Origin of the sequence: Candidatus Vicinibacter proximus (genome assembly GCA_016713905.1) — a bacterium.
Taxonomy (GTDB): Bacteria; Bacteroidota; Bacteroidia; order Chitinophagales; family Saprospiraceae; genus Vicinibacter; species Vicinibacter proximus.
Genome location: JADJOE010000003.1, coordinates 115,344 through 173,014 on the forward strand (window position 1 = coordinate 115,344; position 57,671 = coordinate 173,014).

Annotated in this window: 45 protein-coding genes and 2 pseudogenes (2 of these 47 cut by a window edge); 22 read left to right on the forward strand and 25 right to left on the reverse strand. The window is 38.2% G+C overall.

What is annotated here, in order from left to right; genetic code table 11:
• The 8 genes and pseudogenes from IPJ83_09110 to IPJ83_09145 form a co-directional block, all read right to left on the reverse strand.
• A pseudogene (locus tag IPJ83_09110) lies at window positions 1-61 on the reverse strand (transposase) (it extends 683 nt beyond the left edge of the window).
• A gap of 611 nt (window positions 62-672) precedes the next feature.
• Window positions 673-2,565, reverse strand: coding sequence for a cation-translocating P-type ATPase (locus IPJ83_09115; GenBank protein MBK7880695.1), 1,893 nt, complete (start codon window positions 2,563-2,565; stop codon window positions 673-675).
• A gap of 4 nt (window positions 2,566-2,569) precedes the next feature.
• Window positions 2,570-2,926 carry a heavy-metal-associated domain-containing protein gene (locus IPJ83_09120; GenBank protein MBK7880696.1) on the reverse strand — a complete coding sequence of 119 codons (357 nt, stop codon included), beginning with the start codon at window positions 2,924-2,926 and terminating at the stop codon, window positions 2,570-2,572.
• A gap of 322 nt (window positions 2,927-3,248) precedes the next feature.
• Entirely contained in the window at window positions 3,249-4,538 is a 1,290-nt protein-coding gene (locus IPJ83_09125) for an efflux RND transporter periplasmic adaptor subunit (protein MBK7880697.1), read from the reverse strand.
• Window positions 4,539-4,550: 12 nt separating this feature from the next.
• The gene (locus tag IPJ83_09130) at window positions 4,551-8,912 is read right to left on the reverse strand and encodes a CusA/CzcA family heavy metal efflux RND transporter (protein ID MBK7880698.1); all 4,362 of its coding nucleotides are present in this window, start codon (window positions 8,910-8,912) and stop codon (window positions 4,551-4,553) included.
• Window positions 8,913-9,687: 775 nt separating this feature from the next.
• Entirely contained in the window at window positions 9,688-11,064 is a 1,377-nt protein-coding gene (locus IPJ83_09135) for a hypothetical protein (protein MBK7880699.1), read from the reverse strand.
• Between the two features lie 172 nt (window positions 11,065-11,236).
• Window positions 11,237-13,786 (reverse strand): T9SS type A sorting domain-containing protein, encoded by a 2,550-nt coding sequence (locus tag IPJ83_09140; GenBank protein MBK7880700.1) that lies wholly within the window; start codon window positions 13,784-13,786, stop codon window positions 11,237-11,239.
• A 211-nt stretch (window positions 13,787-13,997) separates the two neighbouring features.
• Window positions 13,998-14,591 carry a class I SAM-dependent methyltransferase gene (locus IPJ83_09145; protein ID MBK7880701.1) on the reverse strand — a complete coding sequence of 198 codons (594 nt, stop codon included), beginning with the start codon at window positions 14,589-14,591 and terminating at the stop codon, window positions 13,998-14,000.
• 664 nt (window positions 14,592-15,255) lie between these two features.
• On the opposite strand from IPJ83_09145, the gene IPJ83_09150 reads away from it, so the two are divergent.
• From IPJ83_09150 to IPJ83_09160, 3 genes are read left to right on the forward strand one after another with little or no spacing between them, the layout of a single operon-like run.
• Window positions 15,256-15,663, forward strand: a complete 408-nt coding sequence (locus IPJ83_09150) for a T9SS type A sorting domain-containing protein (GenBank protein ID MBK7880702.1) — start codon at window positions 15,256-15,258, stop codon at window positions 15,661-15,663.
• A gap of 12 nt (window positions 15,664-15,675) precedes the next feature.
• A complete protein-coding gene (locus IPJ83_09155) occupies window positions 15,676-16,296 on the forward strand; it encodes a porin family protein (protein ID MBK7880703.1) in 621 nt (206 codons plus the stop codon).
• Between the two features lie 20 nt (window positions 16,297-16,316).
• Window positions 16,317-17,345: a hypothetical protein gene (locus IPJ83_09160; GenBank protein MBK7880704.1), complete on the forward strand. Its 1,029-nt coding sequence runs from the start codon at window positions 16,317-16,319 to the stop codon at window positions 17,343-17,345.
• Window positions 17,346-17,975: 630 nt separating this feature from the next.
• On the opposite strand, the gene IPJ83_09165 is transcribed toward IPJ83_09160, so the two are convergent.
• On the reverse strand, window positions 17,976-20,171 hold the full coding sequence (locus tag IPJ83_09165; GenBank protein ID MBK7880705.1) for a T9SS type A sorting domain-containing protein: 2,196 nt from the start codon (window positions 20,169-20,171) through the stop codon (window positions 17,976-17,978).
• 80 nt (window positions 20,172-20,251) lie between these two features.
• Between IPJ83_09165 and IPJ83_09170 the strand changes: the two genes are divergently transcribed.
• Window positions 20,252-21,676 (forward strand): glycosyltransferase family 39 protein, encoded by a 1,425-nt coding sequence (locus IPJ83_09170; GenBank protein ID MBK7880706.1) that lies wholly within the window; start codon window positions 20,252-20,254, stop codon window positions 21,674-21,676.
• A 179-nt stretch (window positions 21,677-21,855) separates the two neighbouring features.
• On the opposite strand, the gene IPJ83_09175 is transcribed toward IPJ83_09170, so the two are convergent.
• The 3 genes from IPJ83_09175 to IPJ83_09185 are packed head-to-tail and all read right to left on the reverse strand — an operon-like array spanning window position 21,856 to window position 24,394.
• Window positions 21,856-22,848: an MCE family protein gene (locus IPJ83_09175; protein ID MBK7880707.1), complete on the reverse strand. Its 993-nt coding sequence runs from the start codon at window positions 22,846-22,848 to the stop codon at window positions 21,856-21,858.
• Between the two features lie 6 nt (window positions 22,849-22,854).
• A complete protein-coding gene (locus IPJ83_09180) occupies window positions 22,855-23,607 on the reverse strand; it encodes an ATP-binding cassette domain-containing protein (protein MBK7880708.1) in 753 nt (250 codons plus the stop codon).
• A gap of 1 nt (window position 23,608) precedes the next feature.
• Entirely contained in the window at window positions 23,609-24,394 is a 786-nt protein-coding gene (locus tag IPJ83_09185; GenBank protein ID MBK7880709.1) for an ABC transporter permease, read from the reverse strand.
• 394 nt (window positions 24,395-24,788) lie between these two features.
• On the opposite strand from IPJ83_09185, the pseudogene IPJ83_09190 reads away from it, so the two are divergent.
• A pseudogene (locus IPJ83_09190) lies at window positions 24,789-25,364 on the forward strand (transposase).
• A gap of 203 nt (window positions 25,365-25,567) precedes the next feature.
• Here the strand turns inward: IPJ83_09190 and IPJ83_09195 are convergent.
• From IPJ83_09195 to IPJ83_09220, 6 genes are all read right to left on the reverse strand, one after another.
• On the reverse strand, window positions 25,568-25,933 hold the full coding sequence (locus IPJ83_09195; GenBank protein MBK7880710.1) for a hypothetical protein: 366 nt from the start codon (window positions 25,931-25,933) through the stop codon (window positions 25,568-25,570).
• 408 nt (window positions 25,934-26,341) lie between these two features.
• Window positions 26,342-26,914, reverse strand: a complete 573-nt coding sequence (locus IPJ83_09200; protein MBK7880711.1) for a hypothetical protein — start codon at window positions 26,912-26,914, stop codon at window positions 26,342-26,344.
• 33 nt (window positions 26,915-26,947) lie between these two features.
• Window positions 26,948-27,190 (reverse strand): hypothetical protein, encoded by a 243-nt coding sequence (locus IPJ83_09205; GenBank protein ID MBK7880712.1) that lies wholly within the window; start codon window positions 27,188-27,190, stop codon window positions 26,948-26,950.
• A 3-nt stretch (window positions 27,191-27,193) separates the two neighbouring features.
• The gene (locus IPJ83_09210; protein MBK7880713.1) at window positions 27,194-27,970 is read right to left on the reverse strand and encodes a DUF2520 domain-containing protein; all 777 of its coding nucleotides are present in this window, start codon (window positions 27,968-27,970) and stop codon (window positions 27,194-27,196) included.
• On the reverse strand, window positions 27,970-30,792 hold the full coding sequence (ccsA, locus tag IPJ83_09215; protein MBK7880714.1) for a cytochrome c biogenesis protein CcsA: 2,823 nt from the start codon (window positions 30,790-30,792) through the stop codon (window positions 27,970-27,972). Before ccsA ends, IPJ83_09210 begins: the two co-directional genes overlap by 1 nt.
• A 6-nt stretch (window positions 30,793-30,798) precedes the next feature.
• The gene (locus IPJ83_09220; protein MBK7880715.1) at window positions 30,799-31,191 is read right to left on the reverse strand and encodes a cytochrome c maturation protein CcmE; all 393 of its coding nucleotides are present in this window, start codon (window positions 31,189-31,191) and stop codon (window positions 30,799-30,801) included.
• A gap of 210 nt (window positions 31,192-31,401) precedes the next feature.
• Between IPJ83_09220 and IPJ83_09225 the strand changes: the two genes are divergently transcribed.
• From IPJ83_09225 to IPJ83_09290, 14 genes are all read left to right on the forward strand, one after another.
• On the forward strand, window positions 31,402-32,778 hold the full coding sequence (locus tag IPJ83_09225) for a T9SS type A sorting domain-containing protein (GenBank protein MBK7880716.1): 1,377 nt from the start codon (window positions 31,402-31,404) through the stop codon (window positions 32,776-32,778).
• Between the two features lie 53 nt (window positions 32,779-32,831).
• The gene (locus IPJ83_09230) at window positions 32,832-35,210 is read left to right on the forward strand and encodes a T9SS type A sorting domain-containing protein (protein MBK7880717.1); all 2,379 of its coding nucleotides are present in this window, start codon (window positions 32,832-32,834) and stop codon (window positions 35,208-35,210) included.
• Window positions 35,211-35,413: 203 nt separating this feature from the next.
• The gene (locus IPJ83_09235) at window positions 35,414-37,942 is read left to right on the forward strand and encodes an RHS repeat-associated core domain-containing protein (protein MBK7880718.1); all 2,529 of its coding nucleotides are present in this window, start codon (window positions 35,414-35,416) and stop codon (window positions 37,940-37,942) included.
• Window positions 37,943-37,957: 15 nt separating this feature from the next.
• The gene (locus tag IPJ83_09240) at window positions 37,958-38,332 is read left to right on the forward strand and encodes a hypothetical protein (protein MBK7880719.1); all 375 of its coding nucleotides are present in this window, start codon (window positions 37,958-37,960) and stop codon (window positions 38,330-38,332) included.
• A 245-nt stretch (window positions 38,333-38,577) separates the two neighbouring features.
• Entirely contained in the window at window positions 38,578-39,285 is a 708-nt protein-coding gene (locus IPJ83_09245; GenBank protein ID MBK7880720.1) for a hypothetical protein, read from the forward strand.
• A gap of 128 nt (window positions 39,286-39,413) precedes the next feature.
• On the forward strand, window positions 39,414-40,964 hold the full coding sequence (locus IPJ83_09250; protein ID MBK7880721.1) for an IS21 family transposase: 1,551 nt from the start codon (window positions 39,414-39,416) through the stop codon (window positions 40,962-40,964).
• Between the two features lie 13 nt (window positions 40,965-40,977).
• Window positions 40,978-41,703, forward strand: a complete 726-nt coding sequence (locus tag IPJ83_09255; protein ID MBK7880722.1) for an ATP-binding protein — start codon at window positions 40,978-40,980, stop codon at window positions 41,701-41,703.
• A 48-nt stretch (window positions 41,704-41,751) separates the two neighbouring features.
• A complete protein-coding gene (locus IPJ83_09260; GenBank protein MBK7880723.1) occupies window positions 41,752-42,375 on the forward strand; it encodes a hypothetical protein in 624 nt (207 codons plus the stop codon).
• A gap of 277 nt (window positions 42,376-42,652) precedes the next feature.
• Window positions 42,653-43,402 (forward strand): hypothetical protein, encoded by a 750-nt coding sequence (locus IPJ83_09265; protein MBK7880724.1) that lies wholly within the window; start codon window positions 42,653-42,655, stop codon window positions 43,400-43,402.
• Between the two features lie 63 nt (window positions 43,403-43,465).
• Entirely contained in the window at window positions 43,466-44,089 is a 624-nt protein-coding gene (locus IPJ83_09270) for a hypothetical protein (GenBank protein ID MBK7880725.1), read from the forward strand.
• Between the two features lie 219 nt (window positions 44,090-44,308).
• Window positions 44,309-44,809: a hypothetical protein gene (locus IPJ83_09275; protein ID MBK7880726.1), complete on the forward strand. Its 501-nt coding sequence runs from the start codon at window positions 44,309-44,311 to the stop codon at window positions 44,807-44,809.
• Window positions 44,810-44,858: 49 nt separating this feature from the next.
• Window positions 44,859-45,299: a hypothetical protein gene (locus tag IPJ83_09280; GenBank protein MBK7880727.1), complete on the forward strand. Its 441-nt coding sequence runs from the start codon at window positions 44,859-44,861 to the stop codon at window positions 45,297-45,299.
• Between the two features lie 215 nt (window positions 45,300-45,514).
• Window positions 45,515-45,802: a hypothetical protein gene (locus tag IPJ83_09285; protein ID MBK7880728.1), complete on the forward strand. Its 288-nt coding sequence runs from the start codon at window positions 45,515-45,517 to the stop codon at window positions 45,800-45,802.
• Between the two features lies 1 nt (window position 45,803).
• Window positions 45,804-46,034 (forward strand): hypothetical protein, encoded by a 231-nt coding sequence (locus IPJ83_09290; protein MBK7880729.1) that lies wholly within the window; start codon window positions 45,804-45,806, stop codon window positions 46,032-46,034.
• Between the two features lie 19 nt (window positions 46,035-46,053).
• Here the strand turns inward: IPJ83_09290 and IPJ83_09295 are convergent, their stop codons facing one another.
• Both IPJ83_09295 and IPJ83_09300 read right to left on the reverse strand, forming a co-directional pair.
• Window positions 46,054-47,529 carry an MBOAT family protein gene (locus IPJ83_09295; GenBank protein MBK7880730.1) on the reverse strand — a complete coding sequence of 492 codons (1,476 nt, stop codon included), beginning with the start codon at window positions 47,527-47,529 and terminating at the stop codon, window positions 46,054-46,056.
• Between the two features lie 24 nt (window positions 47,530-47,553).
• Window positions 47,554-48,603: a hypothetical protein gene (locus IPJ83_09300; GenBank protein MBK7880731.1), complete on the reverse strand. Its 1,050-nt coding sequence runs from the start codon at window positions 48,601-48,603 to the stop codon at window positions 47,554-47,556.
• Window positions 48,604-49,342: 739 nt separating this feature from the next.
• On the opposite strand from IPJ83_09300, the gene IPJ83_09305 reads away from it, so the two are divergent.
• From IPJ83_09305 to IPJ83_09315, 3 genes are read left to right on the forward strand one after another with little or no spacing between them, the layout of a single operon-like run.
• On the forward strand, window positions 49,343-50,134 hold the full coding sequence (locus tag IPJ83_09305) for an IS110 family transposase (GenBank protein ID MBK7880732.1): 792 nt from the start codon (window positions 49,343-49,345) through the stop codon (window positions 50,132-50,134).
• A 17-nt stretch (window positions 50,135-50,151) separates the two neighbouring features.
• On the forward strand, window positions 50,152-50,415 hold the full coding sequence (locus IPJ83_09310; protein MBK7880733.1) for an IS110 family transposase: 264 nt from the start codon (window positions 50,152-50,154) through the stop codon (window positions 50,413-50,415).
• Window positions 50,376-50,633 carry a hypothetical protein gene (locus IPJ83_09315; GenBank protein ID MBK7880734.1) on the forward strand — a complete coding sequence of 86 codons (258 nt, stop codon included), beginning with the start codon at window positions 50,376-50,378 and terminating at the stop codon, window positions 50,631-50,633. Before IPJ83_09310 ends, IPJ83_09315 begins: the two co-directional genes overlap by 40 nt.
• 258 nt (window positions 50,634-50,891) lie before the next feature.
• On the opposite strand, the gene IPJ83_09320 is transcribed toward IPJ83_09315, so the two are convergent.
• The 5 genes from IPJ83_09320 to IPJ83_09340 all read right to left on the reverse strand — a co-directional run.
• A complete protein-coding gene (locus tag IPJ83_09320) occupies window positions 50,892-51,701 on the reverse strand; it encodes an ABC transporter permease (protein ID MBK7880735.1) in 810 nt (269 codons plus the stop codon).
• Window positions 51,702-51,741: 40 nt separating this feature from the next.
• Window positions 51,742-52,644: an ABC transporter ATP-binding protein gene (locus tag IPJ83_09325; GenBank protein MBK7880736.1), complete on the reverse strand. Its 903-nt coding sequence runs from the start codon at window positions 52,642-52,644 to the stop codon at window positions 51,742-51,744.
• A complete protein-coding gene (locus tag IPJ83_09330) occupies window positions 52,645-55,527 on the reverse strand; it encodes a glycosyl hydrolase (protein ID MBK7880737.1) in 2,883 nt (960 codons plus the stop codon).
• A gap of 82 nt (window positions 55,528-55,609) precedes the next feature.
• Complete coding sequence (locus IPJ83_09335) at window positions 55,610-55,930, reverse strand: hypothetical protein (protein MBK7880738.1); 321 nt, start codon at window positions 55,928-55,930, stop codon at window positions 55,610-55,612.
• Window positions 55,931-56,132: 202 nt separating this feature from the next.
• Window positions 56,133-57,671 carry the 3' portion of an acyl-CoA carboxylase subunit beta gene (locus IPJ83_09340; protein MBK7880739.1) on the reverse strand. 87 nt of this gene lie beyond the right edge of the window, so the window shows 1,539 of its 1,626 coding nt (coding positions 88-1,626); the start codon falls outside the window, past its right edge; it ends in the stop codon at window positions 56,133-56,135.

Sequence of the window (57,671 nt, forward strand, 5' to 3'; positions counted from 1 at the left end):
ATGCATCAAGCTTGCGCTGAATCGTACGTATCGAACATCCATATTTGGCAGCTAACTGGATATAATTCTGTTTTCCCTCAACAAATTCTTACCACAATCGTGAGCTTTCTAAACGAACTCCTCCCAAGAAGTACTTTCGGCAGGTATAACATTTATACTGTTGCTTACCATTTTTAAACCCATTTTTCCTGACAATTGAGCCTGAGCAATAAAAGCACTTTTTTTATTCATAACCTTTCAATTGCTTCAAAGCTAAGCCTAGTATAGACTTTTGGCGTTTCTATCCTGAAATTTGTCTATTAACCCAAGAAATATTATTGGGGTACCGACATCTGGTTCACTAATTATTAATTTTTATTAGCAGATTGCTATTCCAATGGGCATCCTGTAATGTCTCAACACCCTCTATAGTCATACCTTTTTTGCAGAATACTGTTTTCGACAGAAACGGAAGGGATGAAGTAGTTTTGTGGGAGTTTGCCTTAGATTAACTTATTTGTAAAAATAACCTCTGGAATTAGCTAAATAATTCATTAATCATGAAAAAATCACTATCCCAGTTAATCTATCAAAATTTGTAAAGGTTAGAATTTTAACATAAGGTATATTAATTTGATTTTCAAAAAGTATGACTAATAAATAATCAAAAAAAGTTTCAAATTTGTATTTTTTTCAATTTACTTCTCTGTATTCCATTAAATTCAAACTGGACAAGATAACAATTAGTGTAACTCCCACATCAGCTGTGATTGCAATAACCAAATTGCTGTATCCCAAAAATGCCAAAAAGATGAAAATTATTTTTACCGCAATGGCTCCAATAGTATTAAACTTTATTCTTTGCACTGTTTTCTGACTTAACCGAATGAGAAAAGGTATGAGTGAAAGTTTGTCGTTCATCAATGCAATGTTTGCAGTTTCTATGGCGGTGTCGCTTCCTGCAGCACCCATTGCAATTCCTACGGTGCTTTGTGCCAATGCAGGTGCATCGTTTATTCCATCTCCGACCATTGCAACCTTTTTGTATTGCAGCAAAAGATCCTTTATTTTGTCGGCTTTGTTTTCGGGTAACATATTTCCGAATATATTTTTGATGCCTACTTTTTCTGCTACAAAATTTGCTGCGTTTTCGTGGTCGCCAGTGAGCATTATAGGATCAATGTTTAGGGATATTAATTCTTTTAGAGCTGCTTGACTGTCGGGTTTTATTTCATCCATCAAACCAATAACACCTGCAACTCCACTTCCGAAACTTACTACAACACTTGTTTTACCTTGTGCTGATAGTTGTTTAACAATTTCTTCGGTTTCTTCATCTGTATGTAGATATTCCTTAATAAAATCTAATTTACCTACATAAATTGTTTCGTCTTCACACACTAAACATTTGGCGGTTGCTCCTTTTCCCATTATGCTTTTAAACGCTTCGGCTTTGTGTGGTTCAAAACCTTCTTTAATACTTGTATCTACAATGGCTTGTGCCAATGGATGTTCGCTGAATATTTCCGCTCCTGCGGTACAAGCCAAAAGTTCTTCACGGCTTGTTCCGTTCAAAGGAAAAATATCTGAAACAATCGGGTTGCCAAAAGTGATGGTTCTTGTTTTGTCTAATGCAATTGCTTTGATGTTTGCCATTGCTTCCAAATATTTTCCACCTTTTATCAAGGCCCCTTTTGAGGAGGCGTTTCCTATTGCTGCGTAAATGGCAACGGGTGTAGATATGACCAGTGCACATGGACAAGCGATCACTAAAAGTGTAATGGCCTGTTGCAACCAATGGTTAAAATCTAATTGCATGGTGTATACAGGAATGGCAAAAACTAATATCGCCAACCCAATAATGGACGGTGTGTAATACTTTGAAAATAGCTGAATAAATTTTTGTGTTTCACTTTTGTTGGCTTGGGCTTCAAAGGTAAGACGAATTATTTTTGAGAATGTGGTATCAATAGAAAGTTTAGTTGTCACCATTTCTATAAAACCATTTTTGTTCAGGGTTCCAGCAAATAAATTATCACCCGGGTGTTTGTCTTTTGAAATTGGTTCGCCAGTTATGGCGGCTTCATCAACAATGGTTTCACCTGATATAATTTTTCCGTCCAATGGTATCATTTCTCCTGCTTTGACTTGAATAATGGTGCCGACGGGAATTTTGTCAATAGCCACATTTGCATTTTCAGCTTTTACAAAAGCGGTCTTGGGCGCTTTACTCACTAATTCTTCTAATGCAGATTTACTATTTGCAATTCCAATTTCTTCCAAGCGTTCTCCTAAGACAAATAGCACTACTAATACAGCAGCTTCAGGAAATTCCTTGAGATAAAAAGCTCCAATGACTGCAATTAGCATCAGAAGGTTGATGTTGCTGAAATTTAGTTTTGTGGCGGCTTTCAAGCCATTCCATACGACACGGTTACCAATGCCAAGAATAAATGCCGCGAAAACAAAGGGCGCATAAGGCATTGGTATTTCTATGCCGATGATGGATAAAACTTCTAAAACAACTACTATAGTGATGGAGGAAAGTAGAAATATGAATTTGTTGTCACTTAGTGGTAATTTCATTGTATTAGTTGTTGGATTTATTTTTACAACAACCATCAAGGGCATTTACAGCATGTGCCGGTGCTTTTTGTTCATCCGCATCATATCCCGCTTTTAGAATTGAATCTTTGATTATTTCGGGTGTGACCTTATTGGCATCAAAGGTTACCGTAATAGTGTTTTTCCTTGGGTTAATTGCAACCTTTTTAATGCCTTTGTTTACTGTGATATGTTCTCTAATGTTTGCTCCACAACTGCCACATTGTAGACAATGGTTGCAAGAAATTTGTGTTTTGATAACTATAGTTTGCTTGTTTGCTTTTTGAGCATGTGCGAAAATGGATGAAGCTAAAAGCATGATTACAAAGATTGACTTTTTCATTTTAAATGATATTAAATGTGATTTAATTTTTAACTACGAAGATAAAGATTCTAAGAACATTAAGTAACATTCTGATAAGTTGTTTGTTTGTTAAAATTTACAAGAATTTCCATTTGTTGAATAATAGGGCCAATCCTGATAGTATTTAAAAGGAAAAGTACAAAGGGAAATACTTTAATGAGGATACATTTCCCTTTATATATTTTTAAAATTATGCTGTAAATGCTGCATTATAACAGCATTTACAGCTTCAAATTTGATTGTTTAACTGAATGTTAATTTGTTAGTTTTCATTGGAGTATTGAATTCATTTTAATAAAACTTAATGAGCATGTCCCTCACCTTTATTATTCATTTTTGCCAAAATGAAAAAGGCGCCATTTACCACAACCTGACTTCTTCCCGGAATTTCTTTCAACAAAGTAATTTCGCTGTAACCCACATCGGTTGTGCCTTTTCGGATAGTTATTTTTTCAAAGGTTGTGCCTTCTTCGGAGTGTTGAGGTTCTAATTTTTCGGTATGGTCGTGTCCGTATTCATCGTGTCCGTGTTCATCGTGTTTGTGTTCTGTTGTTTCATTTTCCGAATGATGTTCTACTTCCTTGTGCGCATCGGTTACAATAAAAATATAATCCTGCCCTTCGTGGCTTACAATGGCGTTGGTTGGCACGGCGTCCACTGTTGCGTTTTCTAAACTTACCAGTGCCGTAATACTCATTCCGTCTATCAAACCCTGCTTGTTTCCTTTTACCATTGCATGAACGGCAACGGCTTTGGTGTTCGGTTCAAAAGTATTGCTGATAGCATATACGTCTGCATCGTATTCTTTACCCGGATTGTTTGTGAGTGTAAAATGTATGGTTTGCCCAACTTTGAGTTTTTGCAAATCTTTTTCATACACATACAAATCCAAATGCAGTTTGCTGTTGTCCACTATTTCGGCAATGGGGTTATTGGCATCTACATAGCTGCCAATGTTTACCATTACATTGCTTATGGTACCATTTATTGGACTGATGATGTTGGTAATTGGCTGGATGGTTTCGCTTGTAAGTGAAGCTGTTTTAATACCGATTAACTCTAATTGTTTTTGTAAACTTGCTTTTCGTGCTTTTAAGGTTTTAAGCTCTGCATCGGCTATCTGAAAGTTTTTAAGTGCTCCTGCATTTCCTTGTTGCAATTCCTTTTGTCTGGCAAATTCTAATTGCGCCAATTCTGCTTTTGATGAAACACTTAAATACTCTTCTTGCATGGTGATGAAAGAATTGTTTGAAATGGTGGCAATGGTTTGTCCTTTCCTTATGTAATTACCAGTTTGCACTAAAATAGTTTTGATAACTCCACCCAATGAAGCAGTTGCATTTGCCTTGTTTTGATTTGGTACTTTCAAAATTCCGTTGGCTTTGAGTGAAGCGGTTAATTGTTTTTTTTCAATACTGCCCAACTCTATTTTTATAGATTTCATTTGCTCAGCAGTAAGCATTGCCGTGTTGGCGTTTTCATGTTCGTCATGGTGTTCAGTTTCTTCCTGGTGCGTTTCATTTTTATTACTGTTGCAGGATGTAAATATTATTGAAGTTGTAGATGCTAATATGAAGAATAAATTTTTCATTTCTCTGAATTATTATTTGTTAAGTATAAAATTGATGTTGATAATTGATTGATTGATTTGATTGATGGTTTGCAGATAATTTAACTGCACATCGGTAGCGGTTTGCAACGCCTGTAAGTATTCAATGTAACCTATTTCGCCACTTTTGAAACCTACTTTTGCAGTACTGATAATGATGTCGGCATTGGGCAAAGCAGTTAATTTATAATAATTGTATTGCGACAAGTGCTGATTGTATTGATAAAATGCGTTTTGCAATTGGTTTTGTAATTTGATTTTTCCGTTTTCGGCTTCTTTTTGCAAGGCTTGTTGTTTGAAATCAAGTGATTTTAATTTTGCTGAATTGCTTACGAACGTAATCGGAATACTTATACCGACATTGAAACCCTGAAATCGTTTGCTGCTTTCAAAATTTACCTCTGCTCCGTTAATTGTTTGAACTCCAATTAAAGACTGATTGAAATAGCCGACATTGACATCAGGAAGCGTTGAAGCATTTTCTAATTTTTTGTTTTGTGCGGCAATTATGGCTTGCTGATACAATACTTTCAGGGATGCATTATTGCCCATGGACGTTGTGTCAAACGAACTCATTAATGCGAGCGGTTGATAGTTTTTGCCATTGTCAATTATAAATTCTTCACTTGTATTCATGTACGTTTTTAAAGAATTGTAGGCCATTGCAAAGTCGGTTTCATTTTGTTTGAGTAAAAGTGAAATTTGTCCCCGTTTGGTTTCGACTGTTGTTTTCTCTAATAAATTGGTTGCGCCTGTGTTGTATCGCAAAGCTGCAGCGCTTACAAAATCATTATACATACTGTCTAAAGATTGCAATTGCGTTTTTATATTTTGCAAATACTGCAGCTGATCATACCAATATCGCACCTGTGCTTTTATCTCTATTGCTGTGGCTTCCTGCTTCAATTCGCTACTTACCAGTTCTGCTTTATATAAATCTGATTTGGCTGAAAAATAAGTGGGGAAAGGAATATTTTGTGATACTTGAAATGCCTTATCTTGATTTATACTGTTGTATTGTCCAAACTGAAAATTGACATTTGTTTTCGGTAGTTCAAAGACTGATTTTTTCATCGTTGCGGAGGATTGCACATTGAGTTTTTGTGATTGAATTTCTAAATTATTTTTCAATGCTATGCTGATTGCATCTTCAACTGATATGGTTTTTGTTGTTACCGGTTGAGCATAAGAAATATTGGATGAAAGTAAGGCAAAGGCTATAAGAGCTGAGGCTGAAACTTTGCGCATCGGTTTTCTGATTTTCGAAAACATCACATAAAGCAAAGGCAAAACGAACAACGTTAAGAAGGTAGCGGTGATGAGTCCTCCTATTACAACGGTTGCCAATGGTTTTTGAACTTCTGCCCCCGCCCCATGTGACAGGGCCATTGGTAAAAATCCAAATGATGCAACGGTTGCGGTCATCAGCACGGGTCTTAAACGGATTTTAGTTCCTTCTTTTATGCGTTCTAAGATGTCGCGCATACCGTCTTTCTCTAATTGGTTGAAAGTTCCAATCAACACAATTCCGTTTAAAACCGCGACACCAAACAAGGCTATAAAACCAATACCTGCCGAAATGCTGAATGGCATATCACGAATGAGTAACGCGAAAACACCACCAATTGCACTCATTGGAATTGCAGTATATATTAGCGTTGCCTGTTTTACTGAACTAAACGTAAAATAGAGCAACATAAAAATGAGCGCTAATGCAACAGGTAAGGCAATCATCAAACGTTTGGATGCGGCTTGCAGGTTTTCAAAAGTTCCACCGTAAGTGTAGTAATATCCTTCGGGTAATTTTACTTTTTCGTCTAGTTCCTTTTGAATATCTGTAACTACGCTGGCAACATCTCTGCCTTTAATATTGAACCCTACAACAATTCTGCGTTTTCCATCCTCCCGGCTTATTTGTGCAGGACCTAACTCCATTTTTATTTCGGCAACTTGAGACAATGGTATTTGTGCGCCGTTGGCAGTGGGGATATACAGATGACTTACATCGTCAATGTTATTGCGATGGGTGCTGTCAAGGCGAACGACTAATTCAAATTTACGTTCGTTTTCATATACAACCCCTGCGCTTCCACCGGCAAACGAAGTAGAAACAATATGATTGATGTCCTCAATGTTCAAACCATAATTGGCAATTTGCGAACGATTGTATTTGATTACAATTTGAGGAAGGCCTGCAACCCTTTCAACGCTTGGTTCGGTTGCACCGTTTACACTTTGTACAACAGTGTTTACTTTGTTGGCGTAGCTTAACAGTGTGTCCATGTTTTCTCCAAAAATTTTAACGGCTACATCTTGGCGAATGCCTGTCATAAGTTCATTAAACCTCATTTGTATGGGTTGATTTTTTTCAAAGAAGACTCCGGGGATTGTATTCAATTTTTCTTCAATTTCCTCTGCTAACTCATCATAGGAAATATTTCGTTTCCAATCATCGGGTGATTTTAGAATTATCATCATGTCGGTTGCTTCGGGTGGCATTGGGTCTGTAGGGACTTCTGCTGCTCCTGTTTTACCAACCACCATTTTTACCTCGTCAAATTCTTTGATTAGTCGGGATGCTTGCATAGAAGTTTCCAGACTTTGGGAAAGTGATGTGCCCTGTGGCAAAATACAGTGAAAAGCAAAATCACCTTCCTGTAATGTTGGAATAAATTCTCCACCCATTTTTGAAAACAGGAAAACAGAAAATGCAAATGCGGCAACAGTTGCAACCACAATTACTTTTTTGAAACGAATGGCTTTTTCTAAAAGCGGTGCGTAAATCCGTTGAAAGAAATTCATAATTCTATCGCTAAAGTTAAGTTTGTGGGAAATGGTTTTAGGTAAAAACGCTGCACACATCATTGGAATGTAGGTAAGCGATAAAATCAATGCACCGAAAATAGCGAAACCAACGGTTTGAGCCATCGGGCGGAACATTTTACCTTCTATACCAATAAGGGTAAGAATAGGAATGTAAACAATGAGAATAATAATTTCGCCAAACGCTGCACTGCTTCGGATTTTAGATGCAGATTGAAATACTTCTTCGTCCATTTCCTTTTGTGATAGTCTGCTGATTGATTTTCGTAATCCCAAATGGTGCAAGGTGGCTTCTACAATGATTACTGCCCCGTCCACAATCAAACCAAAGTCAATTGCTCCTAAACTCATCAAGTTTGCACTTACCCCGAAAACATTCATTAAACCCAATGCAAACAGCATGGATAGAGGAATGGCAGAAGCTACAATCAAGCCTGCACGAAGGTTTCCTAGAAACATAACCAGTACGAAGATTACAATTAAAGCACCTTCAATGAGGTTTTTTTCAACGGTGCTGATTGCACGGTTGACCAAATCGGTTCTGTCTAAGTAAGGTTCTATCACCACATCTTTAGGTAATGATTTCTGTATGTTTTGCATTTTGGCTTTAATGCGGTCTACCACATCGGCACTGTTGGCACCTTTCAGCATCATTACAACTCCACCAACAGCATCTACTTCGCCGTTGTAAGTCATAGCACCGTAACGCACCGCACTACCCAAATGCACTTCGGCAACGTCTTTAATAAGAATTGGAATGCCATTAGGATTTGATTTTACGACAATGTTTTTGATGTCGTCAAACGAACCAATCAAGCCCACTCCGCGGATGAAATAGGCGTTTGGCTTTTTGTCTATGTATGCACCGCCTGTGTTTTCGTTGTTCTTTTCTAAAGCGGTAAAAATTTCGGGGATGGTGATGCCCATTGCTATTAGTCTGTCTGGGTTTAGGGCAACTTCATATTGCTTGAGTTGTCCGCCAAAGCTATTTACCTCTGCAATTCCAGGTGTGCCGTATAGTTGGCGGGCAACAATCCAGTCATGCATTGTCCGCAAATCCATAGCGGAATATTTGCTCTCACTACCCAACTTCGGATGAATGATGTATTGATACACTTCTCCCAAACCTGTGCTTACAGGTGCTAATTCGGGTGTTCCAATCCCTTTGGGAATTTTGCTTTCGGCTTCTTTTATCCGTTCGTTAATGAGTTGTCGAGCAAAGTAGATGTCCACCTTGTCGTCAAACACAACCGTAATTACCGAAAGCCCGAAACGGGATATGCTTCTCAACTCTTCCAAGTCGGGAAGATTTGCAATACTTTGTTCAATAGGGTAAGTTACCAACTGTTCAACCTCTTCTCCTGCAAGGGTTGGGCAAACCGTAATGATTTGCACTTGATTGTTGGTGATGTCGGGAACTGCATCAATGGGCAGTTGAGTTGCACTCCACGATCCCCAAATGATGAGGAATAGTGTCATCAATGCAACGATAAATTTGTTATTTATGCTGAATGCAATTATTTTGTCTAACATTGGATGGATCAGTTGAATAATTAAATACATAATTACTTTCGATGTAACAACATCGGAAGTAGTTTCAACTTGTTCTACGTTGGTAGAACATTAGTGATTTAACAACTGATTTTTGGTGGTTGCCAGATTGAAAGATACACCGCTGGGATAAAAGAAGGGCGGTAAATAGGGAAGTCCTTTGAGTAATTTATAGTCCTAATATTCAAGCGGTAATTAAAATATTCAACACTAAAGAAATGTCCACAGCATGCACATACACAGAATGGGGTGCAATGCTCGTGGTCGCTGTCCTGGTCTGAATGGTCTGAAATTGGGATATACAAATGCTCTGTGTTCGAGATTGAACAATCATCTTTATCCCTACATGGCAAAGAAGACAAAGCCAGCAGATAGAAACTAAATAAGATTATTAAAATTCTCTTCACGGGTTAAAATTACGAAATAAAGCTGACTTTTATCAGTTAAGTAAACTTGGAAGAACACTTAACGGATAATTTATCAAATTTAGTATGAATTTAAGTATTTGACTGAGATTCTTATATCATAGGTCACTTTGACAAAGACCTAACTAGCCATTCAATTGCATTTTTATTGAAGCTATGAATGCTGAATTGTGCTCGATAAAAATTTAAGATATTTAAATTAGACCATTGGACATGGCCAACAACTTTTGAGCACTTAAGCTCAATTTTCAATATAATCCAAAAGAATAATGAGTTGCGTATGCTCAAAAATCTCCCTGCAGTCTAATTACATTGTATAGTGGAATTTCTTTTTATTTGCAGTCGCAACCACGTTCATTGCCGTCAGAAACTACCCCAAGCAAACACACTGTTTTACCATTAAATTTTCCTTCCCGATATCCTCTTTGTTTACAATATTCCTGGCAGGTAGCATCGCAAGCTGAGCCGGTATTGTTTGGTGAATTTCCTGTACTGCATGAACAACAACAATCTGACAAGGCAATGGCCCATAAAAGTTGAGTTTCAGTGCCTACAATGAAAGTATGTGCTTCAATTGAATTCAGTGAGGTTAATGGTACATTACTGAAATTGTTAAAATTGAATGCCGCAACTTTTGACTTATCGGCTCGCGTAGCATCCAGGCAAGGTGCATAAGGTGCCAGCGCAGTTGATGCTGTATTCAAATGTGCTGAAATTACTGAGGCCACTGGAGCGGGCATAGGTACAGGCATACACTGTTGGGCAGAAGCCCATGCCTGCGCTGCGCCAAGATGAACTCCTGCTACAAATAATGCAATTGGTTGAACACCGTTGTCACACTTAAATGCAGCCCGATTTATTGCGGTCTGTAATTCTTTTATAATCATTTCTATTTCCTTGCTGATCGTTGCAGAAGACATGGTTCTTAATTCACTTTCAAGTTTTCGTAGTTTGAAAAGGTCATAATTTAAACAGTTTTCATAGTCTTTAAAAACATCGAGTGCTGTTCGTAAATGGGCTTGCATAGCAGAGATCCCAATTGGTGTCGGGAAGGCTGGCTCTGTAGCACTTCTTCCCCAGGCAGAACCAAGTAGCTGGCTAGCGTAATAAAAGGTGGAAAGTTCAAATCTGCAATACAGTTTATTCTCTTGAGTTCTATCTGATGGTTTTGAGTTGTTGGGTTTCCTTGTCCAGGTTTGATTTCCCCATGTGATGGTTTGTAGGTCAGAAGAAACGTTTGCATAAGTATTCCAGGCCGTAGCGAATATCTGATTGGAAGAATACCAATATCCGGCAGAACTCCCATTTGAAAATTTGAATTCCAGATTCTTTCCGGTTTGACTAATACTGGCAACATTTGCCTGATCGCCGTTGACATACCATGTGCCACCGATGTCACCATAATTCATTGTAGGATAACGCGTCCAGTTTTGGTTATTCCAGGTGATGGTGTTTCCGTCAGTAGACAAATTTGCATAGGCGTTCCAGTCAGATGCATAAATTTGGCCGGATTGTGTAAAATATCCTTTTGACTGGTTACTTGAATAGCTGAAGTTTAAGTACTGTTGGCTTTGGGTAATTAGGCATGGAGCATCCGCCTGTCCGTTTATATACCACGTGCCTGCCAGCTGTGGATAAGTCTGAGCAATAATGTGCTGGAATGAAATCAACACAACCAATAAAATCAATGATTTAGAAAATAGATTCATGGTATTTTTTTTTTCGAGAAATGACAAAAGTTACCACCACATAAGAATGCGCTTCAATCTACACTTCCACAAAGTACAATTATTTGAGTATTTGAATCAATTTACTTGGAGGACCTGGTCATCAATCATATTGTGAATTGATCAACTATTGAATGTAAAGCAAAGTAAATAGTTAGTTGACCATAAACTTGCCACAACTAATTTCTTCTTTTCCATAAAGCATCACTGAATACAATCCACTTTTTAGATTGGTCCTTTCCAATAATATTTGTTTGGTACCGAAGACTGAATTTATTTTTTCTGAATAGATCATTTTGCCCATTGCATCATAAATTTCCAATTGTGCATAATTTCCACTTGAAGGAATTTCTAAACTGAATTTTCCATTATTCGGGTTGGGGGTGATTACCAGCTTATCTTGGGGTGAATTAAATTCTATCGTACCCGTGGTTTCTATTTCTCCTACTTTCATTCCATTTCCAAAACTGCTGACCCACATTTCATTTAATTTATACGGATTGAAAAACACACGTTCAGGTTGTCTGAAAGGGTAGGAGGTCACCAATCTCCAATTGGGTAAATCATTACTCATGTCGTCATTGACCCACAGCCCTTGTGTTTCTGTAGTCAGATAAGCCTGAGAAAGTTTTTTGGGATTGAAAGTGATGGAAGTCACACGATCAAATAGTGTACCGGTTAGTTTGGTCCAATTTGCGCCTCTGTCTTTTGTTTTGTACAATCCTCCCAAACCGTTCGGCGCTCCGCCCCATCCGCTGAAAACGCAGACATACCAGGTGTTTTGGGTAGGATCATTTGGATCTATGATGATGTCTTTTGTCCAATAATTCATGGAAGCATGGCCCACATCTTTCCAGGTATTTGTCACAGGGTCGTACAAGAATACTCCGGAGCTTGCAGTAAATGCGCCTGATGAATTTCTCCTTCCGGAAAAGGTGCATACCATTTTGCCATCCTTAAGCACTGTAATTGCTGCAGGATGCCCTTCAGTGCGCGGAGGATTGGGAAGTTTGGTCCAGGTGGACGCAGCCAGATTATTCAGATTGTTGGTCATGTAAATGCCACCCTGTTGATTGCCCGGGGTTCCTCCGTAATGGATGACGGAAGCATACATTCTGTTCTTGTTGTTCGGGTCTTTAGCCAACCAAAACACGGGATGGTTGAATACACGAAGATTGTTCCAGCTTACACCACGATCCATGGAATAAATAATTTTTCCATTGGCATCGTTTGCGTCAAGCTGTGCATCTGCAAGCCGGGTACTTTGATACATGTCATGGATGTTGGAGCAGGCACCAAATAAAATGCCGTCTGCTGATTCTTCCAGACGGTAAAGTGAGTTGACTGAAAAACCGCTGTACTGATATCCCCAACTGTTTCCCGCATTGGTACTTCTGATACCACCAATGTCGCTGAAACAAGCGAACATGTTATTTTCATCCTGCCAACTTACCTGCCAACAGGTGGTGTTTTCCAGACCAATGCTGTGGTAAGCTTTATTTTTGGGGGTAGGACTACCTGCGGGATGTTCATCTGCCGCATGCACGTATGCCTGACGCCAATTATTACCGCCATCGCTGCTGAGTTGCACATTGCTGTAATTGGTAAACATCACTTTTCCTGAATTGAAAGGCGCTACAGTAATTCCAAAACAGGTTTCACTCCAACTCCAGTTTTTATCGCCTCCAAATCCTTCCCAGCCAGTGACGATGTTTGCATTGTTGGCGGTGTTGAATTTTTTTGACCAGGTGGATCCTCCATTGATGGATTGAAATACCAATGGAGCACCCAATGCATTGTCATGACCGCCCAAATAAATCGTATCCACATCATTTGATGCCATGGCTGCATACATGAGATAGTCGTTGGAGAAATTAATTCCGGTAGATCTTGCTGTCCAGGTACCACTCGCATTGTCCATGGTGTAAACTCCTTTTCCAAAGCCTGAATAATCCCATGGCATGACCCCATTGTACACATCTCCGGAACTTGCGGTGATGCATACGAACCTGGTTGTTCCTGCTTCCTTGCCTCCTGCAAATGACCAGATCAATTGACCGTTCGGCAAGCCTTTGTTGGGCATGAGGCCAAAGCTGGTTCCGCCATTTGTAGAAAATACAATGCCTTCGTTGGTTCCGATGTAAATATTCAGACCATCAAAAAACACTCCACCCATGATCAGTCCTGCTCCATTGTTTGCTGCATGTCTGACCAGCTTCAGGGTGCTTCCTCCATCGTTGGTGATTAAAATATCACCATAAGCACCTATGAGGACTTGTTGTGGATTTTGGTAATTGGCTTTCATGCTATAGACATTGCCATAAGTGCTTACACTGTAGGCGCTGATCGGTAGCCACGTATTTCCACCATCGGTAGTTTTAACCGGAAACCCGCTGTTGCCATCGTTAAAATTGCTGTAGGCAATTTTAGGGTCTATCGTAAATTCATAAGTGGAGGTATTGAACACCTGCAGTTTGGTAAAATCAATTTGGTCATAGTGTCTCCCAAAATCTGTGCTGTGAAAAAGGGTGCTCAAATCGCAACTCACATAAAACTCGTTGTCATTGGCCGGATTAATGGTGGGAAAGAAGAGGGCTCCACCGCCTCCTATCCCTCGTGGTGCAAAACTTTTTGGTTGTGCATAAATATTTAATCCGAGGAGTGAAATTAGAATCACGGACAAAATCAGTTGTATTGTTTTCATTTAGTTGTTTGATGCATGAAGGGATAATAATAATAAGCCGGATTTAAGCCGAATATACAGACTTTGGGAATTATTTGAACAATAAAGAGAAAATGAGATTAGATCAGTTTATTTAAGATAGACCTGTTTCGAAGAAGAATTGCTGCTTGCAAAGAGTGATAAATTAATTTTCGAAATATCTTATCTTAGAAATTGTTCAAAAAAATTTTTGTCAAAATTTCTTTTGCCACATTTTCAGTTTGTATTCTTCGTATGAGTACTGTAGTTCGTAGCTATCGGGAACTTCATCCAGATAACTGAAATAAGTCACTAGTTTAGTTCCGGCGGGCATTTTGTCCAGTTCTGATTTTACGTAAAGAGAATAATCTTCATACAATTTTTTACTCCAGCTCTGGCTGTCATCCATTCTTCCGGTGTGATCGAGATGCTCATGAAATGAATTAAAAAAATAAAAGGCATCATAATCACTAAATGAAATGGAAGTGATGTTGGAGTGGATGAAATCAATTTTTGTTAAATCATGTTCATTGCATAACCGGATCGCAATGTTATTCAGATGACTCCTTTGTTCTACGCCTACAAAAAAAGCATCAGTGCAGGCAGACCCGATCATACAGAATTTTCCTGCACCCGAACCAATGTCCAGTATTTTAGTTTCCTGGTTGTCCGCAAGATAGGTTGCAGCAAGTTTGGCAATTTTGATTGGGGTGAAATGAAATTCCGAGTCAGCTTGAATTTCCAGAGGAAACATCAAATCAAACTCCCGATCTTCTATTTCTTCATTACGGTTAATTGCTTTAAACAAATTATTAAAGTGTCAAGTAGACCAATCCCAATATTGGGGACTGAGAGCAACATTTGGAAAGCCGTTTTTGTTGTGGATAAGTTCTGAGGCGGCCTTCGTTTTGGCAAATTGTTTTAGTAGCTTCCGGATGGCCTAAAGAAGGGTTTTGCCAAGTCAAGGTAGCGCGTCTAATGTTTGTTTTTTGGAGGCATCTCATCAAAAATTAATCATGCTCACTAAGTTTCGTGTACTTAAGTTATTTGGATGATTTTGGTGCCGGATTGGTTGTCCTTTTTCTTTTTGACCTGGTAGTAAGATTTTTAAAATAATTCAAAAAATTAATTTGAATTTAAAATTATATCTATATATATTTGCTTAAACACATCTCATGTGTTCCCCTGATATTCATTTCAATTCAGCTTTTATAACAGCTACCCATGCAATATTTAACGATAAATTCTGAATGGTAACCCATAGAAGGCCTACCCCCTTACAATTGCTTAAAAATAAAATCAGTGGAGTCCAGATCCCACTTTAAAAAAACGGAGCCACATTAATAATCTGCAAATGATGAAAACAAAACAATTACGCTACACTCATTATTTCTTGTCTTTGATTTTACTAATTTCTACGTTTAGTCAGGACGCTTGGACACAGTCTATTCGGCGGCAGAGTGTCTCAAGTTATGGATCAACAGGTCTTAGTGACCAACAAACCATCCAACAGACAGCTGGTCAATGTTACCATACGACCAATCATTTTGACGAGCATTTTTCTTTATGTCAAGGTTTCCAGCAATCGGCACCGGTTTATATTCAGCATTTTGGGTCGCCGGATTTATCAAGGAATGACAGTTAAAGTTTTTCCTAATCCAGCCAGTTATTCCATCTCCTTAAGTTCAGAAAAGGAAGTTGGACCAACACTTATACAAATTTTGAATCTGACCGGGAATATTTTTTATTCAGAGCTGATAAATGGTTTAAAGTCTCATGTTATTCCGTGTGATCAATGGCCTCAAGGCATTTATTTGATTAAAATACTGGATGCACATCAAAATATTCAAACATTCAAACTAATGATTGCTAAACAATAAAAATTACATCAAATGAAAAATATAATTATACTAATTTGCTTTTTTGGTGTTCAGTTGGTTTCAACAGCTCAATCTTCCATTACCATAGAAGCCGCTCAACTCATTACCAAATTCAAATTTAAGGACAGCGATAAAACAAAACTGAACAAAGAGTATACAGGTATTTTTACCAATTCTTATGGTGTGGGGTATCGATATGATTTAAACAATGGCCTGCTGTTTCGCTTGGGATTAAGCATGAGAAATGGTGGTGCTAATCTGAATTATGATGACAGTGAATATTCCTGGCGCTTAAAATATTTTGAGCCGAAATTAGGGGTTGGCTATTTGTACAAATTAAACAAAATAAGCCCATACCTTATGGTGTTTGGCTATTTTGGATATTTAGTTCAAGGGTCACAAATTCTAAATAATGAACACTTCAATATTATAGAATCTGAGCAACTTAAGCGTTCAGATTTTGGGCTCAATTTTTCACCCGGCGTGGATATAGTACTCCATGATCGCATATCTACCAATATAGAATTTAACTATCTGCTGGGACTTTCAAATCTTGAAAAAGATACCGATCAGAAATCAAGCAATACGGCTCTTGGTCTTACACTTGGGCTTTCATTTTCAATTTCTAAATAACATTCATAAATTATTGTCTTATGAAAAAGATATTTCAATTCATTTATATCAGCACATTTCTCCTTCTGGGATTAGTTGAAAAAAGCATTGCCCAACAAATCGGAGACCTGAACGGAATTTATTATCAAGCCGTAGCCATCGATGAAAACGGAAAAGAAATCGTAGGCATGGATATTGAAGGCAAACCACTCTATAATAAAACAATAGGGGTCCGGTTTTCCATCACCAAAGGATTAAATGGTGCCGTTCAGTGGGAAGAAACCCACATTACCAATACGGACAAATATGGTTTATTCACCTTGATTATTGGCAAAGGAAATCGCAGTGCAAATAGCTTGTATACCAGGTTATTGGACATTCCTTGGATTGATGCGGATCAATTTTTAAAAGTAGAAATTTCCACCAAAAATGACAGTATTTACAAACTGGTAAGTAATCAACAATTTATGTCTGTTCCTTATGCATTTTATACAGACGATATAGCCGATGACGCCATTACGACCAACAAAATATTGGATCTCACGATAAAGAATCAAGACATCGCGAATGGAACAATTGACCTTACAAGTAAAGTGACCAATGTACTTCCTGTCAAAAATGGAGGCACAGGAGATGCTACCTTAACCGATAATAGTCTGCTGCTTGGCAAAGGCACCAATCCGGTTCAATCATTAGGTCAGGCAACAAATGGTCAAATTCCCATTGGTGCAACAGGATCTGGTCCTGTGCTGGCTAATATTAAAGCCGGTAAAGGAATTATAGTGACCAATGGTCCCGGGAGTATAGAAATTGCTACCGGCGGAACTTCTACCGGTTCGTTAAACATTGGAATCATCAGTACAGGTCAAAGCTTTTTATCACCACCGATTACTGTCCCGGGTGTAAGTCTTGGAGATATTATCGTCGCTTCTCTGGATACTGATTTAAAAGGATGTTTTATTTCAGCATATGTCTCCGCACAAAACACCATTAGAATTGCAATTTTTAATCCATCTTTTTCAGCCGTTTCATTTGGTGTGGCTAATGTAAAAATCTGGGTAGTGCAATAAATTTTATATTTCACATAAAAACAGAAAAATCGCGGATCTTATTGAGGATAAGATTTGCGATTTTTTTTTTTGAAGCCATATAAATGGTCAAGTCAAAAATTTGGGACGAAACCGCTTTGGTGGACCCCGGCATTCGCTAAAGTTGTCCTAAATTCCGGTTTATGATCATTGTTCTTTTTTGTCCTAATACAAAAAAGAACCAAAAAAAATCAAGGCTGTTTTCATTTCTTAACGCTACAACTAATCTAACCCATATTTTGCATTAGAATTTCTATTCCAAGTCAAAGAAATTCAGCATTCGCTGTTTCGTTAAATACAAGTATTTCCTCATGCCGCTTTCGCGCCTGCCTGCCGACGCAGTCAGGCCGGGTTCCTTCCCTTGAAGCACTGTCGTGCTTCATTCCGCAGTGCGGAAATCGGTCAGTCATCCAACTATTAAAACGTTTAATTTCTTTTTAATCCCGTTTAAATTTACCTGACTCCTAATGAATATTTATGGAAGGTCTGTTGAAAGATTATGAATGGGTAAGCAGTGCCAGTAAAACATCTCCATTGTTTATTTTCTGAAAACACTTTCAATCTGGTAGTTTATCTATCAGATAAATTAAATAGCAATTAAAACTGATCGTATTAATTTTTAGATTTAATAATTTTTTTCGTCAGTTTTTGATGATTTAAAATTACGGTGACAAAGTATATGCCATTGGCCAGTTCGCTAAGGTCAAGTTGCATGTGCTGTTCTTTAATCGCTAAAGATTTCCATAATTTTCCCAGGGCATCTCTTAATTCAATGCGGCCTCCTGAAATGGGGATGGCAGAAAAGCTGAGTTTTAGTTCATCCTGAATAGGATTAGGAAACAGGCTGATTTGAAGAGGGCTTTCGTGGTTTTCAACAGCAGTTGTGTTGGGTACAACCTCAATTACATGTGGGTCATCAAAGGTAAATTTACCATCATTGTCTATGGACTTTGCGAACACTGCATGAAATCCTAAATCTGTTGGAATCCAATTGACCGAATATGGAAAGGTGCTGTCGACCCCAATCAAAACAGAACCCACAAAAAATTCCACTTTTCTAATACTTCCATCCGGGTCGGTCGCAGTTGCAGAAATGCCCACCGGAATATTTGCAGGTACCCTTGCATTGTTTACAGGAGTAAGCAGTGAAGTCTCCGGCTCATTGCCACACATACCGGATAGCACACAGAGGGCATCGTACTTGGGGGGCTTTGATAAATTTTTGATGTGATCAAGGTCCTCGGTTGCACCCCAGCAGCCGTAGCGGCTTACGCCGGCACTCATGACAAAATAATTCACCAGATCGTTGGTTCCTACCGGTGCTGTTCCATTGGCCCTGGCGGAAAACCAATTGTCGCGGTAATTGTGCAATACAGCTGTTTTCATTTCAGGAAGTCGATTGGCGAGAATCCTGTTTCCTACGTTGACGGTACTTCCACCGCCATTGTCAGGGCCTCCTTCATATTGCAGATGTTTGATTTTCCATTGATCTGCAAACTGTGCCAGGGTCTGAATTGCGGCTAAATTACCGTCGCTGTTGGCATTCATAGCGTTTATGATTTGCTGCGGACTGGCATTGGCAGCTGCAGATCCCTCATTAAAATAGGGTGCAGATGCGATCCCATAAATAAAGTTTTTGGGTGGACCGTAGCTTTGGTTGATCCAGTTCAACACATCATCATACCAGGGAAGCCAACCGCCCACCTGCCAGGCAAATACCGGCCGTATTTTAGTTCTTGAGGCTACGGTTACCCCCATGACGTTTTCAAATATTTTTCCAAATTTGATCACTTGTTTGGCAACCCTTCTGGCTCGCCTGCGGTCATCCCAGGGAGTGCTGGCCCTGATGTCTGCATCTTCGGAGGATTGCAGCACTGCATTGAAATTATATTGATACTGTGTAAAACTGCCATTCCATACTTCATTGCTGTATTCCAGATAAATATTGAGTTCAGGTCGCAAGGTATTCTTCATCAACCTTGCGAGTTCGACCACATACATACTGTCCGCGTCCACCGGAATATTGATCCAGATGTCTTTGGCCGTATAGTTTGCCAGGGCGATGATGACTTCCCAGGGAGCGCCCTGCACATAACGAGGTGCATTGAGGGATTGTCTCTGAGTCCAGGTTTGCATGTTGGGATAGTTGCGGTCGCTGTTGTTGGTTTTTAGAAAGTCCATAAACCTAAGGGTACTGAATGGACTCAAGGCATTCAGATAGGCGGTTCGGAAGATCTGAGGACTGTGGTGCGGATAACCGGGACGCATCAGTCGGATATTTTTTACACCGGCTACTCCTGTGGAATGATTCGTCTGGAGAAAGTTGACCATCAGAAATCCGTAATTTCCCAGTGTATTTACATTAGGTCCGCCACCCGGTGGAAAAACTAGGTCCACATTGGTGGTATTCGTAACGGCATTATAAGTTTTATTCAAAAACTGGATGGGCGCATCACTCCAGGAAGATAAGTTGGATTGCCCTGTAAAGCTAAGTGTATAGGTACCACTTTGGTCCACCACATATTTCTGAGGATCGTCCGGCGCGTTGTTCCAGGCATTGGTAGGGCGGTGATCAAAGAACACAACCCTGAAATCTTCCAGCGGCCAGCCGGCTGCATCGGTCCTCGCATTGTTTCCGGTCGCTACACTCTGCCAGGCAGTGGCGGTCAATGTTACATTGGGAAATTCCAGCGCAATGCCACCTATACCATCCAGTCCCACCCCAATTTTGCCTGCAAAGGGTTGCGCAAAACTCACACAGGAATACATCAAGGTGAGAGCTACAAGTAAGAATTTTATTTTATGCATGGCCATTTTATTTTGGTGAAACTGCCTTCAAATATAGTAGAAAAAATTATTTACTTTTATTCATTAATAATTTACTGGTTGTGGCAATAGTTCTCTCAATTAGTTATAATAGAACCTTCAGGATTTTTACTGCATCTATGATTGCATTGTTATTGATACCTACCTTGGTTCAGGATGGAATGTTTTTAGATGGTATCACTTATAGTACAATTTCCAGAAATATGGCAAACGGTATTGGTAGTTTTTGGCATCCCCATTACACAGAAACATTATATCCCCATTTTAATGAACACCCCCCCCTTATATTTATAATTCAAACTTTTTTCTTTAAATTTTTGGGAGATTCATTTGTTACAGAAAGATTATTTTGTTTGGTGATATCAATTTTAAACGTAATCGGAATATCAAAATGTTGGAGATTAATACACAAGCAAACAGAATATGAAGTCATTGAGTGGTTACCTGTATTTTTAATGTTTACTGTACCGTTGGTTTCTTGGTCTTATAAAAATAATTTACTGGAAAACACCTTGAGTTGTTTCACAATTTTTGCAATTTTCTTTATATTAAAATCAATCCTTGAACAAAGATTGGTTTACTTGATTTTCGCCTCCGCCTTTATTGACTTGGCATTTCTTTCAAAGGGTTTTGTTGGAATATTTCCATTTGCATTTCCAATATTTTATGCACTAATTTTTAAGGAATGGCGGAATTCAATCTACACTTTTCTTTACTTGGTGATATTTACCTTTTTATTTTTAATGTTATTGCTTATTTTATTTCCTGATTTAAAAACAAATTTGACAAATTATTTTAATGAGCAACTCTTACCAGCATTAAAAAATAAAAGAGAAATTACAACTGGAAATCGGTTTTCCATTATAGGAAAACTTTTTACAGAAATTGCTTTTCCAATATTGGCACTAATTTTATTTAGTTTGTTACAGAGAAAAAATAATTTTAAAGTTGACCTAAATATTTATAGAAAATCCTTATTATTTTTGTCTACAGCATTTTCTGCTTCTTGCCCATTGATCATTTCACTAAAGCAAAGGAATTTTTACCTCATTCCATCTATACCATTTTTTGTTTTGGCCATAAGCATAATAATTGTACCTATTCTTAAAATATATTTGGAAAAAATAAATTTCGGGCATTTAAAAATAGTAAGGTTCACCTCATTTGCAATTTGTGCCATTGTTCTGGCATTTTCAATTATAAACTTTGGGAAACCTTCAAGAGATCATGCTAAATTGGAGGATATTTATCGTATTTCAGCATCAATTCCTAAAGGTACAATACTGGCCGCAACAAAAGATTTATGCTATGACTGGAGTCTAATAGCCTATTTGTATCGCATTGGCTATTTAAGTCTTGATTGCACCAATGACCATGATTACATTTTATCGGAGATACACAATCATGACACTTTGGCGCCACAAGGTTATGAATATTTGGATCTTGAATTAATAAAATATCGACTGTTGAAGCGAGTACAATTTTAAAGACGAAGCGTTGTTTTGTTAAAATAAATATAGGAGGAAACTGGATCGCTTCAATTCTAGATTGATTCATGGAAATATTTGACTAGCAGGCCGCATTGCAAATGCTATCATCATATTGCAGCGCAGTTTCAAACTGTGACGAGCAGTTGGGTAAATCTTAGTTAATTAAGACTCAACAACTATTTTTCCTTCTCCTCCGCTTTTTCCTGCTTCTTGAAGTAGCCTCTGAAGAAAATGTTGTGTTTGAGCGCTTCGAGATTTTCATTCAATAGCTTTCCTGCTTTATGAGTTTGTCGCAAAGTAGAATCTAAATTGGTAACCGCGCGGTCGATTTTGTTCACCAATTTAGGGTCATTGGATAAGTAGTTGATACTTCCCTTGCCGTCCTTAAGGTTTAAGATAGTGGCATTCAGATTTTCCAATACCTGGTCCAGTTTGCCGACCGAGTTTTGAACTTGTGATACCGTTCCTTTGATCTGACTTGCCACCAGACTGTCCTGCAGAACGCCCACCACAGAATTCTTTTTTTGAAGGGAATGCAGCAGATTGTTAAAGGTCGTCATGGATTCAGTGGTCATGCGACTGGTGGTCTTAAGATTATTGAGTGTTTCTTTTAAGTCGCTGGTTATTTTGGGATCTTTCAACAAGGTGCCTAACACACCTTCTCCATTCAGGATTTCTTCGGTAATTTTCAACAGGTTGGCTGATAGTTTTGCAGCATTGTCATTGGTCACATTGAAGGTATTTAACAAATCATCAGTACTGGTGCGGCTGAACGTAGTAATGGTGTCTCCCGAAACTACCGGCGGTTCTGAATCTTTGCCGGGGATAATGTTGACGATCATGTTTCCTACCAATCCATCGGATCCGATAGTGGCTACTGCATCTTTAGTAATAAACTTCATGATGTTTTTATCGATGGCCATTTCCACCCGGATGGATTTGTCCTGCATCATCTCAATGGCATTCACAGTACCGGCATCGACACCGGAATAACGGACAGAGTTGCCTAGAATCAGTCCATTGATATTTTTGAAATAAGCACTGATGGTTAAAGTGTTGCCAAACAACCGCTGGCGGTTGCCAATCAGGTAAACAGTAAGTATAAACAGGGCTGTTCCGGCGATGACCAGAATTCCCAAGCGAATATTTTGTCTAATTGTTTTTTCCATTTGAAACTATTTGAAAAAGGCTTTCACCTTAGGATCTTCTGAAACATACAATTCTTCAAAAGTGCCTTCGGCATAATTAATTCCATCCACCAGCAAGATCATCCGGTCAGATATTACTCTGGCACAATCCACATCATGGGTGATGATGATGGAGGAGGTGTTGTATTCCGTTTGAATGGATTTCATCAGCAGGACAATTTCTTTCGACGTGATGGGGTCCAATCCGGTTGTAGGTTCATCGTACAGAATGATCTTAGGTCTGAGTATCAGCGTGCGGGCCAGGGCGATTCTTCTTTTCATACCACCGGAAAGTTCGTTGGGCATGAGTCGCATGGTATGTTCCAAACCTACACTTTTTAAAGCCTCCGTGACCAAGGGGGTGGTGTCTTTTAATTCGCCGAATTTCTTAGTGTGTCTTCTCAGTGGAAACTCCAGATTTTCCCGGACGGTCATAGAATCATACAAGGCACTTCCCTGAAACAAAAATCCCACTTCTGTTCGTAACTCGTTGAATTCTTCCTGATCCAGTTCTTCAATGTTCTGACCCATCACCAGGATGGTGCCGCTGTCGTGTTCCTCAAGTCCAATAAGGCATTTTATCATAACGGATTTTCCGGATCCCGACTTCCCCATGATCACGAGATTCTCCCCTTCGTACAGATCCATGTTAAACCCATTCATCACATGGTTATTGCCATATGATTTTTTGAGGTCTCTGATCTCTACCACTTTTTTCCCGGCCAGCTGAAATTTATTCATACTACTTCAGATCGTCAAAAATACCGGTGACCAAAACCACCACAAAATCAATGATAAACAATAATAAGGAGGTATACACCACCGCTGAATTGGCAGCCACTCCAACTCCTGCCGTTCCGTTCTTGCAATTGTAACCCATGTAACATCCCACCAACCCTATGGCAAAACCAAAGAAGAAAGATTTAATGGTGGCAGGCATCAGATCACTGAATTCCAAACTTTGAAACATGGAATTGAAATACAAAGTAAAGGAAACATTTCCCTTCACGTTTTCAACGATAAATGATCCATAAAGGGCAATGCCGTCACTGAGGATGACCAACAGAGGGAGCATGAAAGTTGTAGCAAGAATTCTGGTAACCACAAGATATTTGAAAGGATTGGTACCTGATACTTCCATTGCGTCAATTTGCTCCGTGACACGCATAGAACCCAACTCCGCACCAATTCCTGAACCAATTCGACCAGCACAAATTAAAGCTGTGATAATAGGCCCAATCTCACGCACGATGGAAACACCCACCATCAAGGGCATCCAGGAGACGGCGCCAAATTCTTGCAAGGTCGGACGCGACTGTAAGGTAAATACCAAACCTATGATAAACCCGGTTACGCTCACCAGTAAAAAAGATTTGTTCCCCATGTTGTAACACTGACGGATAAACTCCTTCCATTCAAACGGCCTGTTAAAACATTCTTTAAAAAAACGTGCTGCGAAATAGGACATCTCTCCGACTTCCTGAAGGATAGGGGTAACTGACTTGAATATGTTGTCGAAAAATGCCATTGGTTTTTAGGAGAACATTTAAGGTATGTTAAGCCAAAATTACGACTTTTAAAGGAGAAAAAAGTGAAATTGAGCATCTTTAAGCATTTATACACATTGTATTTTTAAATTGGTCAACACCATAAGATGTAAATTTTTTAACTTTTTGCTACAAGAAGAGAGTGATATTGAGTCATAAAAATTCTGAACTAAAGGGCCGCATCGCAAATGCTATGATCATATTTCATCGCAGTTTCAAACTGCGACGAGCAAAAAAAAATAAATGTAGATTGTCGCGGTTTGCAACCGCGAAACCATACGATCCAAAGTTTTTAACTTTTTACGTAATATCAAAGAATAAAAATTTTTGTAGGTAAACAACATTTTTATAAGTTTGTAATTGTAACACTATACTTTGAATGGACACAAAATTGTTAATCAAAATGCTTTGCATTTTATTACGCTTACCGTTGTAAGCTGGGCCGATGTTTTCAGCAGACAAGTGTATAGAGATATTGTTCTCGACAGCTTGATTTATTGTCAAAAAGAAAAAGGACTGGTCGTAAATACCTATGTATTGATGTCCAATCATTTGCATTTAATTTGTTATGCCAAAATGCCGAATTTATTATCAAATACCATCAGGGATTTCAAGAAGTTTACTTCAAAAAGAATCATCTATGAAATAGAAACCAATAAATCTGAAAGCAGAAGAGAGTGGTTGTTACGGTTGTTTAAGTTTCATGCTAAATTTAATATTGATAATTTGAATTACCAATTTTGGACACAGTACAATTAACCTATGGAGTTGGAAAGTCCCGGATGGGTCGTGCAAAAAATAAATTACATACATTTTAATCCTGTTAAAAATGGGTTGGTAGATGTTCCGGAAGCATATAGGTACAGCAGTGCAAGACAATATTTAGGTCAATGTGGATTGATCGATATTGAAATATTGGAATTTGGCTCTGATATTGGATACATTGGTTGATTATTATTAAGAAATTGGAAATGTAATTTCTTTTACTAAATATAATGTACAGTTAGCAGGCCGCATTGTAAATGCTATAGTCACACAGCATGGCAGTTTCAAACTGCGACGATCAATGCAAAAAACAAATGTAGATTATCGCGGTTTGCAACCGCGATACCCACGGTAATGTTTGACGCTGGGAAGCATTAAACAACCAATCCCTACACCATCGGTTCCGATGCGGCTTTTTTCTTAAATGCTCTGTACAACAAAGTTCCTATGGTAATCAACCAACCCAATGGATATGGAACAATCAACAAGCCCCACCACCACGAAAGCGATGAGGTACCCCCAAATCCACCCAATGAAGACAGGTAAAACAAAGAAGTAACTCCAAACACTACCAACAAGGCCGAATATAAAAAAATCTTCTCATGACGATCTTTCGTAAGATTGGTCGACAAGGCAAGTAACACACTGCCGACTGCAATCACAACCGAACCTTCAAGGGGATCCAAAGCACCTGCAATCACAGCTATCAAACCCAGTATAAACACAAGCCTTAACCAGTTGATTTTATTGTTCATGATGAATAATTTAGAATGGATGCAGTTATATGTAAAGCACATCCACTATTAAGTTCAACAGAATACACTTAACATAAGTTTCTTTTAGATGGACCATTGGCATTAGGGCAGTTGCTTTGAGCTTCCCAGCTTAAAGCTTACGATACTTTCAAAATCGCTTGCTTTGAGCTTCCCAGCTTAAAGCCCACGATACTTTCAAAATCGGTTGCTTTGAGCTTCCCAGCTTAAAGCTTAGGATACTTTCAAAATCGGTTGCTTTGAGCTTCCCAGCTTAAAGCTTACGATACTTTCAAAATCGGTTGCTTTGAGCTTCCCAGCTTAAAGCTTACGATACTTTCAAAAGGAAAGACTAAAAAATCGGGTTCAACCTCCACGTGTGCTTAATGCCCAGACACAGGAAGCAAGCAATTAATTCACATCTTTTCCCCGTTTAATTTTAAATTCAATTTGAACTCCTGAATTTAATCTTTGAGTGACACCGTTGACTTCATAATCCATTACGCCTGTGAAGGACATTGTCCCTATGACTCTGGCGCCAACATCTCCATATTCTGAGATATTTATAATGGCTCCTTTTGGTATTGTGCAATTAATATATTCCCCATTGGTATAAGAAAGATCAATATCTCCTGCAACAGCAGCACTGCTGTTGGAAAAGAAAATAGCCTGGTAAGTTCCAGGACCCGGACTTCCTTCGAAAGCCCAATTGATGGAACTTGAGGTGGCCAGATTGGTACTGTTGTTTTCAGCAATAGGCTGACAGAAAACTTTTGTTTTGTTTTGGTTTAAAAAAAATTGTAAATCATCACCTGAATTATTGCTTAACAGGGAAATCGTTTGTCCCGCTTTTGGGCCCTGATCAAAGGTGATGTTTATTTCTGTTCCTTCCGGATCTCCTCCCAGATCTTCCAAACAGGAATTAAGGAAAATGGAACATGCCAGGATCAATATAAACGGATAAAATTTTGAATGGAAAGTCATAAATTATTTTTTGATTGGGTGGATTTATATAGTTCAAATTTTCTTACAGAGTTGCTGATATTCTGCATTCATTTGATCAAATATTTTAAAAACTTTTGCAAGTAAATCTTCGTCCACAATTTTTTCTGCGCTTACTGAATCATGTAATTTTTCAGTTTCAAGAAATTTATAGGTTTGTTCGAATGGTCCGATTTCAAACTTCAGAATAATTTTTCCGGCACTTTTGAATACGCTGATGAGTAGGGTAGGATGTGCGATTTGTCCAAGGAGTCTCATAAATTATTTTTTTTGAAGGATTATTTCAGAAAAGAGATGGTACAAATTTTCATATTCAGGAAATTTGTCTGCCAACATTTTTTGTTGCATCTCCATGGTTTTCCGGTCACCGCGGTTGGCAGGTCCTGACTGAGTATTCCCGGGTCCGATGGTGAATACATTCCGGATCATGTTCTGCATCATCGGTTCCATCACCTCCAGTGGAACTCCACAGGAGTTAAGTATTTTTTCAGTGATGCTTAAATTGTAATTGCTGAAATTATTCGCAAATACAGCAGCCACATGCACCCACTTTTTTTTCTCCTCATCAATGCGATAAGTTTTGTTGCTTAATTTTTTACACACCACTTCAATTTCATTCAATAGTGAATCTGTGCCGCTTAAAAATATCGGTACTTCGGACCAGATTATTTTGGATTGAAATGTAAAGCTTTGCATTGGCCACATGCATGCCCTTTCTGTAAAATATTTTGAAATGGCCTCTATTCCTCTTGAGCCGGATGTATGACATATGTTTGCAGTGTGATCCAATTGCTTGCTCATTTCTTCACTAACTTCGGATATCACATCGTCCTTTACACAAATGATGTATAAATCTGCTTCTCTATTGAGTTCATTCCAATTATTTGTATAATCAGTTTTAAATTGATCGGCAAGATTTTGAGCGTGGGTAAGTTCTCTGGAAAAAAATTGTAAAATGTGAATGCCATTTTCCAACAGTACAGGGCTCAATGCCTGGGCTAATTTTCCGGTACCGATCATGACCACATTACGGATCATCAGGCATTGGGTTTTTGTTTTCTTTGCCAGGCTCCAATGGCCAAACCACCAACCATCATCAAACTCCCCAGCCAGACCAGATTTATACCTGGAAATTCGATGGTCTCCATGACAATGTAGTCGGTTCTTGGACCACTTTCAGTGATCTCCAAAGGAAATGCTTCAGCTGCTGGATGGAATGCAATTTCAAAACTCATTAAGCCGGTCTCCGGATTGATTTTGGAAAACTGAACACTCACACCCGGATCCGCTTTTCTATCCGGAATCGGAATAATAGCATTGTCCCTGATGAGATAAATTGGTTTTAATTCTACAGCAGAGTTTTCTTTACTCAATTTAATATTGGCAGCCACTGCAATATCATTTTCCTGCGCCTGATACAAAGGACTCTTAGGCGATTTGTCAAATCCTTCCAGACGAAATACATATCCTTGTCCGATATTTTTACTTTCGCCTTCTTTGAGTTCGAGATGTTGAAATTTCAATTGGCCTAAATCCGGAAAATAAACTTCATAAGCAGAGTCAGGAATCTGAATTCTTACCCCACCGCCATCTGTATTTCCGGGAAATCGATAGACCATATTATCTCTAAAGAGAATCCCTGTCTGAATCACTTTCTTATCCGTGGTATCTGTTCCCCCAACGGTAATCGTTGCGCCAATTTTCAAATCTCCTGCTTTTGTTTCAAACCCTTCCGGAGCATAATTAAAATTCACTTCATTCAAAAGAAAATAGTGGCTTTTGCCAAAAACAGTATCCCCCAATTTCAATTTATGTTGTGTGTATTGCAGACTGTCTTCGGCCTTCCGCGCAGCTTCCGCATCCATTTGTACCGCAGGAATCTGAGCAATCAGGGTGAAGATATCTTTTGACAAATAGCGCTTAATGGAAGGATTGGAGGCAGCTACTTTGGTAAGTTTATTGTCGTATTGTATTTCTGGATAAACTTGAAAGGAATCCAGTCTGGAACCTGCACTATCAGTTTGTACAAATTTTAATTTGTATTCCCGAATGGTACCCATCATGGTATCCTGCTCATAATTGATCCAGTAAGGTTTAGCAAACTTCTCCTGATTTTTGATCAGCAAATAGTGTTTGTTGGCTTCAGAATCCATTCCATTCAACATCATATCCTCCTGAAAAAATTCGTCCGGTGCGATGTTGCGTTTGTTGAGTCCTGTAAATAAAATACCCATCAACAAAAGACCAAAACCCATATGTGAAATCAAAGGCGTATAAGCCTTGGGGTTCATACCGATAATAAATATCAAATATTGTGTTGAACTGATCAGACAAAACCAGGACGCAAAAAGTAGTGCAGCTATCGGATAAGAATGATTGGACAATTGATACAAAACAAGGTATGTAAGCAAAGCACTTAATCCAATTCCAAATAATATCTGTATCCAGAAATTTTTTCGAAGTCCATCACGCTGCAATCCCAGATATTTTAAAAAAATAGAAAAGCCCGACAACAATCCAATCAACAAACCAATCCACAATTGAAATCTGTTGTGGTGCGCGACTACATCTACCGGTGCACTTTTGTGATAGGAATCTAAAGAAAGCCCGGTAACAGAACCAAAAAAGTCGAGTAGTTTATTGTAGACTGGTATAGAAGTGGAGAAACAAATTAGTCCGGCACTGAATAAAAAAGTTAATGCGCCAATAAACATCCAAAATTCACGTGAAGGAAGTTTTTCTTCCTGATCAAAACTGTGTATTTCCTTCTTATTTCTAAAGAAAAAATAAAAAGGCAAAACGATGCTGATAAAAATAAAAAAAACCAGTTGCCAACCCAAACCTAATCCGGTAAATGCATGAACAGAAGTATCTCCCAGTACCCCACTTCGTGTGAGATAAGTGGAATAGATAACCAGACCAAAGGACAGAAAATAAAAGATCAGCGTCGCTTTAATGGAATAGCGTGTATTCAAGGCTATCAAGTGAGTATGAATTCCGCCTACCAATACCAGCCAGGGCACCAGAGACATGTTTTCCACTGGATCCCATGCCCAGTAACCGCCAAAACTCAAAGCCTCATAAGCCCAGGCACCACCCATCAAAATCCCTAAACCCAATACCGCTCCGGAGAGTTGACTCCAGGGCAGACATGGTCTGAGCCATTGCTCATATTTTTTTAAGAATAGAGAGGATAAAGCATAGCAAAATGGAATTACCGTCGAAGCGAAACCAAAAAACAAGGTGGGCGGGTGAATCAGCATCCAGTAGTTTTGAAGCAATGGATTCATACCGTTTCCTTTGATCAGGGAGACATAGTCTGCTTTTTTAAACAAAGGAATATCCATGGTTTCCCGCAACAACAAAAATGGATTGGAACCAATTCTTGCACCAAAAAAATAGACCCCGAGAATCATGCTCATGAGAATGGCCTGAACAGCAAACAAAATTCCAAGATTACTGACTGTAAAAGCGTTCTTTTTTCTCAGGAGCAACCATGCCATGACCGCATTCCAAAACATCCACAATAAAAACGATCCTTCCTGACCCTCCCAAAAGGCAGAAAGGATATATCTCATGGGCAGTTCGTCAGAAACATGTTCCCATACATAATGAAATTCATAAAAATGATTCGACATCATGAAAAGCATCGTTCCAATGATGCCTAGAAGTGCCGTGCTGTGGACAATCAGTCCGATTTTGATCCAACGCATCCAAACAGGTCTGTTGTCCTTTTTTTCATGGTAGTATAGGTACGCCATCAAAACCAGGTAAATGGCTGAGTAAAAACTGGTGAGTATAAATAAATGACCCAGATGTTGCACCCAAAGATGCTCTCCCACATATTGAACCTCCGTCATGGATGATTAACTTTCGCTTTTGATATAGACTTCTTCGTCTTTGTATTTGGATGGACACTTGAGCAATACATCCTTGGCCATAAAAACACCGTCCTCCATTTTCCCTGTAACCACAATCTGCTCAGACAATTCAAAATCCTGAGGTTTGGCAGCATTGAGTATAACTTTCAAGGTTTCCCCTGATTTATCCGTCACATAGAAACTAAAATGGTTGGGATCTTTAACCGGATCGTAGATCATATCCTTTTCTTTTGCCAATTGGCCGACAATTTTTACCAATCTTCCTGTGGTCCTTGCATCTTTAAAGCTGGCATAGCTCGTGATGTCTTTGGAAGCGGAAACCAACACTGCTATGGCTACCCCAATAAGAATCAATCCAATAATAAATGATCTCTTCATGATACAAAATTAAGCTTTTATGATGAATCTGGACAATCGTCACGGACACAGTGGCAAATTACCTTTGAATACAGGGTTTTCATTCTACACCAATAATCAAAACTATTGTCTGCCAAACCAGTGTCCAATAATTCTTAACACCGGAATTCGATAAATTGTTAAATTCTTAGCAATTCACATTTTTATCTCTAATATTGTAACAAAAAAAATATGAGAAGATTCCTAAACATCAGCATTCTTGCAATTGGTTTATTTTATCATTCGGAAGCTCAAATTCCATTTGAACGTTGTGGACACATGAAGCTTATGGATCAGGCAGAAAAACTTCATCCTGGTTACCTACAAGCCGTTGGTTCTGCCTTTAGTTCAAGCAAATCGGCCTTAAATCAAAGGACCGGGGATGTCTTGAGAATCCCGATGGTGTTTCATGTTGTGTGGAATGGTTTGGTTCAGGCACAGAATATCCCGGACTCCGTGATTATAAGACAAGTGGAAATTCTCAATGAATCCTTCCGGGCAAAGAACCCCGATAAGGATCAACTCAGGGCAGTATTTGGTCTTGGGGCTGCGGATGCGGAAATTGAATTTTATCTCGCAGACATAGATCCGGATGGCAACCCAAGTAACGGGATTGTCCGCAAATCCACCACTAAAAAATTCAGTATAAACCCACTCTCAGGTGGCATCAACATCGACATGAAGTCAGCAATTAAGGGCGGTTCAGATCCCTGGCCAACTGAAAAATACATGAATGTGTGGGTGGTGAATATGCCGCTGAGTTTTTTTGGTCAGGAACAAATTGCAGTGCTTGGTTTTGCAACCCCGCCGGCAGATTTGCCCAACTGGCCTTCCAATGCCCTGGATGGTATCGGGGCAGATGGAGTAGTGATGCAATTTCAGTTCATTGGCGACAATAATGAAACCTTAAAGTCATTACCGGTCGAATTTTCGTTTGCAAACAGAGGTCGGGCATTGGTACATGAGACCGGGCATTATTTGGGCTTGAGACATATCTGGGCAGATAAAGGAAACCCTTTATTGGGTACACCTTCCTGCACAAATGCTCAGGGCATCGCAGAAGATGACGGAATGGAAGACACCCCCTATTGTGGTGGGAACTCCCAGACCGACGGTTGTGATCCGGAAAAGAATACCTGTGATGAAAACAATCCTGACCTGCCTGATATGTGGGAAAATTATATGGATTACTCAGAAGAAAGATGTCAGGTGCTCTTTACACCAGATCAGTCTGCCTTCATGAGAAATACCCTTGAGACTAAAAGAAAAACCTTAATCAGTTGGAATTCAGGTCCAACCGGTACAAAAACAATTCCATCTGGCGAAGTAAATATTTTTCCTAATCCTGCAAATGAAGTGTTACAAGTGGTGACCAATCCGAATATATTAATCTCTAGAATCGTAATCACTGATTTGCTAGGTAGACAGATTCCATTTGATCAAACCGATATAAACCCCGCTAATCAAATAAAAATCAACAGTCAGGCAACAGGATTGCACATCATCAGGGTCTTTAACACAGCGGGTAAAATAATTGCAGAGAAGAAAATTCTGCTCGGGATAAAATAAGGAGCACAAAATTGAAAGCACCTACAATAGAGTATAGCGCAAAAATGAATGGAATGAAGAATTGGATTTACACATTGGTAGTTTTTTTATTTTGGCTTAATCAACTTGAAGCCACGCATATTGTTGGTGGAGACATGACCTATCGTTGCCTGGGCAACAACCAATATGAAATTTCATTAACTGTTCGTCGCGATTGTTTGAATGGTAATCCGGGGGCACAATTTGATGACCCTGCAGCAGTTGGAATCTTTGACTCAAGAGGATTTTTAGTCAGTCAGGTTGCCAATTTTGGCGTTCTGGATATGAACCTAAGGCTTGATGATACCTTGAACGACATACTGGATACTCGCTGTGGGTTGAATGGCGGGGATGTATGTGTCCATACCACTACTTACAAGGAAATAGTCACCCTGCCATTCAGAGCTGATGGATATATTTTGGCCTATCAGCGTTGTTGCAGGAATTATACCATTGTGAACATTGTTGATCCGCTTACGGTAGGATCTACTTTTTCACTCAGGATCAGGGAGGAAGCCCTGACTTTATGCAACAGCAGCCCGGTATTAAACGATTACCCACCGGTCTATATCTGCGGAGGGACACCCATAAACTTTAATCTGAAGGCAACTGACCCTGATGGGGACTCTTTAGTGTACAGTTTATGCAATCCCCTTACTGGTGCAGATCAAATGAATCCCAGGCCTTCCACTCCATCTTCACCGCCATACGATCCGGTAATATTCAAAGCCCCTTACAGTCTTGCAGACATGATTGGGGGAAATCCTGTTTTAAAAATGGATGCAAGGACAGGGAGGATGACCGGATTTGCTGTGAATACCATTGCACAATATCTGGTGGCATACTGTGTAAAGGAATATCGGGATGGAGTATTGATCTCTGAGCTTCAAAGAGAATTTCAGATCAATGTACGAAATTGTATGTCTGTACCGGTTGCAGAATTTGATGTTAAATTGGATAATTGTCAGGATCCTGTGCATTTGGAACTCACCGATCGATCCACGGATGCTTTTTCAAACCTCATCAGTTGGAACTGGCAAGTAAAAACTGGAACAAGCACTCAAAATTCGAGCCTACGGAATCCTGTGTTTAATCTCCCCGACAGCGGAACAGGTACCATCCGACTGGTCATCCGATCCAGGGAGGGTTGTCAGGACACTTTAATTAAACCAATTACTTTCAACAGCTTCAAACCCGCATTTTTTGCAGATTCATTTTTGATTTGCAGGGGCGACTCCATACAGTTATTAAAAAATCCAAGACCGGGCGTAAACTATGAATGGACACCTTCGACCGGCTTATCTTGCAACACATGTCCTAATCCCACAGCTTTTCCTTCTGTTACGACTACCTACTATTTGATGAGCATGGATACTACTTGTTCACGCTCCGACAAGGTAACGGTTCAGGTTAAGTCTTGTATACTCGACAGTTGTGCGGTCAGTTTGGTCCGCAAGTGTCTTCCGGGAGGTTCTGTAGAAATTACCGCCTTGAATCATCTGGGAATACCTGTGCAAGCCGGCGCACGTAGTTTTGAGTTGTTTTGGGACATCAAAGCCAATGCCACACAATCAGCCTATTCCATCATCAATCGAAATCCGATTGTCGTTCAGGATGGCAGAATAATGAGTCTCACCTCCAAAATATATTCCTGGCCTAAAGGAGTCCCGAAATCCATCGAATATGCGCTCATTTGTCAACGCAGAATTACGGATACCATTAACTTGAATTGCACCGGTCCGTGCAAGGATTTTAATCTGGTACTCTCCTCGTGCGAAGATGATTATGATAAAAAATACAATTTGAATTTTCCGCCTGCGATTTGTCAGTCCATTTGTAAGAATGAATGCAATTACACCATTGCACTTTTTGAATTAAACGGACAACTGATTGATCCTACCCAATATCAAATCAAATGGTCCAATGGCGCAACCGGATCTTATGTGATGCTCATGGGCCCTTATTACGACAATCTAAGTGTGGAAGTAAGAAAAGGCGATTGCGTGTGGTATGGCAGGTACATCAGAAGTTGTAAAGAATATAAATTTTCATTTTCAGCTGAAAATCTTGTCACCCGTTCTACTCGTAAAAACAATGATTGTTTTTCATCTTTGGATACCGAGCAAAGAACGCAATCCGAAAATCTAATTCATTTTTCCATTCAACCCAATCCATTCAAAGAACAGGCACAGTTGCTTTTAAGATTTGATCAACATTCAGGTGGACAAATTGAAGTCTTTGATCTGACCGGTCTAAAATTGTGGTCCCACCAAATTCCTGAAAGCAATTCCTTATTCTATACCATCGATCTCGGTACATCAGTAATCGTACATGCCGGAATTTACATGGTGTGCTACACAGGCAAGGATGGAAAGAAAAAGATTTTAAAAATGGTTAAAGAGTCAGGCGGGTAGTTGAACCCTGATTATTTCATATTTTAATATTTTTAGAAATTCTTAACCTGCAATTAAAATTGAAAATAAATAAATGAGCTGCTGCTCTCCTGACTCAGGATTAAAAGGATCAGAATCAGTGACCAAATAATTGCCAATAACCACCAGGACATTTTTTCCACGACTTGAATTACGTACACTTTAAATGGTACTGCTTTTAATCTATGTATACCACATCCAGTGAGTATGATCTAGCAGGTAGACGGACGCAATGGATCCATCCGGACGCTGGAACGAATACTTATACGTTTGATAATCTTGGTCAATTAATGACTATGGTGACTCCAAATCTCGCTATTATCAGTGATGAAATACAATATAAATCAGATGCTTTAGGAAGAATTAAATCGGTCACATATCCAGATTATGCAAATTCTACCCCAAATATCAATAATGTCAAATATGAATATTATCCTGCTACAACTGGAGGCATTGATAATAATAGAGGCAGATTGATGTTGGTCCAAGATGCAACAGGATTAAGAAAATATGAATATGGATCTCAAGGAGAAATAGTTAAAGACATCAGAACAATAATAGCTCCGGGTCAGGATAATAAAACCTACGTTCACCGATTCCATTATGATACATGGAATCGTATTGATACGCTCATTTATCCTAATAAAGATACCTTACTTTATAAGTATGATTTAGGTGGTAATTTGAACTTTATGAAAGCTGGAGTACAGGTTTATATAGATAGTATAGGTTACGATGAATTCGAGCAAAAAGTATTTTGTAAATATGGCAATAGCACATCACAAACCTATACTTATTCTACAACATTACGAAGACTATCCAATTTGGTTTCCAAGGATCACTCTGGTAACAATATGTACAACTTGAGTTATACATTTGATAAGATTGGAAATGTAGATTCCATTCACAATTCAGCTGGTATCATCAATGAAATGGGTGGAAGTTATTATCATAAATACACGTATGATAACTTTAACCGTATATCCACTGCACACGGCAGTTGGACCGGTGATACAAACAATACATTAGGTAACAAGGCATCAAACTATACGCTTGCGATGGCCTATGAGAATATGCATAGAATTACAACTAAACAACAGGATCATACCCGTGATGCATCTAATGTAGGCGAAAACACCTACGATAATTTATTTAAATATGAAGATGTAAATCATCCGAATGCAGTAACTTCCATAGAAAACCAAACGAATAGCGAAGTCGAAGAATTTAATTATGATAACAATGGAAATGTATTGCTACATGAATTCGATAATGGAGATACTAAGAATATGTTATGGGATGAAGCAAATATGCTCAAAGCAATAAAAATATCTAACGCCGCAAGCTTCCAACACTACATCTACGATGCTAATGGTGAAAGAACATTAAAAGGCTTAGGTAATTATGCTATAGTGAATCTAAATGGACAAAGCCAGACCAATGCTACTGTAGGAAATTATGCTCAATATGTCAGTGGCTACATGGTTATGGGACCACATTACATGGTCACGAATCATTATTATTCAGGTACTGAAAGAATAGCATGTAAATTAGTTGGTTCAGTAGATAGCAGTGTTGATAATAGTCTAGAGTTATCTGGATCTGAAAAAGCAGGACTCCCTGATAGACAAGCAGAAGATCTGGAATTGGTCAGAACGGAATTTGGATTTGATACCTTAATCATTGAAGATACTGATCCTGAGGAAGACGATTGTGAGGGAAATAATGATTGCCCTAGTGTATTATATTTCTTCCATCCTGACCATATCGGATCAAGCACATATTTAACAGATGAGGCTGGAAATCCTTATCAATTCTTGCTATATTTGCCTTTCGGTGAAAGTATGGCCGAACAGAAAGCTGGAGGCTATTCTACGAAGTATAGATTCACGGGTAAGGAGGTTGATGAGGAAACTGGACTTTATTATTTTGGGGCGAGGTATTATGATCCTAGAATTTCTTTGTGGTATGGGGTTGATCCGCTTGCAGAGGTATATTATGATTATGGGGCATACGTTTATACTGCAAATAACCCAATAAAATATATTGATCCTGACGGAAGAGGATGGTATGAAGATGAATGTGGAACACCTACATTCAATAAGGATTTAAATAGTAAAGAGGATTTTATAAAATCTGGAATTAAAGGCAGTTTTATAGGTAATTCTGCATTAAGCATAGACGATAATGGGAATCAAACCAGCTTTAATAAAGATGGGACAAAAACTACTTCAGTTCAATTAGATGAAGTTTCGGTAACAGCAGAAAAACCTCAGTACGGATATTATGGAGGAATATGGGGCCAGTTAAATGCAGATAAGAGTGCAGGTGCTGCATTTTCAGATGCTGGCTCTGAGGTTATGTCCGAGGTATTATCTAATATGGCAACTTTTGGTGTTGGTGGACTTGGTGTTAAAAGCTCAGAATCATTTACTATACTTGGTTCTAAAAAAAGTTCTTATTCTTTAGTGAAAGGCGCACTTTTAAAAGTATTTGCAAAATTAGGAATTGATGGTCCATTACCAAAGATGAAAAATGGCAAATGGGGAAGTCCACAAAGGGGTGATCAAAATAAAGGATACCGTTTAGATAATCGCGGCACACCAAGTAGTAATAACCCTAACGAACAGGGGGCTCATATCAATTACTGGGACTATACAAAAGGAAAAAGGAAATCAGGTGCAGGCATAAAAGATGCAGTTCGGCTTAAATAGAATAAATTTTGATTAATGAAATACAATAACATAGAAGAATTCGATTGGCACGACTGTCCATTGTATTCAATAAGGTTTGATGATAATTTAGAACTTGACATTGATTATATTTTAAGATGGGAAATTCAAAGTGATTCTACATATAAATATTTCATTGCTCCTGCAAATTTGATATTTTATAATGTCACAAACATAGAAATTTCGATAGTAGCATCATTTTTAAATGGGTTTGAAATTGATAGAATTGTAAAGGAAGAAAATTGTTGGAAAATTGAATTGCAAGAAGGATATATTAAGTTTGACTCTAGTGGATTTAATCAAATACTAATTAAAGATCCAATTTGGAAAGAGAATCAATACTTAAGCGAAGAAGAAAGAATAGTTATTTAATAAAAGCTTTAATCAAAATCAATAATTTTTTACTTGATCCTAGTAATTTGAAGGTTCCCTCTTCTAGTGTATATATAATTTCAATCGAACAGCACTATATGTGCCGTTTTAGATCCTATAAATAAATAATAACAGGCATTTGATCGTAAATAATTCCATTTAGAAAATAAGCACCATTTTTTTTATTTATTTCTCTCCAAGATGCTACAGGATTAAGAAAATATGAATATGGATCTCAAAGCGAAGTGGTTAAAGACATCAGAACAATAATTGCTCCAGGCCAGGATAATAAAACCTACGTTCACCGATTCCATTATGATACATGGAATCGTATTGATACGCTCATTTATCCTAATAAAGATACCTTACTTTACAAGTATGATTTAGGTGGTAACTTGAATTTTATGAAAGCAGGAATTCAGGTTTATATAGATAGTATTGGGTATGATGAATTCGAACAAAAAGTATTTTGTAAATATGGCAATAGTACGTCACAAACCTATACTTATTCTACAACATTGCGAAGACTATCCAATTTGGTTTCCAAGGATCACTCTGGTACCAATATGTATAACTTGAGTTATACATTTGATAAGATTGGAAATGTAGATTCTATTCACAATTCAGCAGGTATCATCAATGAAATGGGTGGAAGTTATTATCACAAATACACGTATGATAACTTTAACCGCATCTCCACAGCACACGGTAGTTGGACCGGTGATACAAGCAATACATTAGGTAACAAGGCATCAAACTATACGCTTGAGATGGCCTATGAGAATATGCATAGAATTACAACTAAACAACAGGATCATACGCGTGATGCATCTAATGTAGGCGAAAACACCTACAATAATTTATTCAAATATGAAGATGTGAATCATCCGAACGCAGTAACTTCCATAGAAAACCAAACAAACTGTATAATCCGGAGTAAAGTGACCCACTAAATCCGGAGTAAAGTGACCCACCAAATCCGGAGCAAAGTGACCCACCCTGATGTCTTATAGGAATTGATGTATTTAATGTGGTATTTGGTTCATTAAAGCCAAATATCATGTCAGCAAAACCAAAGCAAATGCATCAAATTAGAATAATCTTTCAATTAAAGAATGCGGGCTTTAGCATCCGCAAGATCGCCAATCAAACGGGTATGTCTCGAAATACAATCCGGGAATACTTGAGATTAATCGAATCAATAGGAATTGATCATAAAGCTGCATTAGAGTTGTCTGATGAGGATTTTATTGAATTAATCTATAACCCGCAGTCTCAAAACGCACAGCTTCCGGTTGGCCGTATACAATTGGTTTTGAATAAAATGGATTACTATATTGAAGAACTTAGGCGAACAGGAGTGACCAAAACTCTCTTGTGGCATGAGTATCGTGTTGAACATCCTGATGGGTTGAGCCACAGTCAATTTTGCTGGCACCTTCTCCAACATCAGAAAAGAAATATAGCGATATACAAAATTCACCATGCTCCTGGTGAGCAAATGATGGTTGACTTCGCTGGAGATTTGCTTAGTTATGTTGATCCGGAAACCGGAGAAATCAAATACTGTCAGGTTTTAGTTTGTGTGCTTCCTTTTAGTGGAATGACTTATGTAGAGGTCTTGAGATCTCAAAAGCAACCAGAATTTACCCGTGGAATATGTAATGCCTTGACTTATTTTGGTGGTGTTCCATTGAGTATCAAGTGCGATAACTTAAAATCAGCTGTGGTTAAGGCAAATCGTTACGACCCAGAGTTTACACAAGCCATGGAGCTATTAGCGATTCATTATAACACCAATATGGTTGCTAGTAGAGTTCGTAAGCCAAGAGACAAAGCAAGTGTAGAAAATGCTGTTAAGTTGGCTTACCAGAGAATATATGCTCCTTTAAGAGATCAAATATTTAAAAGCATAGAAGAATTGCAGTGCCATGTGCGGGAACAATTAATCAGACACAATACACAGCGTTTTCAAGGCAAAGAATATTCAAGACTTGAAATGTTTGAGTCTCAAGAAAAGGTATTGTTGCAAGAATTACCTGGAGAACCTTATATTTTTCAGCAAATTACTTTTGGTAAAGTACAACGAAATTATCATGTTATACTGGGACAGGACTTCCATCAATATAGTGTTCCCTATACCTTGATCGGCAAGAGATTAAAAATTCTATTCACTACTTCTATAGTGGAAATATATGATGACTTACAACGTGTGGCTATTCATAAGAGAAGTTTTAAACAAAATGGGTATACAACTCTTAAAGACCATATGCCGGCCAACCATCAGTATATGGAACAATCCAAAGGATGGGATTCAGAATATTTTATCAAGCAAGCTAACCAAATAGGTCCTTATACATCCGATATAGTAGAGCATATTTTAAAGAGCAGAACTTTTATTGAACAAAGCTACAGAAGTTGTATTGGTGTGTTAAGACTTGCAAATGCCTATACCCCCGCAAGATTAGAAAATGCGTGCGCTCTTATAAAAAATGCAGCTAAAATAAATTATGGAATATTGGAACGAGTACTAAAAAACAATATGGACAAACAGGATACAATTCAGGAATACACAAATATCACAATAATAACAGACCATGAAAATTTACGAGGTTCGTCCACTTATGCTTAAAAATATTTAAATCATGAATACAGAACAAACATTAAACCAGCTCAAAGCTTTAAAACTATCCGGCATGGCAACGACTTACAAATCTATCACAGATCTTCCAGCCCATCAACAGCCTGAGGCACATCTGATGATGGCACAATTGACAGAATCTGAAGTCTATCATCGCAAGGATGCTAAAATGAAGTTTTTAGTAAGAATCAGTAAACTTCGATATGAGTCAACTCTGGAACAAATCATCTGTTCAACACAAAGGAACCTGACAAAAGAAACCATCTCCAAACTCTCGGATTGTTCCTTTATCAAAAAATCAGAAAACATTCTCATCTCAGGAGCTACCGGAGCAGGAAAGAGCTATCTAGCCTGTGCCATAGGTCACCAGGCTTGCAGTATGGGGTATAAAGTAAGTTACTTTAATATGAATCGATTTTATGAACGCATCAGCATAAGTAAGCTTGACGGAACATTCAACAAACTCCTTAACTACCTTCAAAAAATAGAATTAATCATCTTGGATGATTTTGGCCTAGTGCCTTTTGATAATAATTTGAGGCTGGCATTGCTTCAAATACTGGAAGATCGCTATGGTAAAAGTTCTACAATTATTGCCTCACAACTACCTATCAAAAATTGGTATGATTATTTAAACGACCCTACCATGGCAGATGCAATTTTAGACCGGCTTACTGCCAAACATCACAGAATTGAACTCAAAGGAGATTCATTACGTAAAAAATCTTAATTCCATTTTTTATACCTTTATGACATCATTTCTTTAGACCTTCTGGAGGTGGGTCAACTTGAGCCGGAAAGGTGGGTCAGCTTGACCGGATTTTACACAAACAGTGATGTCGAGGAATTTAATTATGACGCCAATGGAAATGTATTGCTACATGAATTCGATAATGGAGATACCAAGAATATGTTATGGGATGAAGCGAATATGCTCAAAGCAATAAAAATATCTAACGCCGCAAGCTTCCAACACAATATCTATGATGCAAATGGTGAAAGAACTTTAAAAGGCTTAGGTAATTATGCTATAGTGAATCTAAATGGACAAAGCCAGACCAATGCTACTTTAGGTAATTATTCAGAATATGTCAGTGGCTACATGGTTATGGGACCACATTACATGGTCACGAATCATTATTATTCAGGCACAGAAAGAATAGCATGTAAATTAGTTGGTTCAGTAGATAGCAGTGTTGACAACAGTCTAGAGTTATCTGGATCAGAAAAAGCAGGACTTCCTGACAGACAAGCAGAAGATCTGGAATTAGTCAGAACAGAATTTGGATTTGATACATTAATTATTGAAGATACTGATCCTGAGGAAGACGATTGTGAAGATGAGCGACCGATTTCCGACGATTTAGTCGGAATGAAGCACGACAGTGCTTCAAGGGAGTGAACCATGAAAGTGGCATGTAGTAAACAACAATAATGTCTTGTATTTCTTCCATCCTGACCATATCGGATCAAGCACATATTTAACGGATGAGGCTGGAAATCCTTACCAATTTATCCTATATTTGCCTTTCGGTGATGACCGACTGGTGGCGCTACTGCGCCAATCGAGTGATAAAGATCACTCGATAAGAAGGGAACCGATTGCCCCTGCAATCGGCTTGATGAAAACCAAGATTGAAAAATAAAGATTACTTTAGTGTTAAGTCTAAATGTGAAACTTGCTGGCCGAACAGAAAGCTGGAGGCTATTCTACTAAGTACAGGTTCACGAGTAAGGAGGTTGATGAGGAGACTGGGCTGTATTATTTTGGGGCGAGGTATTATGATCCAAGGATATCGTTGTGGTATGGGGTAGATCCGATGGCAGAAAAATATCCTGACATTTCTCCATATGCCTATACCTATAATAATCCCATTAAGTATACTGACCCAACAGGAATGTATATAGTTGATCCTTCTGTTAGTAAAGCATCCTCTGCACTCGCAAAGTATTTAAAAAATAATATTGCTGAATTACTGAAAAGTGATCGACTAGTTAAAGGAATGATGAAATATGGCCAATTTCAATCTAAGCAAGATTTATTAAAAGCATTAACTAATGATAAAGGTCCTCTTATTAAAGTTGATCAAGTAGCAAATAGTGGTGATGGCTATTATTCTGGTGGAAAAGATGGATCAATTACAATTGATATTGACTTAATTGAGAGATTTAATAATGCAAGTCCTGAAGATAAACAAGCTGCATTTTTAGATATAATAAGTACTGTACTTCATGAAACAGTTCATTATGGCGATTGGCAAGATCAAAATTCTGAAGATAATATGGATGTTATGTTTGATGATGTGATGATTGATGGGAAAATGGTTAAAAGCAGAAAGCTATTACTTGATAAAGGACATGCAATGGAAAATGAAGTATACTTTAAAGGAAAAGGAGATGATACAGTGGATTCTATCCAAAATGCTTAAAAAGTTATAGATACAAATGATGATAAAGACTTAATTCCAACAGTTCCGCCTGAAAAGTAATTCATGAAAAAAATTTTAATATTAATTGCCTTTTCAAATTGCCTTTTTGGGCAAAATGGATTCATAGAAAATCCTAGTAATAATATATTGTATCAAGGAATACAAAATGATTTAATTTTTGATTTTCCAGGAATAGCTTGTGATTCTATAACATTTTTTTCAACAAATGCAATAATCAGAAGTAATTCCTGTAGACTTGAAGTAATTCCATTTAAAGGCCCAACATTAGAGTTATTAATATTTAAGAAAAATACTGAAGATTCAACTTTAATTTGTATTCGAATCTATCGAATAAAACCTATCCCCAAAGCTGAAGCCAGTATTGGTGGATTAAATGGTGGCTCAATAAGGAAGAATTACTTATTAGCTCAAGCTGGTTTATTAATTTCAAATCCTTTAAACATTAATATTCATTACAAGAAATTTTCGTATGAAATATTATTAATTAGGAATAAGAAGATAAAAGAAAAACTATCATCTAATAATTTTAGATTTACCACAAACGAATTAAGTTTATTGCAAAAATGTAAAAAAGGTGATATATTGCTAATCTATAATATAAATATAGCTGATCAAAATAATAATGGTTTAGAAGTAGATCCAATTCAATTTCATGTTATTGAATAGCTGTGATGAAAACGTTCATCTTGAATGATGCCAGAGTGAATAGGGTATGGTGTAGAACCGTTAGCAGAGAAATACACGAGTCTTTCCTCATATACTTATGTTGCTAACAATCCAATATTATATTTAGATAAGGATGGAAGAGAAATCTGGCTTTCTATTGTTATTTCTGACGATAATGGCACATCAGGTATTCAGTTACTACAATTTAAAAATAATAAGTTGTATGATGCATCAGGTAAGATTTATCAAGGAAATAATGATTTTGCAGTTAAAGTTCAAAATGATCTTAATACCTTATCGCAAGATGACAAAGTACTTGGTGGCATGATTAATGATCTAGTTCAGAGTGATCAAATACATGTTATTGAAATGACTGATAAGCCTTCAGATGGTAATTCTAATTCTCCACTTTCAGGTCAGGATGACAAAAATGGTAAACCAACTGGTACTTTGACGAAATATAATCCTGATAAACATGAGACTATTTCAAAAGATAAAAGAAGTCCACGAGTAGGTCTGACTCATGAATTATTAGGTCATGGTCGTGATTCTGATAAAGGGAAAACAGATTTTAATAAAACTTCAAATGGAATTCCAATGTATGAAGTTAATGTAGTAAATGTTGAAAACAGGGCAAGAGCTACTACTGGAGATTCAAAGCGAACAGAATATGGAGGAAAGCCTATTCCACCAGATTTATTAAATGACAATCCTAAATAAAAATTATCAAATGAGGTTTATTATTTTTTTAATTTTATATTCATGCAATATGTCTGAATTTATCGACAAAGTTTTAAATGATTTTAACAGAAACAGTTGCTTTGTTGTTATTAAAATTGTGTCAAAGGATTATAATGGATTGACAGCAATAGAAAATGATGAGTTATTTTATTTTCTAAGTAAGACAAAAAATTATAAGAAGGAGGAGTATCAGTCCAAAATTAAGAAGGTGTTGCTTTCTAAATCAACAATAGATTTAGAGAACGAAAGCTTAGAAAAATGGAACTTTATAAAGATTATTCCATGTGAAAGTATAAATTTAATTGCAGATAAAGGGATTAAGATATTCCTTGATCATTTCTTTGAGCATGGAGTATTGAAAGGTGGAATAAATGAAAACGAAAAGGCAGCAATAATAGAAAAGTTGTTTAATTGGAAAATTCCAGTTATAACAGACGATGAAAGTGGTATGTTAGTTATTTTAAAGTGAAGCTAATTGAGAATTAAAAGGAGAAAGTAATATAATAATTGAAGCCTTTTTTGAAAATTAATTAATTCTAAATATCCCTTGCTGGCCCTGATGGAAAATTTGAAACCGAGGATGAAGCTAAAGCATTTGCCAAAGATAATGGTATAAAGTATCCGTCCTACTAACTGCCACTTGCCAATGGTCACCATTGATAATAGCTTTGTGCAAAAATAAATATGACAAAAGAAGGATTTGAGAAATTGGAAGAAGGCTATAGGAATAGCAATGTGAGTTTGAAAAGATATTTAACAGGGAAGAATATGTCTGTGCCTCAATATTATTACTGGAAGAGGAAGTACTTCCAGACGCCAAAGGAATTGTCGGGTCAATTTGTGAACATCACCTCTAAGATAAATCAGAATCAACAATCAGCAGAAGTTGTCCTGGAATTTCCGAACGGAAAGAGAATTATCTTCGGAAGTTATCCAGGGAGCAAGATTTTATTAGAGTTAGTCCAGTCTTGAAATGATCCCATTTACAAGTGGGCATCAATATTTTATGTACACTGGACTTACGGTTATGCGTAAAGGGTACAACGGATTATATGGTATTGTAAAGTGTAAAGGGGTAAGCGGCAAAGTATATGATTATATATTGGACAGCATTGCCTTAATCAATGTATACTCTAAGTTTAACTCACCACCTGATTTTGAGTATGAACAGCATAACTTATTTTACGTTCAATTTTTTATTTGAAAATTTATTTCAAAGAGGTTTAAAATTGAAAATAAATAAATGAACTGCTGCTCTCCTGACTCAGGATTAAAAGGATCAGAATCAGTGACCAAATAATTGCCAATAACCACCAGGACATTTTTTCCACGACTTGAAGCACCAGCGTATTGCGCATCATCCAATGGAAACTAATCAGCCCTATTGTGATGATGCAAATTTTGACCATGCTCATGGTAAGGAGCAGCGTCTTTGCGTCCGGAGCCTGATAAAACATAGAGGTCAGTAGTCGCCAGGCGGTGCTGAAATCCTGCGCCCTAAAAAAAACCCAGGTAACGTTTATAAAGAAAAAGGTGACCATTGCAAGCATAAAATTTCGAAACGTTTTCTGCATGACCTTTTCTCCGGAACCGGACTGCTCAGAAATGACTACCTCAGCATCTGCTTTAGAAGCTTTTTTATTTCTAAAATACAGGATGGTCTTCTCAGCCCATAAATACAATCCATGCAAAGCACCCCATACCACAAAAGTCCAGTTTGCTCCGTGCCACAAACCGCCCAGCAACATGGTGATCATAATGTTCAGGTAGGATCTGAATAAGCCACTCCGATTTCCACCCAGCGGAATGTAAAGATAATCTCTCAACCAGGCAGATAAAGTAATGTGCCATCGCCGCCAAAAATCAGAGAAACCAATCGCCGCGTATGGATATAGAAAATTATGGGGAAGTATGAATCCAAGGCAGGCTGCCACGCCAATGGCGCAGGTAGAATATCCTGCAAAATCAAAAAAGATCTGACCACTAAAGGCCAAGACACCCATCCATGCATCCAAAGTACTTAAGACATCTTTCGAATCAAAAACTTTGTTGGCAGATTCTGCCAGCATACTGTCTGCAAGAACGACCTTCATAAACAATCCCAAACTCAGCAAGAGAAGCCCTTGCATAAGTTGTTGCATGGTTGCTTGTTTTGGATGTTCAAATTGTGGAACCAGTTGGGGTGGTCGAACAATAGGTCCTGCAACCAGATGTGGAAAAAAAGTAACAAATAATGAAAAGTCCAGCATCGATTTTACCGGTTCACTTTTTTTGTAGTACATGTCTATGGTGTAACACAGGGTGGTAAAAGTATAGAATGAAATTCCGGCAGGGAGTATGATGTTCGGTTTGACCGGATGAAAATCGAAACCAATCAGGTTCACCAGCAAGGTGAAATTTTCTAAAATGAAAGTGCCGTATTTAAAAAAGCACAACATGCCAAGATTTCCAATGAGACTGATGACCAGCAATAATTTTTTCTTGTATTTATTTTCCTGCGTAAACAAGGCCTTGCCTACATAAAAATCTACCACGGTGGACAACCACAGCAATAAAATGAAAGGTGGATTCCATGCTGCATAAAAGAGGTAGCTGGCGATCAGTAAATTTATTTTTTTGACTTTCCAGCTAAAGGGAAGATTATGCAATAACAACATAACCAGAAAGAAAACAATAAAAGTATATGAATTAAAAACCATGTTGTCTGAGTTGTTGGTGAGAACTTAATTAATTGTTGAGGAATCGTTTTTAAATTTCCAGCCCTTTTCATTTTTTAAAATCTGCACTAAGTTTTTGGTGTAAACCAATGCATCCTCCGGAGTGAGGTGTGACCATTCCGGACAAATGAAATGTGCAATGGGAGGATAATCAGCAAAATGGATTCCTTGACATTTGGTGGTACTCAATAATTTTTCCCAATATTCTTGTCTTGGATAATTTTTATACTCATTTTCCAACATGATTCCGCTAGACGGTGTACGAATAAATATTACCTGTCCACCTCTGGACATTATTTGCGACACATTTTCCCTGACCTGATTTAAGATAGAGTCAAGTTTGGGTCCTTTAACAGGTGGGTCTTTGCTGATCTTTTTTACAAAGGTCCACACATCTCTCACTTGCTGATGCAGGTGGGTGTCCTGTACAAAACCTGGGGTCATGTAATTTTGTCGATCGAAAGTTACCCGTTCAAATCCAAAAGGAAATTCCGGAAAAACAAAAACACCCGGTCTGTTGGGTAACTTGATTTTATCTATTAATGCATTAAGTGAAAAGTTGTCTTTATCGAGAAAAACAAATTGGGATTCCAATAGGTGGTTGACATGAAAACTAAATGCCTGTGCCGGAGTTCTATCCTTTCGCCACTTTAAATTTTCAGAGGGCTTATCATGATTTCTTGGGGACATGGAAAAAAATAAAGGTTCCGTTACATCGATTACGACCTTGCCGGAAAATTGCTTGTCGTTGGCTAAATCCTGAAGGATGAGCAATGGCGAACTTCCTACACAGGATAATTGAATCAAATTTTCTCCGGTAAGTGATTTCCAGGCATTGATGTCAACATCATACTTATTTCGGGACGAACCAACAAACACCGTGGCATCCTGCTGCATGCTTATAGCACGATCCCTCTTATCAGCCCAAAGACTTTCTTCATCGTCGTATGATAGGTCTATCCCTTGCTGCCGCAAATACAATTCCCAACCAATAATGGTACAGGAAACTAGGGCCATGGTCAAGAGAAAAGCTTTTAAAAGTGGGTTTGGAAACATGAAGGCTTAATTAACTTGAAATGTAAATTTGAAATAACGCTTCAAATGTATATATTTCTTTCAGTTAATTTTCAACCACGATTTATAAATGTTGGATACATTGTAAAATCGAGTAACTGTATTTAGGGCATTGGCCGTCGAATAAAATAGTCAGGTAAATTTTATGGGGGTTAAGTAGATATTAAATATCTAAAATAGTCAGATTATACAGATTCTGATACCTCATCAAATAGTTATCGTATGAGAAATTTAGTTCGGCCTTTTTCATTTTAGCTAAAACTGAATTAAAAGGCGTTAAGAACAAAATACTGTTTGAGCTCGCTTGCAGATGAGCAAATACATTTATGACATTAAGGCCTAGAGCTATTATAGCTGCTTATGGCGAGTTTATTTTGTTTAGCTTTTTAAATCAGTTTTAGCGTTAAGAAATGAAAACAGCCTTGATTTTTTTTGGTTCTTTTTTGTATCAAGTTTATAACAGCGGCTCCGCTCTCAATCCTTTAAAGTAACTTGCGAGATGTAAAGCAGTGTTTACAAAAACCGTTTTTTGTTATGGTGCTCGCAGCCCCTTATCAAGTTTGGTAGTGTTCTTTGAATGACAATCCATTTTGGTGGTTCGCCTTTGGCGAAACCCCGTTTAAGAGCTTATACGATAATTACTCAGAACCTTAACACTGCTTTCGTTTTATTCACTTTAAAATTTTAAGAAAATGAAAGAAAAAAAACAAAAGCATTTCCGATTATTTATCCTAACGCGGCAGGTATAGATATATCAAGCAAAGAACATTATGTAGCAGTTAATCCTGAATCCACTGAAAAACCAATAAGAGCCTTTGGCGCCTTTACTGAAGACTTACACGCCCTAGTTGTGTTTTTAAAAGAATGCAAAGTAGATACAGTTGCTATGGAGGCTACCGGTATTTACTGGGTAAGTTTATTTTTAGTATTAGAAGATGCGGGTTTTGATGTTGTATTAGTTACAGCTAAACATGTAAAAAATGTAAGAGGAAAGAAAACAGATGTTAGCGATGCTGATTGGATACGTCAATTACACAGTTGCGGATTATTATCTGCAAGTTTTCAACCCGATAAGTTTACTCGTAAATTAAGAGCATATATGCGTCATCGAAAAAATTTAATTGAAATGTCAGCTACACATATTCGCATGATGCATAAAGCTTTAGAACAAATGAATATTAAAATACAACATGTTATTGCGGATATTACAGGTAAATCTGGACAAGAGATCATAAAATCCATCATAGCTGGTGAACGAAACGCAGAGATATTAGCATCTTGTTGCGATAGTAGAATTAGAGCTCATAAAAAAGAGGGTATTATAAAATCCTTAACGGGGGTTTGGAAAGAAGAACACGTTTTTGAACTAGAGCAAAGTTATTCAATATATCAATTCTATCATGCTAAGCTAAAGGAATGCGATGCTAAAATAGAAGAGCATCTTCGTGAAAAATCCGGAGTAGATACATTTGTGGAGCCCCAAAAAAAGAAAAGAGTAATAAAAATAATTTGAATTTTAACGGAAAGGAAATGTTGTACGAACTAACGGGGACGGATTTAGCAGAAATTTTTGGGATTACGGAAACAAATGCTATAGAAATTATAAGCGAAGTCGGATTAGATATGAGTAAATGGCCAACGGTAAAACACTTTACATCATGGTTAAACTTAGCCCCGAATAATAAAATATCAGGAGGGAAGGTATTAAGTAGCCGGATTCCAAAAAGAAAAACCACGCAGGTCAAATATTTAGAATGGCGGCGTTTGCCATACAGCGTAGCAAAAATTGGTTAGCGATGTTTTATAATCGTATAAAAGCAAAAAATGGGGCGCCAAAAGCAATTGTTGCGACTGCAAGAAAAATTGCGGCTATTTTTTATAAAATGATAAAAGAAAGGGTTAAATTTAACCCAATACCAATCGAAAAATATATGGATGGGTTTAAAGAAAATCAAATTAAGAAGTTAAAACGACAAGCTAAAAACCTTGGTTTACAGATAGTTGAAATGTAGTTACTTAAGAGACAAAAAAGAACAAGGATAATCAGATGGAATTTAGTACAACTTTAGTGAATAACTAGGTCCTCAAAACAGCTTTTTCTCCAAATTATTGGCTTGGCCAGAATAAAATTTGTACTAGATTACCATCCGCAACTACGATATTTCAACCAGGTTACTTTTTAGACATCTAAATATAAACCAATAGAACTTTAATGAAATAGAGCAATTTTGATATTATTTCAAGTGATGCTGTTGGTTGGCAATTTGCTACTATAGATCTCGTTTATTGATTAGATAATACATGCCCCAAATAAAAACAAAAATATACCCAATGCTCAAGGGTATTGAAATATGATCCGGCACAAGGGCCATGGCTCCACCGGCAGTCTTAAACTGTTCCGGCATCATTCTGTAAAAGGGCAGGGGGGTGAGATCTTCAAAAACATTCATGGGAAAATAAATATGCGCAGACTTATGTATGTATTTTTGTACCAGAACCCATCTAATGAATGGTTCCAACATCATGATGTAAATCATGTAGGTGAAAAGTGCCAGGCCTGAACGTCGCAGTAAAAATCCCAACAGCAAACCAAAAACTCCGTATGAAATATTCATCAGGAAAAATTTCAGGATGATCAGTGGCTGATCAAATGCGAAATCCAGTTTGGTGTGTGGTTCATGGATGTAGCCGCAGGCAAGTACACATAGGACATAATACAGTGTAGCACCTACACACATCATGAGTATGAAGAGCAATTTTGCTGACACAAACTGATTCCGTTGGAGACCGTTGATGATGGATTGCCGCAGTGTTTTGAAACTGTACTCAGCAGTCACCGTATACACTGCAAAAAATCCAAACATAAAGAAAGCAAGCCAGGATCCTGCATAGGCAAAGAAATCCCAGTTGGTTGGAAACTCAAAGAAGATAAAATTTCCCGGCAATACAGGCGGCATAGGGTTTACACTTTTGCCGATCATCATAGTGCCTGGCAACATTACAAGATAACTGATACAAATCAGGATGAAAACAGTATTCTTACGATTTTTTAACCATTCCAGTTTTAACAGATATTCCATTTTTAATTTGCTTTATGATGTTTTGGATAAAACTGAAATTTTAGCTGTTGTGCTCTTTTACAATTTCCAGAAATTCATCTTCCAGCCTGGTCTTTTTAATGTTCAGGCTGCTGAGTAAAATTCCCTGTTCAAAGGCGTATTTATTAATCATGGAAGTTTTGATGTCCTGTTCGCAACTCAGTATTAAATGCTGACCGGCTATTTCCGCAGATTTTATTCCGGGCATGTGCAGCAGGATGGATTGCGCTTTTTCAAGTTCGTCACAGGAAATTTCAATGATCAAATTGGTATCCATCACAGAGCCAACAGTTCCCTGAGCCAGTAATTTTCCTTTGTTGAGTATAATGACATCGGAACAAATTTTTTCTACCTCATCCAAAATATGACTGGCCATAAAAATGGTTTTACCGGTCATGCTTATTTTAATGAGGATTTCACGGATCTCAGCGATGCCCTGTGGGTCAAGACCATTGGTGGGTTCATCAAAAATAACTACTTCAGGATCTCCCAGTAGTGCAGCCGCAATGGCAAGTCGTTGTCTCATTCCAAAGGAGTAAGTCTTGAAAGGAGAATTTCTTCGTTCGTAAAGATTCACGAGTTTCAAGGCAGAAGTATAATCAGGACTTTCAATTTGTTTGATGTGTGCAACTATTTCAAGATTGTCCATAGCATCCAGGTAGGGAAAAAAATTGGGCGTTTCCAGAGTGGCACCGATGTGTTTTCGGTATTCCTGTCCATATTTGTTTTTAAACCAATTGAATTGTCCCTGATCGGATTCTATGATGTCCAGTACAATTCCCAGGGTGGTAGATTTTCCACTACCATTGGGTCCCAGTAATCCATAAACCTTTCCTGGTCTAATTTCAATATCCAATCCTTTTAAGGCTTTAATTTTTCCGTAGGATTTGGTGAGGTTCTCAATATGTAGTAAACTATCCTCCATTTATTTTATTTTAAAATTTGTCTCTTCTGTTATACCTGCTTTGCTCACTTTAATTTTGTAAGTAGCTTTTGGTAAGTAATTTTTCTTGTCATCTGTCTCCGGGAAATGATATTCCTTGTATTCTTTTTTATATTCTTTTAGAAACGATGCAGCGGATGCTGCATCAATGTTCCCTTCAATTCCTAATGAATTTATTCCAATGTTGAGCTTGACTTTATTTTTATGAAGGAGTGTATTTTGATAGAACAATTGTAATTCTGCTTCCCCTGTTGATTTTGAATATACAGAGAGTGGTATCAGGAGACTATCGATTGGGCTGTACACATTTTGCTTTTTTCCCCATTCATTATTATATTTTATATCCTTTGTTTCAAACACTAAAATTTCTTTCTGTAAATTACTATCCACCAATTGTTGGACATTGCTAATGTCTGCAATAAATATCGAGCGTCCGTGTGTCCCAATGATCAACTCCTTTGCTTTTGGATGGACTTTAAGATCATGGATAGGAACAAATGGAATCTGATCACTCAATAAGGAAAAATTAATTCCATTGTCCAATGAATAATAAACACCATGATCGCTACCCACAAAAAGCAAATTTGGATTCTCAGGATCTTCACATATAACATTTAGTGGCTCAGATGGAAGATTAAGTCCTATGCGTTTCCAATCCACACCAAAATTCTCAGATACATAAAGTAAGGATGAAAAATCATCGTTGCGGTAATTGTTTAGACACAGATAAACTCTTTGTTTGACGTGTACGGAGGCAAGAATTTTGGACACGTATTTATCTTGTGGAATTCCATCATTTATTTTATTCCAATTATCCCCTCCATCTTTACTCACATAAACTTCACCATCGTCACTGCCGGTATACAATAAACCAAATTTTAATTTGGATTCCGAGATGGTGGTGAGTGTACCAAAAGGGACATCGCCTGTTGTAATTCCTTTGGTGAGGTCAGGGGAGACGATTTCAAATTTTCTACCTTGATTCATAGAGCGGTGAAGAAAATTTGATCCCATATAAAAAATATCACTGTTATGGGAGGACAAAAGAATTGGTGTCTGCCAGTTCCACCGATAGGGCTTTTCACCAAGTTTGTGTTTAGGTGTAATTCGGGTATTTGTGCCCAAATTTTTGTCTATTCTGAAATAATTACCAAATTGAAAACCCGTGTAAATTATTTTACTATCAGTAGGATCTACTTCTGTTTGCATACCGTCACCACCGAGGATTACTTCATGTGGATACTTTCCATAAAGTTGCCAACTGTTGGACATTTGATATTGCGATGGACTTTTCCAAACCCCATTATCCTGTGCGCCACCATAAACATGATAATCTTCTTCCAGGTCAAAATTTATCGAATAGAATTGTCCTACTGGAGGGTGGGTGCATCGCAACCAATTTTTTCCACCATCATAAGTAATGTTTATTCCACCATCATTTCCATTGATCATGTGAAAAGGATTGGCGGGATTTATCCAGAGTGCATGGTGGTCCACATGCTGATTATCATTCTCAATCGATTGAAAAGTTTTTCCACCATCCGCAGAACTGATCAAAGGATAACCTAGTAAAATAACTTGTTGGGGATTTTTTGGATTTAATCTTACCTGACCAAAATAATATCCATAAGTAAAATAAATTCCATCCAGGAATCCTTCATGGGTCTTGTGCCAGGTTTTCCCTCCATCCACAGACGAATATAATTCACCACCTTTTATTGGTGTTTCAAACAATCGCGAATTACCATCTTCCAGATATTCAGCAAGATGAGCAGGAAGTATTTTGTCCTGACGGATCATTTTTTTTACTGAGCCTGCAGTGTATTCTGCATCAAAATTTTTATCCCTCAGAAAAATTTCCAATGAATCATCTTTGATCTTTAGAAATTCATCTTTGGACATTTTTTTAAAATCATCCTTATGTAAACCGGTTCTTTTTTTAGCCTCCACAGGTCTTCGTTCATGATTGTCCAATAAAGCATACATCAGCTCCAGTGAACCCGCATGATAAATACTTAAACCTATTCTTCCCACAAATTCTCCCTTAGGAAATCCGGATAAAGAGTCCGTAAGTAATTTCCAATGTTGTCCATAATCTATGGTTTTATAAATGCCGGAACCCGACCCGGATTCGTTCAGGTTCCAGGCTCTTCTGGTGCGTGTCCAACTCGCTGCATATAACACAGAAGCATTCATAGGGTCCATAACCATGTCGACGATGCCTGTGCTGTCGTTAATGTAAAGATTTTTCTGCCAAGTCTTTCCACCATCCGAACTGCAATACACCCCGCGCTCGCGATTTTCCGAATAGAGATGACCAAGTGCAGCCACATACACTCTGTTGGTATCTCCGGGGTCTAAAATAATTTTGCCAATATGTTGCGTTTCCTCCAGGCCCAGATGCGTCCAGCTTTTACCCAAATCCCATGATTTGTAGACTCCGCATCCAGAATAAGATGAACGACTGGAATTGTTTTCACCAGTGCCCAGATAAATTATTTTTCTGGCCCAATCAATAGCCAGGTCCCCAATTGTCATTACTGCTTCGTGGTCAAAGAGGGGATTGAAGCTTGCGCCATTGTTGTCAGTATGCCATAGTCCACCTGATGCAAAAGCCACATAGAACTCTTCCGGACGATTTGGATTTCCTTCAATATCGACCACTCTGCCACCAAAAACGGTAGGTCCAATGTTGCGAATGGGTATTGCGTGGGCAAGGGAAGATTTGGAGATTTTTTGACGATGCTCAAGAGCCTTTAGTCTGGGATGAAGATCAGGGACTTGTGCGTTTACAATGTGAAAGCACAAAATCAGACTCAGAAAATTGAGCCACTTTTTAACAAAGCGATGGACTATACTTAACATGCAGCAACGAATTTAAAGTCGGGGAAGAATTATAAAATATTTTTTCGACAAGGTATCAAAAAGCCTCTATTAAAGTGTGCTTTTACCTGAATGATCTAAATCTATCTGCACCATATTCCAGCTGATTGCTGTAATCCAGACTACCCAGTCTGAAGCTTAACTTGACATTGGTGCGGGTAAAAAATTGATGTTCCAGCCTACAGAAGAAAGGCATGGTGTTTTTCTGTAGCACACAACTCGCAGGTGTAAGAGCTAAAAAAAAGTGGTCCGAAGAAAAGGAGGAAGAATTTAAAAAAGGTTTTTTATTTGATGGAAACTTCAGAGAACTTTGGAATTGGGCATTTGCATGATCTGCTTGGCATAAAAGCAATAAAATTACCAGGATTCCAAGTGGCGTTTTCATTGTCCGGTATTATTGCACATCCAATTGACCAAACTTCCGCCAAGAAAAAGCCACGCAAGTCCTTTCAGAAGAAAAAACAGGAAACCTGCTAGTCCGAATTTTTTTAACATCGACTTGTATTTCTCATTCATCGATAAACAATTGTCGATAACTAATGAATATCATAGGTTTTTGTTCATGACAAACTTAAAATTAAATCCAATCAGGTCTGGATCACGCCTACGTTATATTTCTCCACCGGAGCATGGTCGGCAGCCTCAATGCCCATAGCAATCCATTCACGGGTTTTTCTGGGATCGATGATGGCATCCACCCATAAACGGGCAGCAGCATAATAAGCAGTAGTTTGTTTTTCGTATCGTTTACTGGTGGTTTCAAAAAGTTTTTTCTCTTCTTCCGCATCAGGAGGATGGCCTTTACTCTTTAAAGCAGACACCTGAATTTGCGTAAGTACCTTGGCTGCTTGTCCGCCACCCATAACTGCGATTTTGGCACTAGGCCAGGCAACAATGAGTCTTGGGTCGTAGGCTTTTCCACACATGGCATAATTGCCGGCTCCATAAGAATTTCCTATGATTACTGTAAATTTTGGTACTGTACTGTTGGAAACGGCATTCACCATTTTAGCGCCATCCTTTATGATGCCGCCATGCTCTGATCGGGTGCCTACCATGAACCCGGTAACATCCTGAACGAATACCAACGGAATTCTTTTTTGGTTGCAATTCATGACAAATCTGGCTGCTTTGTCCGCAGAGTCAGAATAAATCACACCTCCCATTTGCATCTCTCCTTTTCCGGATTTGAATACTTGTCGGTCGTTAGCTACGATACCTACCGCCCAACCATTTATCCTTGCATACGCACAAATGATCGTCTTGCCGTAATGTTCTTTGTATTCTGTCAGTTCAGAACCGTCTACGATGCATTCTAGCACCTTACGCATGTCATATGGCTTTAGACCACCTACAGGATAGTATCCTAAGATTTCCGTTGGGTCCTTTACAGGGGCAATCGCCTCTTTGCGGTCAAATCCGGTTCTGGGAAAATGCCCCATCTTGTCCACCAATTTTTTGATGGTGTCGAGACATTCGGTATCGTCCTTCATTTTATAATCTGTCACGCCGGATATTTCGTTGTGCGTTTTAGCACCACCGAGGGTTTCATTATCTGTTTCCTCCCCTATAGCCGCCTTTACCAAATATGGCCCGGCCAAAAATATTGACCCGGTATTTTCCACGATCAGGCATTCATCAGACATGATGGGTAAGTAAGCTCCGCCAGCGACACAACTGCCCATTACTGCAGCAATCTGTGGTATGCCTCTACTGGAGATTATAGCATTGTTCCTAAAGATCCGACCGAAATGCTCCTTATCCGGGAAGATTTCGTCCTGCATGGGAAGATAGACCCCCGCGCTGTCCACCAGATATATCAGCGGTAGACGGTTTTCCATGGCTATCTCCTGAGCCCGAAGGTTTTTTTTGCCAGTTATGGGAAACCATGCCCCGGCTTTCACCGAAGCATCGTTGGCGATAATCACACACAATCTCTTTTGCACATATCCTAGGACTACAATTACCCCGCCTGCGGGACAACCACCATGCTCTTCATACATCTCATATCCGGTAAAGGCACCGATCTCAAGGACTTCAGTTTCTTTATCCACTAAGTAAGCGATTCGCTCTCGTGCCGTCATCTTACCCTGAGCACGCTGTGCCTCCAGTTTTTTCACTCCGCC

Bases quoted from the DNA above. Each gene is read 5' to 3' on its own strand.
- IPJ83_09115 (MBK7880695.1), bottom strand. From the start codon at position 2,565: ATGAAATTACCACTAAGTGACAACAAATTCATATTTCTACTTTCCTCC.
- IPJ83_09120 (MBK7880696.1), bottom strand. From the start codon at position 2,926: ATGAAAAAGTCAATCTTTGTAATCATGCTTTTAGCTTCATCCATTTTC.
- IPJ83_09125 (MBK7880697.1), bottom strand. From the start codon at position 4,538: ATGAAAAATTTATTCTTCATATTAGCATCTACAACTTCAATAATATTT.
- IPJ83_09130 (MBK7880698.1), bottom strand. From the start codon at position 8,912: ATGTTAGACAAAATAATTGCATTCAGCATAAATAACAAATTTATCGTT.
- IPJ83_09135 (MBK7880699.1), bottom strand. From the start codon at position 11,064: ATGAATCTATTTTCTAAATCATTGATTTTATTGGTTGTGTTGATTTCA.
- IPJ83_09140 (MBK7880700.1), bottom strand. From the start codon at position 13,786: ATGAAAACAATACAACTGATTTTGTCCGTGATTCTAATTTCACTCCTC.
- IPJ83_09150 (MBK7880702.1), top strand. From the start codon at position 15,256: ATGGATCAACAGGTCTTAGTGACCAACAAACCATCCAACAGACAGCTG.
- IPJ83_09155 (MBK7880703.1), top strand. From the start codon at position 15,676: ATGAAAAATATAATTATACTAATTTGCTTTTTTGGTGTTCAGTTGGTT.
- IPJ83_09160 (MBK7880704.1), top strand. From the start codon at position 16,317: ATGAAAAAGATATTTCAATTCATTTATATCAGCACATTTCTCCTTCTG.
- IPJ83_09165 (MBK7880705.1), bottom strand. From the start codon at position 20,171: ATGCATAAAATAAAATTCTTACTTGTAGCTCTCACCTTGATGTATTCC.
- IPJ83_09175 (MBK7880707.1), bottom strand. From the start codon at position 22,848: ATGGAAAAAACAATTAGACAAAATATTCGCTTGGGAATTCTGGTCATC.
- IPJ83_09180 (MBK7880708.1), bottom strand. From the start codon at position 23,607: ATGAATAAATTTCAGCTGGCCGGGAAAAAAGTGGTAGAGATCAGAGAC.
- IPJ83_09185 (MBK7880709.1), bottom strand. From the start codon at position 24,394: ATGGCATTTTTCGACAACATATTCAAGTCAGTTACCCCTATCCTTCAG.
- IPJ83_09195 (MBK7880710.1), bottom strand. From the start codon at position 25,933: ATGAACAATAAAATCAACTGGTTAAGGCTTGTGTTTATACTGGGTTTG.
- IPJ83_09200 (MBK7880711.1), bottom strand. From the start codon at position 26,914: ATGACTTTCCATTCAAAATTTTATCCGTTTATATTGATCCTGGCATGT.
- IPJ83_09205 (MBK7880712.1), bottom strand. From the start codon at position 27,190: ATGAGACTCCTTGGACAAATCGCACATCCTACCCTACTCATCAGCGTA.
- IPJ83_09210 (MBK7880713.1), bottom strand. From the start codon at position 27,970: ATGATCCGTAATGTGGTCATGATCGGTACCGGAAAATTAGCCCAGGCA.
- ccsA (MBK7880714.1), bottom strand. From the start codon at position 30,792: ATGACGGAGGTTCAATATGTGGGAGAGCATCTTTGGGTGCAACATCTG.
- IPJ83_09220 (MBK7880715.1), bottom strand. From the start codon at position 31,191: ATGAAGAGATCATTTATTATTGGATTGATTCTTATTGGGGTAGCCATA.
- IPJ83_09225 (MBK7880716.1), top strand. From the start codon at position 31,402: ATGAGAAGATTCCTAAACATCAGCATTCTTGCAATTGGTTTATTTTAT.
- IPJ83_09230 (MBK7880717.1), top strand. From the start codon at position 32,832: ATGAAGAATTGGATTTACACATTGGTAGTTTTTTTATTTTGGCTTAAT.
- IPJ83_09235 (MBK7880718.1), top strand. From the start codon at position 35,414: ATGTATACCACATCCAGTGAGTATGATCTAGCAGGTAGACGGACGCAA.
- IPJ83_09240 (MBK7880719.1), top strand. From the start codon at position 37,958: ATGAAATACAATAACATAGAAGAATTCGATTGGCACGACTGTCCATTG.
- IPJ83_09250 (MBK7880721.1), top strand. From the start codon at position 39,414: ATGCATCAAATTAGAATAATCTTTCAATTAAAGAATGCGGGCTTTAGC.
- IPJ83_09255 (MBK7880722.1), top strand. From the start codon at position 40,978: ATGAATACAGAACAAACATTAAACCAGCTCAAAGCTTTAAAACTATCC.
- IPJ83_09270 (MBK7880725.1), top strand. From the start codon at position 43,466: ATGAAAAAAATTTTAATATTAATTGCCTTTTCAAATTGCCTTTTTGGG.
- IPJ83_09280 (MBK7880727.1), top strand. From the start codon at position 44,859: ATGTCTGAATTTATCGACAAAGTTTTAAATGATTTTAACAGAAACAGT.
- IPJ83_09285 (MBK7880728.1), top strand. From the start codon at position 45,515: ATGACAAAAGAAGGATTTGAGAAATTGGAAGAAGGCTATAGGAATAGC.
- IPJ83_09290 (MBK7880729.1), top strand. From the start codon at position 45,804: ATGATCCCATTTACAAGTGGGCATCAATATTTTATGTACACTGGACTT.
- IPJ83_09295 (MBK7880730.1), bottom strand. From the start codon at position 47,529: ATGGTTTTTAATTCATATACTTTTATTGTTTTCTTTCTGGTTATGTTG.
- IPJ83_09300 (MBK7880731.1), bottom strand. From the start codon at position 48,603: ATGTTTCCAAACCCACTTTTAAAAGCTTTTCTCTTGACCATGGCCCTA.
- IPJ83_09310 (MBK7880733.1), top strand. From the start codon at position 50,152: ATGTTGTACGAACTAACGGGGACGGATTTAGCAGAAATTTTTGGGATT.
- IPJ83_09315 (MBK7880734.1), top strand. From the start codon at position 50,376: ATGGCGGCGTTTGCCATACAGCGTAGCAAAAATTGGTTAGCGATGTTT.
- IPJ83_09320 (MBK7880735.1), bottom strand. From the start codon at position 51,701: ATGGAATATCTGTTAAAACTGGAATGGTTAAAAAATCGTAAGAATACT.
- IPJ83_09325 (MBK7880736.1), bottom strand. From the start codon at position 52,644: ATGGAGGATAGTTTACTACATATTGAGAACCTCACCAAATCCTACGGA.
- IPJ83_09330 (MBK7880737.1), bottom strand. From the start codon at position 55,527: ATGTTAAGTATAGTCCATCGCTTTGTTAAAAAGTGGCTCAATTTTCTG.
- IPJ83_09335 (MBK7880738.1), bottom strand. From the start codon at position 55,930: ATGAAAACGCCACTTGGAATCCTGGTAATTTTATTGCTTTTATGCCAA.